The organism is Mesobacillus foraminis (assembly GCF_004340465.1).
In the GTDB taxonomy this organism is placed as follows: Bacteria; Bacillota; Bacilli; order Bacillales; family Cytobacillaceae; genus Mesobacillus_B; species Mesobacillus_B foraminis.
On sequence record NZ_SLVV01000016.1, the window covers coordinates 1 to 57,671 of the forward strand.

The following is a 57,671-nucleotide window of genomic DNA, read 5'->3' on the forward strand; positions in this document are numbered from 1 at the left end:
TTATTAATATCTGTTAGGGCGTATGTCAAAAAAATATTTTTTGACATCCCACCAACGGGTCAAACCGTTGATATATCAATATTTATAGAGGGAGGAAAGATAGGTAGAACCCATGTCTCTATCTATATATCTATGACTCTTTTATTCATCCGTAAATCTAATAAAAGTTGGTACCAGTATAGCAGGAAGAATCAATTTATTTTTAATAGATTTATTCAAAGGCCGTACATGAGTAAACAATTCTGGGGGGAAGCCAATAAGGCTTGAATTTGGTAGAAAGAATATATCTAAATCATATATGGCTAAAAACGGTGAAGTGACTACAGGTAAGGAATCCGATTTATAGGGATTAAACCGATGAATTGTAACTAAACACTCAAATACCTTTGGATAAGATACAAAAAAGACCCAGATTTTAAAACGGGGTCCAGGGGTACTACTCTATCCAATGATTGGGGGAAATCATTAGGTTAATTATATTGGTTACCTGAAATATTATATAGGGTAATTTTTCCTAAATTGCCATATAGTAAGTGGATATTTTGCAGAAAGGGTAATAAAGTAAAATGAGGTTAATAGTGGACCATTATCAAGATAAAAACGTTTATCATGTTTTTGAGAAAATTGAAAATCTAATTCGACGGAAATCAAGGCATGCTGGCCCAACGTCCCATTGGAAATGCCCCTTCTTAATAATCTACTTTCTTATTATTTTTACTTAAAGTAAATTGAGAGATTTGTACTAATTTTCAAAAAACCGTTGTTATTTATAATCTACAATACTATAATTATGAAAACGATTTCTTACGGAGGTGGTCTTTACCCACTGTTTAATTTTTTGTAATTGAGCAAACGTTTGCATGAACAATTAAAAAAGAGATTTTGGAAGGCTTCAAGTGAAAAAGACCGTTACTGAAAGTTTTTATTTTTAACCGTAACGTAAACGTTTACCCAATAAAGGAGTGAACGAAGTACGTAAACGTTTACCTAATTCTTTGAAACTTACGTAAACGTTTAAGTAAATGGTATCGATAGTTTAGGAAACGAAAAATGAGAAAAGGCGGGATTTCATTGAAAAAGTTGGTTAATCTCTCGGTCATTGCAATTTTAATATTCGTTCTCTCAGCTTGTAGCAAACCGGGCGGACAACAGTCAACATCGTCACCAGACAATTCGAACACAAAAACTAGCACCGTAGAAGAAATCAAACCGGAAAAAGGAGCACAGCTTTTACTGTGGGACAATGACGATTCAGAAGGAGAATGGGCAAAATACGTTGCCGAGAAGTTCAGAGAAAAATACGATGTCCCGGTTAAGGTCGAGGTAGTATCACATACGGATGCTCCGGGGAAATTGCAGACAGATGGACCTGCTGGGCTAGGCGCAGATGTATTCAGTGCAGCAAGCGACCATGTTGGTGCAATGAATACAGCCGGTCTCATTTATGACAATTATTATGCAGACGAATACAAGGCTCACTTTTTGGAAGGGGCGATATCAGCGGTATCAAACAAAGATGTTTCAGGTGAATCAAAAGTCTATGGATTTCCGACTTCTGTTGAAAGTGTGGCCCTTGTTTATAATAAAGACCTACTTGACAAAATGGGCTTTAAGCCGGCCAAAACAATGGATGAACTGATTCAGCAATCAAAAGAATTTATGGCTGAGAATCCCGGGTCATACGGGCTTATGATTGAGCCAGGCAACTTTTATATTAACTATGCATTCCTTGGGGGAATGGGCGGGTACATTTTCGGTGAAAACAACACCGATCCGAGTGATATCGGTTTAAGCAACGAAGGCTCTGTGAAGGCAGCTGATTTCGTCAAGAAAATTCGGGATGAAATTTTGCCTCTGAAAAAAGAAGACATAACAGGTGACGTAGTCTCCTCCTATTTCAATGAAGGGAAGCTACTTTATAACATTACCGGTCCATGGGCTGTTAATGGGTTGCAGGAGGCAGGTATCAACTTTGGCATTTCCCCAATTCCGACCTTGCCAAATGGCGAGGAACCAACGCCTTTTTCAGGGGTGAAAGGTTATTATGTAAACGCGTACAGCAAGTATCCGCAAGCCGCTACCTTACTGGCAAAATTTGCGACAAGCGATGAAATGTTGATGAAGCGCTTTGAGATGACTGGCCAACTTCCACCAACGCAAAAACTGCTTGATGATAAGAAGGTCAAAGACGATGAAGTTAATGCGGCTTTTGCTTTGCAGGTAGCCACAGCTGTTCCGATGCCAAATATCACAGAAATGCAATCGGTTTGGAGTAGTATGGAAATGGCCTTCACATCTATCTGGAATAACGATACAGATTCAAAAGAAGCCCTTGATAAAGGGGTTCAGCAAATCAAGCAGTCGATAGCTTCTCAAACAAAATAACAATCAACCGGAGAGCTGGGACAAGCCCGGCTTTCCGGTTAAGGAGGATCAAATATGAACTCTCTACGAAACGAAGAATGGGATAAATCAATAGGTACAACATCTCAAAATGTAAAGAAGCAAGAACAAAAACCTGCTTCACCTAGGAAAATTTATAGACCCAGCGCTAAAAAGGCTGCCATTCTCTCTTTATTGTTCATGGGACTTGGCCAACTGTATAATCGGCAGATACTAAAAGGGCTTAGCTTTGCAGCGTTGGAATTGTATCTTCTTGTTTTTTGGACCGTACCGTTTCAGTGGGGGATGTGGGGGTTAACGACACTGGGTGAAACACCGCAGGGTAGGGATGGATTTGCTATTGTCCAGGGAGACCACTCCATTTTCTTGATGATAGAAGGGATATTATTTCTTATTTCTTTCCTCCTCTTACTTTGGTTTTACTATTTTAATGTCCGTGATGCTTACAAAGTTGCCCTTAAGAGACAGCGGGGCATTAAGTCCAATGATGCAAAGGAAATGTTTAAAAACATATGGGATAACGGGTTCCCTTATTTGTTGTTGACTCCCTCTGTTTTGTTTACGGCATTCTTGACCATTCTCCCCTTATTGTTCGGTGTGTTGATTGCATTTACTAACTACTCAGCACCGAATCACTTAGCTCCCAAAAGCCTTGTGGATTGGGTAGGCCTGGATACATTTGTACAGTTGTTCCAGATGAAAACGTGGAGCACTACCTTTTATGGAGTATTTTCCTGGACAATCGTCTGGGCCATTCTTTCTACCGTGACGACGTTTTTTTTAGGCCTTGCGTTTGCGATTATTTTGAATCAAAAAGGGATCAGGTTTAAGCGCTTTTGGCGAAGCATGTTCATTCTGCCATGGGCCATTCCCCAGTTTATTTCTATTCTAATTATGCGAAATATTTTTAATGGTGAATTCGGTCCGATCAATCGGTATTTGATTGACTTAGGCATTATTAATCAGGCGATTCCCTGGCTTTCGGATCCATTTTTAGCTAAGGTGACTCTAATTGTGGTTAATATGTGGTTTGGCTTCCCATTTTGGATGGTTCTCATGAGTGGGGTATTAACGAGCATTGATAAAGAACTTTACGAAGCAGCCGAAGTGGATGGAGCAGGGGGTTCACAAAAGTTTTGGAAGATTACCATGCCGCTCATAATGTTTGCTACAGCACCACTTGCCATTATGTCGTTTGCAGGTAACTTTAATAACTTTAATATCATTTATTTAATGACAGAAGGCGGACCAGTCAATATTGATTATTCTTATGCAGGGTCCACCGATATTTTGATCAGTTGGATTTACAAACTGACACTCGATAACAGCCAGTTCGCTGTCGCTTCATGTGTATCGATTCTGATCTTCATGGTGATCTCCATATTTTCAATCTGGAATTTCAGACGCACAAGGGCCTTTAAAGAGGAGGACATGATGTCATGACAAATATCAGTTTAGGACGAAAACTCGGCCATGCACTTATATATGCTGTATTAATTTTGACCACAGTAGCAATTTTATATCCGGTTATGTGGATTGTATCCGGTTCGTTGAACCCAGGAGACTCATTATTTACAACCCGTTTCATACCAGAATCTATTTCGTTTGTTCACTATCAGTATTTGTTCAATGAAACCGATTATCCGCTCTGGTACTGGAATACGTTTAAGATTGCCTTTTGGAATATGATATTGTCGACGATTTTAGTGGTAACGGCGGCTTACGCTTTTTCCCGGTTTCGTTTCCCCGGCCGAAAACAAGGATTGATGGCGATGCTAGTCCTTCAAATGTTTCCTAGCTTTATGGGAATGATCGCGATTTATATCTTACTATTGCAGGTGAATTTATTGGACAACCACTGGGGGCTGATCCTCGTTTATGCAGGTGGGTCCATACCATTTGGTGCCTGGCTTGTGAAAGGATATTTTGATGGCATACCGAGAAGCCTGGAAGAAGCCGCAAAAATAGATGGTGCCAGTGACGTAAAGATTTTTTATAAAATTATGATGCCGCTCTCTACGCCAATTTTAGTGTTCATTGCGGTGACGAATTTTATTGGCCCCTGGATGGACTTTATCTTTGCCCGTCTTGTTTTACGCTCGGACGAAAAAAAGACGCTGGCTGTCGGATTGTTTGAGATGATTACAGGCCGGGCCAATACCGAATTCACAAATTTTGCGGCTGGGGCGGTGCTCGTTGCAGTGCCAATCACAATTTTGTTCTTTATTTTTCAGGACCATCTCGTTAATGGACTAAAAGCAGGAGCAAACAAAGGTTAGGACCATAGGAGGAACTTTATGCTGAAGGAAGCGATATATCATCGTCCCAAAAATAATTTTGCATACGCGTACGATGAGCAAACCATTCATATCAGGATACGTGCGAAAAAAGGTGATTTAACAAAAGTCGAGCTCATATATGGAGATCCATATGTCTGGAAAAATGGAACGTGGCAGCGCGATATAATGACGATGCACCTGGCAGGTTCCGACGGGCTGTTTGATTATTGGTTTGCTGAAATAAAACCCCCTTTCCGCAGGTTGCGGTATGGGTTTAAATGTATGAGTGAAATAGAGGAGACTTACTACACAGAGCGAGGCTTTCAGGAAAAGGAACCAAGCCGTATTGATTCCTATTTTTGTTTCCCTTTTTTGAATGCTGTGGATGTCTTTAAAGCACCAGAATGGGTGAAAAACACGATTTGGTATCAAATTTTTCCTGAGAGGTTTGAAAATGGCGATCCCCAATTGAATCCATTGGGTACGTTGCCATGGGGCGGGAAACCATCCCCCCAAAACTATTTTGGTGGTGATATACAGGGAATTATCAACCGTCTGGATTATTTAGATGAACTGGGGATAAACGGTATTTATTTAACACCGATTTTCAAGGCGGAAACGAATCATAAATATGATACGACGGATTATATGGAGCTAGATCCGCAATTTGGTGATAAGAAATCATTTGCGGAATTGGTGGAACAATGCCATAAGCGTGGCATCCGTGTAATGCTTGATGCTGTATTCAATCATAGCGGAGCTTCCTTTGCTCCATTTAAGGACGTGATCAAAAACGGGGAACGTTCGGACTATAAAGATTGGTTTCACATTCGTAAGTTTCCTTTAATAGAAGAAGGCCAGTTGAATTATGATACTTTTGCTTTTGCTGAGGTCATGCCAAAATTGAATACGGAAAATCCGGAAGTTAAGGATTACCTTATCAAGGTGGCAAAATATTGGGTGGAAGAATTTGGTATTGACGGCTGGCGCCTCGATGTGGCAAATGAAGTGGATCATCAATTTTGGCGTGAATTCAGGCAGGCGGTGCATTCTATAAAACCGGATGTATATATACTGGGAGAAATTTGGCATGACGCAATGCCTTGGCTTCAAGGAGACCAGTTTGACGCGGTCATGAACTATCGATTTACTAATGCGGTCCTTGACTTTTTCGCAAAAGAAAAAACGACCAAAAGCGAGTTTGAGCAAGAAATTACTCATGTATTGCAGTCGTACCCAGAGTCTGTGAATGAGGTGGCGTTTAATTTACTGGGCAGTCACGACACTGAACGAATTTTAAGCATTGCGGAAGATAACAAAGAAAATCTTTTACACATGTTTCTGTTCCAATTGTCTTTTCCAGGGTCACCGTGTATTTACTATGGTGATGAAATCGGGATGACTGGCGGAAATGACCCCGGCTGTCGGAAATGTATGATTTGGGAAGAAGGCAGGCAGGACCGGGGTCTGTTAAAAAATGTCCAAGAATTGATTAAACTAAGAAAACAGGTACCCCTGTTTGGAAACGACGGTGCTTTCCAATGGACCAATTTGCATCCGGACATAATCAGTTATACGAAAACAAGCAGTGATGAACAGCTGCTTATTATGATTAACCGGGGGACTGAGCCATTGAAGGTAACGGTTCCGAACGACTTTTATGGGCAGCGTGATATATGGGACCAGGAACAGTTAAGCGATCATACAACAATAGAAGGAAAAGGGTTTAAGCTGTTGTACCGCAAAACAAAGATGGTCCCGGTAAATTAGAGGATTGTCATTGGTATGATGCCGTGATACGCTTTTCACGTAAACGTTTACGACATATAGAAAGCAGGGTACGACATCGTGCATACAATTAAAGATGTAGCAAAGAAGGCCAATGTGTCAATAGCGACGGTCTCGCGCATTGTTAATAACCAGTCTGGTTATTCCGAGGAAACGAAAAGAAAAGTGCTAGCAGCGATAAAGGAGCTAAACTATCAGCCGAATGCTTTGGCTCGGGGGCTGATTAACAAGAGGACGCATACAATAGGCGTTTTACTGCCTCATTTCATCAATGCATTTGGCATGGAACTCCTTCACGGTATTGAAGAAAAGGCACATGAAGAAGGGTTAAGCGTCATTATTTGCTCTACTGATTCATTTGGTGCCAAAACAATGAAATACTTGCAAGTTCTTAATGAAAAACGCGTAGACGGAGTTATTATTATTGGGCCCAAGCTTGAGGAAGAATACTATGATTATGTAAAAAGAATGGCCGTGCCGGTAGTATTGCTTGGCACTGAAAAGTTTGACAATAGGCTTCCATCTGTTCAAGTCGATAATCGGGCAATTGCGTATTCGGCAGTAAAGCATTTAATTGATAAAGGTCACGAGAGAATTGGAATGATTGCATTCCATGAAAATGGCCCGAGTTTGAGGGCGGATGGATACAGGAAGGCTTTGGAGGACAACGATATAATCTTTAATCAAGAGCGTATTGTGTTTAGCAGTGGCTTCGCTTTTGAAGATGGTGTGCATTTTTTCAGAAAGCTTATGCTTCAGGCACCCGACATTACAGCGGCTTACATTATCAGTGATGAGATGGCTGTGGGAGCAATAACTGCCGCTGACAGACTGGGAATAAAAGTACCACATGATGTATCGATCATTAGTCATGACAATTTACGAGTTGCGGATATGTCGATTCCAAAATTAACGGCAGTTTCGCTTCCACTTAGAAGAATGGGTCGGACAGCGGCGGAAAAGGTTTTTCAAATGATACAAACAGGTAGACCATCTGAAAGTTCTATTATGCAGCATGAAATCGTAGAAAGAGATAGCGTGTGTATGCTGGCGAAAGCCGTTAGAGCGAAGCAGCCATGTTAATTTAACCGGACAAACAGCCCCACATAGCTTACAAGAGATTTTCACAATACTAAAAGCATCTCACTTAAGCGGTGAGATGCCTTTTTAGCTATAAGTTTAGAATTGGAAGAGCTCTTAAATTAGGTTTCAAGGCACTAATTTGGGAAAAGGTCTTCACACAGATGTTGTTCAATACATACGTTGGTATTCTTAATATGGGAAGTTATCGATCCATAGAACCAATAATGTTATTATTAATATTTTGGTATTTATTAATATTAATAATTATAATGTTTAATTCGTTATCTTCTAAGCTAACTGTTATGAATAACATTCTATGGCATTCTTAATTGCTTATGAGGCTTTATCCTTAGAGGCTAGGTTTATAGGAGTTTTATCAGCTATAAATACCGATTACCTATAGATTCTTTAACGCTTCCGTTAACCGCAGGAACTCATCCTTGTCGTGATTTATGAGAGAATGATCAATCAGTTTCCGTATCTGAGTCTCGCGAAAGTCATGAAGGGCTTTATCGAGGAATAATTCAGCCAGTTCAGAATCGGTCTTCTTTTGTGCGTTGGATGAAATAAATGTATCGTTATCCATGTAGCCACCTCCTTAACTTTTGAATTATGCCATGACGTCCCCCGACGAATAATTTCCAACTGTAGTTTTAATTTTAAGGTACTCCTTTACTTCCGAAATAAACGAAGAGTATTCCCGTATGAGGTGCAGTAAAGTGTTCTCTACACTGGCAGGGTAAGGTTTTCCCTCTTTTAACATGGACGTATATCTGTTCACTTGTTTTTCAAAATAAATCAAAACATGATATGGGCTATCAACTAAAAGATTTTTCATGTAACAAATCACTTGTTCTTCAAGAAATGCAACTCTGTCAATTTTTGAATTCTGATTCATCAATTACCTCTCCCCTATCAAATTATTATCAATTCAGGAATAAAATATGTTCTATTACTATACAGCATTAGAACATCAAATAATGTTGCATTTTGTAAGCGTTTTTAATACATTTTTTATCAATTAAACCCTTATAACCTTATTCTTTTCTAAAATTTTTATATTTATACATATTTATATTTTTGTAACCTTTAAACGGAAACGACATTTACCTAACATTAAATATAAATTAAAACGTAGTTTATCCTTTTGTGTTATTTCTAGAAATGCTACGGTACAATTACCATGCTATGATTGAAGCTATGTAGGGATTAATCTTGTTCAGTATCCTGGGGGTAATCAGCGGCCGTTTTTATCAAAAACAAAATAATTTAAAACGTCCATCCAACTAGCGATGGATTTTTTTGTATTCCATAAAGTATAGTGCTCGTTTATATCAGACGTTGTTGACTGCGCCCTAGAGAGATAAAGATAACAAGCAATGTCTTATTCCGGACAAAAAAAGTGGGTGTATAGTCAATTTATATAGAGGTCACATTAAATAATCAAATCATACTAAATAAATGGATATGATGTTAAAAAAGTGACATATTCGATTATGTAAGTATTTGTTAGAATTAAAAATATAAAGATTGTAAGCGCTTACCACCTTGTGTTTTTCATTTTTGAAGAAGAAAATTCTAGTATTTTTGGATACCAGTGTTTAATTTATCGGTTGTTCTTTCGGCTTTATAAATTATAGAGAGGGATTCCGGATCAAATTACTGGTTTCGAAAAACCTAAGACGTAAGATGTGTTAAAGGATTATAAATAAAGGGGGAAAATGATGGCACAAATAGTACAAGCCGATGTTAAACAAGTGGAGGTAAAAAAAGCAAGGAAGGTAAAGGTTAATAAGATTCCTTGGAAAAAGGAAATAAAGAAAAATTGGCCTTTATATGTATTATGTTTACCATCTCTAGTTTTCGTTATCGTTTTCTCCTACGCTCCGATGGGCGGTTTGCTAATGGCGTTCCAAGACTACAAGCCCTGGCTGGGTATTTTAAATTCACCATGGGTAGGGTTCGACAACTTTGCTAGAATCTTTGAATTCCAAGAATCAAAACAGGCCATCACTAATTCAATTGTGATTGCCGTAATAAAAATTATTTGCGGTATTATCGTCCCAATCGTTATGGCCTTATTATTGAACGAGGTCAGGAATATGGGGTTGAAAAAGGGGATCCAGACTTTAGTTTACTTGCCTCATTTTCTTTCATGGGTGACTGTTGCGGGGATCATGCTGGATATTTTAGGCCTTGAAGGTGGCATCAACCACTTCCTTGCCAATTTTGGGGTCGAACCAATATTCTTTCTTGGGGATCCTGATTTATTTAGATCCACGGTTATCATCAGTGATATTTGGAAGAACTTTGGATTTGCGATGATTGTGTATTTGGCAGCCATTTCAGGGATTGACCCTACTTATTATGAAGCCGCTGAAATGGATGGTGCCACACGCTGGCAACAAACACGGCATGTTACATTGCCAGGTATGATGCCGATCATTATCGTGGTGTCCACATTGAGCCTTGGAAATATTTTGGATGCGGGTTTTGACCAGATCTTCAACTTGTACAATCCGCTCGTTTATAGTACGGGCGACATCATTGATACGTATGTATACCGCGCATCTTTATTGAGTGGCCAATATGGCTTCGGTACTGCAGTAGGTCTATTTAAATCCGGTATAAGTCTGATACTAATAATCGTTGCCTATCGGATTGCTTATAAGGTTGCGAATTATAAAATATTCTAAGGAGGAATGACGGTGTCACATAAATCAAAGGGATATAGAGTTTTTTCACTATTTAATAATATATTCCTTGTCATCGTTGCATTGACATGCCTACTGCCATTGCTCCATTTGTTTGCGCAATCATTAAGCAGCAAGGCGGCGGTTAATGGCAATTTAGTCTTGTTTTGGCCAGTGGACTTTAATTTAGACTCGTATGTTAAAACTTTTCAGAATGATAACTTTGTCCGCTCTATGGGAATATCAATTGTCAGGACAATTCTAGGGACTGCTATTAGTATGTTCCTGATCACAACCGCTGGATATGCATTATCTAAAGACTTCCGCGGACGGAACGCATTAATGTGGATATTTATATTTACCATGCTGTTCTCTGGTGGGTTAATTCCCTCTTACATCCTTGTTACAAGCCTGGGGATGAAGGATACCATCTGGGCATTGGTTCTCCCTGGTGCTTTTGGGGCTTATAACTTGATCCTAATCATGAACTTCTTTAAGACAATCCCGAAAGCACTGGAGGAAGCAGCACTTATCGATGGTGCTTCATTCTTCACCATTCTATGGAGAATCTTTTTGCCACTCTCCCTTCCAGGATTAGCGACTGTTGGATTGTTCATCATGGTGGGTAACTGGAATTCCTGGTTTGATGGAATTTTATATATGTCAAATACCAATAACTATCCATTGGCTTCATTTTTGCAAACGATTGTAGTACAAAGTTCTGCACAAAATATGGCTTTAGATCCAACCGCAGCAAAGGCCATGTCAGAGCAAAGTATCAAGGCCGCACAGATTTTCATTAGTACCTTACCTATTATCCTAGTTTATCCATTCCTGCAAAAATACTTTGTTAAAGGTATTGTGATGGGTTCAGTAAAAGAATAGATAAAGGTTTTGAAATTTTTTACTAAATAAATATAAAGGGGAAATACGATGAAAAAAAAATTAAGTCTTATCTTCACATCTGCAATCGTTGCTAGCACCTTGCTCACTGGCTGCATGGAAAAGGGAAATGATGCCGCTTCGTCATCGGCACCGGCTAAATTAAAGGATGGTAAATACGACCCTCCAATAACAATGACCATTGCGAAACAGCAGGATGAAAATGCCGGGAAATACAAAGAAGGAGAAAACATCGATGATAACGTGCTAACCCGTTGGGCCGAGGAGAACCTTGGCATCAAAACGAAGACAACTTTATTAGGCGGAGATGCCGCAAACTACAATACCAAGTTACGTTTGGCACTCACTGGCTCGGAAAAACTCCCTGATGTCGTCCCAGTTTATGATACACAGTTGATGAGTGACATGATTGAATCCGGACGTGTCAAAGAAGTAACCGATGACATTAAAAAATATATGCCAGAACGGATAAAAAAAGTTTATGCACAATACCCTGGAACTTTTAACCCTCTTGTCAAGGACGGCAAAGTTTACGGGCTGGCTATTTCCCCCAACTTAACCGAGGGTCAAGTTATGCTCATCCGTCAAGACTGGTTGGACAAACTCAATTTGAAAGCCCCTACGAATATAGAAGAATTTGAAAAGGTTATTGCGGCCTTCACAAATGATGATCCGGATGGAAACGGCAAAAAGGATACCTACGGATTTACGTTCTCCGGGAAGGATTCCTACAATACCGGTTGGGTTAGTGACCCAGTGATGATTTTCAGTGCATATACAGGCAAGAACCTGCCACATCAATGGACCGAAAATGGCGGAAAGGTTAATTATGGCTCTGTTGCAAAAGGCACGAAGGAAGCTTTAGGGAAACTTAGCGAGTGGTACAAGCAAGGTTACTTAAACAAAGAGTTGGGGACTCTCGGCGCGTGGGATGCATTAGCTGGTTTCACTGAAGGAAAAGCAGGTATCATCATCGGCCGTGCATGGCTATATGGAAGTGTAAAAGACGTAGAAGCGAATGTTGAGGGAGCTAAAATCAAGGCTTATCCGTTTATCAAGGGTGTAGATGGGGGCAAGACTTATCAATCAGCCCAAAATAATGATGGTGTCTTCATGTTCAACAAGGACTTTAACAACATGGAAGCATTCTTCTTATATTATGACAAACTTTATGATGCGGCATTTGGTACCGGTGACTTCCAACATGGATTCGCGGAGGATTATGACTATGATGTTGTGGACGGGAAAGTAGTCTTTGATCCAAAGCAATTTGACCCTCCAATGAATGAAGTGCAGGGAGTCGGCAAAATGTCATTTACGAAAAACACTCCAAGTGTTGATGGTCCAGGCAAATCTTTCTATGATGTTTCCAATGGGGTTAAACCTGATAATGGTGTACTTATGAGAGCCGATGCAGCAGATCCAACAACCAAAGAAGGTTACGTAATCTCTTATGAAAACCGTGATACATTGGTTCCAAACGCTTTCAATGGCGCCCCTACAAAGACAATGGAAACATCGTGGGAACAATTACAAACCATGGAAAAAGAGACGTTCACCAAAATTATCTACGGAAAACTGCCACTGGATGCCTACGATGATTTTGTAAAAGATTGGCACGAAAAAGGCGGTAAACAAATAACGGAAGAAGTGAACGACTGGTATAACAATGCAACCAAAGGCGATATTATGTCGAAAATGGGATTGAATTAGGGTTTTGCTAATGGTGTCAAAAGAGGAATCTGGAAAGATCCAGATTCCTCTTTCACTAAAACAACGGTGGATGCAAATCTATAATGCATAGGTATAATTTTTTATTTATAGTCAAAGGTTCAATTACATCATTATAATAATATTAAAGAAATAGGAGTTGGGGTCAGTGAAGGAACTCGTAAATGGTGGGAAATGGTTGGATCAAGACGGAAACCTTATACATGCCCATGGGGGTCATATACTATTTTATAATGACTATTACTACTGGTATGGCGAAGACCGTCGGAATCATTATTATGTGAGTTGTTATCGTTCCAAGGACTTATTCACCTGGGAATTTAGGAATCATATCCTGACAACTGATAGTCCAACTTCGGGAATGCGTATTAGAACCAAGCTGAAATTAAAGCGAGAAGATGGTGGCAAAGTCAATTTGGAACGACCTAAAGTTCTCTTTAATGAAAAGACGAAACAATTTGTTCTTTGGGTCCATTTTGAAAACGGAGAGAATTATAAAGAGGCGGCCTGTGCAATTGCAACTAGTAACACACCGGATGGGGATTTTACTTATCATGGTCATTTCAATCCATTAGGCTATATGTCTCGTGATTGTACCCTCTATCAGGACGATGACGGCACGGCCTATTTCATTTCTGCAGCCCGTGATAATGCAGACCTCCATATCTATCGATTACAGGATGATTACTTAAATATTGAAAAACTGGTCGCACAATTGTGGCAAGGTGAGTACCGTGAAGCGCCTGCTGTCATAAAAGATGAGAATGTTTATTATATGTGTAATTCTTTTTGTACTGGATGGGCTCCTAATCAGGGCAAGTTTGGTTTCGCGAAAAAAATGGGAGGACCTTGGAGTGTATTACAGGACTTCGGCGACGAGACCACCTATTTAAGCCAGCCAGCTTTTATTTTAAAGACCCAGGATGGACAGCTCTTCTATTTTGGTGACCGTTGGGATGCGAAGGACTACTTTAACTCCAGCTATGTGGTATTGCCATTAGAAATTTCAAACCAAAGGATGGCTATCAATTATTATGAAAAGGCCGTATTAACCGATTCGGGCAAAATCAAATTTACTAATGAATAAGTAAAAAGGATGTGAAAGGGATGAAAAAAGTAAATATGAAACTATTTATTTATTTTTTCATTTTTTTCCTCCTGCTGACTTTAGGTTTATTTTTTGTACAAGATCTTTTAGGAGCAAGGACCCTCAAAGAGAATTTGATTCAAGCGTCCAAAAATCAGATATCCTATACAGACAAAATGCTTCATGTAGGTATTAATGAAGCAAATATGTATGGTGTCCAGTACACAGCAGACCCGGCTGTTCGGTTCTATCAAAGTCAAATAAAAGAGTTGGGCATCTATGATGCACAGATGAAAAAAGTGGCTATTTCAAATCGGTTAGATGACCGGCTCCTCTCAAGTAATGCTGTGGAGTCCATTGCAATTTATTGGAAGTCGAGCGATGTATTTATTAGTACTTCACCGGGAAGGTTTACAAAGGATATCTTCGTAAATGTAACGAAGCGGAGATGGCAAACCATTAATGACGGTTTATATTTTTTCTCCGTTTATCCATATATACATCAACCAAAAGATCCGAAAAATATCCAATATATTGTAGGAGTCAAAATCAAGACTTCCTATTTAACTAGCCTGCTTGAAGAGTCCTTTAATGAGAGCGGCTCGAAAGCATTTTTCTTAGTCAATAGACATTCTGTCATCAGTGATCAGAGTGTCAGCAAAGCTATCGTGGAAAAGATTAAAAAAAATGCTAGGCCTGACCCCGAAAAGGTTACTGAGTTTAATTATCAGACAGGTGATAATCAATATTATATTTTAACGAAGTATATCGAGCCCATCGATACCTTTCTTGTCACTTATACCCGGACGAATGAATTTTTAAATCCACTTAAGCAAATTAACCAGGTGTTTTCCTTAAGTATTGTCGTTATCTTAGTCATTGGACTAATTTTAATTTTCCTGTTCTATCGAAATTTCTATCAAAATGTTCATTTGTTAAGGACAAAGTTCTATCAAGTTGAACAGGGAGATTATAGCGCAAGGATCACTGATAAACAAAATAATGAATTTAACAGGCTTTTTAAGGGCTTTAATTACATGGTGATTCAAATCCAAGCCCTTTTTGCTTCCCTAAAGGTCGAAACTGAACTCAGGAGAAATGCGGAAGTGAAACAGTTACAAGCCCAAATCAATCCACACTTCCTCTATAATAGTCTCTTCTTCATCATGTCAATGGCTAAAACGTCACCCGATGCGGTTATAAAGATGAGCAAGCACCTGGCGGAATACTATCGGTATATGACAAAGAAAGATTCACAAGAAGTCACTCTGGCTTCTGAATTGGAACTTGCAGACCATTATTTATCCATTATGTCTTTGTGTAAGAGGATTGATTATGAAATCAATCTTCCACCTGAGCTAAGAGAGCATACAATGATGCCCCTCATTATCCAGCCAATCGTGGAAAATGCAATACAACATGGAATCGAAGAGCGTCAAGGTGCTCACCGTGTTTCAATCAATGTTCAAGCCCTAGGCTCCCTTGCCTTAATCACCATCTCCAATGATGGAAAGGGGCTTACACCGGATGAAATCCAGGAACTCGTGATGAAAGTTGGAAAGGCGCAACCCCCTAGAGGGAAAAACGGAGTTGGCCTTTGGAATGTTAATCATCGCCTTATAAATACATTTGGTGAGGAAAGTAAGTTGAATTTCATAACAAATGACTGGGGGGGCTTATCGGTTTCGTTTCTTATTGATTTTTCACTTACTGGAGGAGTAAAACATGCAGTTGCTAATAGTCGATGACGGTCATTACATTGTAGAATACCTAAAACACTTACTGGACTGGGAAAAATTCGGTATAGAAACTGTTCAGACCACCATAAATTCAGTGGAGGCCAAAGAAATATTAAATCGGAACCAGATCTCGATCCTCATCACGGATATTCGCATGCCCGAGGTGTCCGGAATCGACTTGCTGCAATATATCAATGAGAGAAAGCTAAGGACAAAGGTGATTTTTCTCTCGGGGTATTCAGATTTCGAATACTCGCAGAAAGCGATCCGATTGGGGGCAGTCGATTACTTGCTAAAACCGGTGGACAAAGAGGATTTGGAAACCGCGATGAATCAGGTGGTTAAGACCATTGATCAACATTGGTTGGAAAAGGACCTTGCTTGGGGGGAGTTCGATGGCCTTGGTTATTTGCTTTCAGTCGTCTGTGAACATCGATTTTTAATCAAGGATTACAATCTGTATGATGGTGCTTTGAAGGGGAAACAGTTTTGCTTTTTTCAAGTCCCACAGATACCAAAGAAGGATGAAATGACACTTAGAGACAATAACAGCGGTTTAGACGCCTTCATATGGTCAACCGGTTCGAACATAGCTGGAATTGTGTTGAATTCACATGTTGAGGTACTTGAAAAGAACATTGAGAATATCACCTTTTCAGAGTGTTTCGAGTTCAGTAATAAAAATACCGTCAGGCATTTTTTCTACAAGTTTTTCTTTCAAGAAAATGTAAGTACCAGTGAACTTGAAATGCTGCGTAATTGTGCTTCATTTACAAAACTGGAAGAAGGAGAATGGGGATATGCCAAAAAAGATATCCTCAAGGAATACTCCCGAATGATTTCAGTCAAACAAAAGACAATCTATCTTCTTGAATTGATTAATTTCCTCTACTTTACTAATAAAAGACTGCCATCTGCCAACGTAAAAAATTGGATATTTAACCAGTTGACCAATCCAGATGCCGCATTTCAATCCATTATACTGGACACAGTTGAAATCCAACGAAACGAAAGGTTTTCCAAAGGGGACATAATCGATACCATCCATACATTTATTGATGACCATCTTGGTGAGGATATGAATCTAGATGATTTAGGAAATATCGTTTACCTCCATCCTGTTTATCTATCAAAGCTCTATAAGCAGGAGACCGGTGAAAACTTATCGACTTATATATCACGGAAGCGTTTGGAAAAAGCGGCAAAACTATTGAGGGGCTCCAAATTACATGTCAATGATATTTCCCAAATGGTCGGTTACAAAAAACCTCAATATTTTATAAAACAATTCAAGTCACAGTATGGCATAACACCTCACCAATACCGCAGAGAAAAAATTAGGCAGGGGTAGAAACTTATGATAAAGTCAACAACATTTATAACAAAGTGGGTCTATGCGGTTGTAAGGATAACCCTTATGTGGTGGATAGCCAATTTCCCTTACTTGATTCTCATCTTTGCATCCTTCGGTGTTGAAAATGAAGGGCAAATTGGAACATTAATGCTGACAGGATTAGTGTTTTTGCCCTTTATCATGGTTCCAAGCACCATTGGTACACTGGGGGTTGCAAGGGAATTTTTCAAACGTGAAAATGATTTTCCACTCTTCCTGACGTATTGGAAATACGTAAAGCGAGAATATGTAACTGGCATGAAAGTCGGTATGGTTATTATGATTCTTATGAGCCTGTTTTATTTACAATTCTCCTATTATTCTATGTTGCTGGGTACTAGTTCGGGGTTGGTATTTATTCTTTTTATGTTTATGGCTGTTTTCTATTTTATCTTCCTGCTTACCATACTAGTCGATCGTTCCAACAGTCTCATAGGCTATTTTAAGGTGACTGGCCAATTAATGAGCAGGCACCCTGTATTGATGATTTCAATGATGCTTGAATCTTTTTTGGTCATTTATTTAAGTGCGATATTTATGCCCTCTCTGCTTATCTTTGGTTGCCCTGGCATTATCGTACTATTGGCAACACATTTTTATAGGGAGTGTATAAGGCAAGAGGAAAGGAAAGAGACACTAAGTATAAGAGAAGATCAAAGGGTTTGACATTGGTCTGACATTTTTCAATGATGGGAGAGTGAAACTGTGAAAATCATTCCAAACCAAAAATGTTATTCCTCAGCAGGGAATGTGCTACACCTTTCAAAAAGCGGCACATCATTACCTCTATCAACTGAACAAGGGCTCCCGCTTACAGGTGAGCTCCTAAAAGAATATCGATATTTCATTATGCGCCTTGAAAATACCACAACGGAGACCCTTACCTTACAGGTAGACTTCTATGAAAGAAGCAAATCAGTGAATGAGGAAGCGAACTTATCCATTGCTTTTGATATTCTACCAAGCTCCGACGTTACGGTTCCTATCAGTTTGAGTTACTTAAACAGCCAACATTTGTTTCCACCTAGGACTCCGGGAAGACTGCGCATGATGGTTTCGGGTAAGCCGCTGCTAAAGGAAAGTGTGGCAGCTGTTCTTCTCAAGTCTCGGCCCTTTTTCGAGGACAGAAAGATTCAACTAAAGGAAATATATCTTAGCAATGAGGAAGAGGCAGCAATTCATGACCCCAGAACCTTAATCGATGAATTTGGACAATGGAAATTGAAGGAATGGCCCAAAAAAATTGATAGTCGCAAAGAACTCAATTCCTTTTTAAATGAGAAACTAAGAGAAGCGGAACAGACAAACGAGAATTTAAAATCTGAAAAATGGTATCATTCCAGTGGCAATATTAAGAACTTGTCAAAGACAGGGTGGTTCCATACGGAAAAGCAAGATGGGAAGTGGTGGCTTGTTGATCCGAATGGAAGGACTTTCTTTTCGAGTGGAATTGATTGCATCAATCCAGGAGCGGTCACGAGGGTTGATGTAATGATGCCATACATCATTGAAACCTTGAACATGATGGGAGTCAGTAAGGATCAAAAAAAATTTGATTTCATGTTGAAGAATCTAAAAGAAGCTTTTGGTGAGGAGGATTGGTGGATTTCCTGGGCTAAAATCATAAAGAGTTATCTTCATAAGTGGGGAATCAACACCATTGGGAACTGGTCGTCCGTTGAATTTATCAAATGGGCTAAAATGCCGTATGTCATTCCATTGGATGCATTTGTAAAAGACGGATTCCCGAGGACAGAAAATTGTATTTTCAGGGACTTCCCCGATGTGTTTGCAACAGAATACGAAGAGAGAGCCAATAACTACGCAAAAGCTCTCGAACCTTTCAAAGATGACCCTAATATGATTGGTTATTTCATGAGAAATGAACCTGAATGGGGTTTCGTATACAATCTAAACATTGCGGAGGAAATGCTGGCCACCCCTTTTCTTAGTGCTTCAAAAAGGGTTTTTATTGAACATATGCAAGAGAAATACCAAAATGTTGAATCATTCAATGATGCATGGGGCTTAAACTTAAGGGATTTTTGCGAATTGTGCACACCACTTCCGAAGGCCTCTATCCTATCCATTTCTGCCTATCAAGACTTGTATGATTTTTCCAAGCTCATGATTCGCCGTTATGTGGAAATCCCAGCAAAGGCATGCCGTGAAGTGGATGGCAACCACCTGAATTTAGGGATGCGTTATTCATATATTGCAAGTGAATTAATGCTGTCAGGGTCTGAGTACTTTGATATTTTTTCAATCAATTGTTACCAGGAGACACCTTTAAATAAAATTGAAGAAGTGGCAAATTTCATTGATAAACCTGTGATGATCGGGGAGTTCCACTTTGGGGCGATTGACAAGGGTTTAACGGCTACAGGTATTAAAGGGGTACCCAATCAAGGGGAACGCGGACATGCGTATAGATACTACATGGAGTCTGCGGCAAGCCATCCCAACTTTATTGGCGCTCACTATTTTCAGTTGAATGATCAAAGCTGTTTGGGAAGGTTCGATGGGGAGAACTATCAAATAGGTTTCTTGGATTGTTGTTTACAGGAATATCATGAGATGACTGAATATGTCAGAATCGCAAACCAAACTGTACTGGATATACACGAAGGAAGAAAAACTCCAACTACTAAACAAGCAAGGCAAATACCGCCAATTTTTTGTTAAAGTCATTTTTTATACTTGCTTTTATGAAACGACAAGAACCTATTGGCATTAAATCTCAAATTTATTATGTAAATAATAACGAAAGGGAACTTGAATAATCAAAGAAATAATTGACAGAAAAATCAGATTATGTTTAAATGAAAGCAATAAATCGTTAGGTAATAGGTGACCAGGGGGAATTTATGGAAATTGATTATACGGATCCTAATATAATGTACTTTGTTGGAAATAGTAATCCTCCCGTAAATACTTCCGTGAAGCAGACTTTTGGGAATATTGCTATTGGATTGTTAATAGATATAAGGACATCAACTATTCTTGATGCCAGTATCACTTTAGTCAGCCCGCTATCAATGGAATTTATCCGAGCGCAATTGGTTGGCAGGAATTTGGACTCCGAGATAGAAGAAATCATTAAAAATGTAGAGCGGTACCAGGGGCCTGCATTAAAATCCATTATTGTGGCATTACGGGCAGTACATAATCGATATCGAAGTTTTATTTATTCAAATGAAAAGGTAAAAATATGATCATAACTCCAAACGGTGGTTATTTGCTTCGGTTAACTGAGTAGGTCCCCTATAAGGATCTATTTATCCATTAGCCGAAAAACAAGAGACCCGATGTTTAAGGTTATTACAATCTTAAATTCGAGGGTCTCTTTTTGTTTTTATTTTACTCATGATTTGCTGAAATACCGTTATTGAGAAGGAAAGGAGATCAGAAGTGGATACTTTGGTGGAATCCGGCAGAGAAATCCCAGTTTCAGTTAAGACAGATATTTTAGTTGTTGGTGGCGGGGCTGCAGGGTTGGCAGCTGCCGTTACGGCAGCTAGGCATGGTTGTCATGTATACCTTATTGAGAAGTATGGGTTCCTAGGAGGAACATTAACATCGGTCACCCTAGGCAGCTTTTGTGGAATATTCACCGTTACAGAGGATGAAATCATTCCAGTAGTGAAAGGTTTTCAAGAAGAGTTGATTGAGTGTCTAAAGAAATATGAAGGAGCTCTCCCCCCAAATCGGTGGTTAAAGACGGCATCAACTCCTTACGATGTATCCATTCTTAAAAGAGTAGCCGACGAACTTATTTCAGAGGCGGGTGTTCGGATTGCCTATCATACTCAGGCCGTCTCTATTGTAATGGAAGGGGATCAGGTCAATGGGGTCATCGTTGAAAATAAAAATGGCCGATCTCTGATTAAAGCGAAGGTCGTTATTGATGCATCGGGTGATGGGGATATAGCGGCGATGGCAGGTGCTCCTTATCAGGTTGGCAGCAATGGCATTACACAGTTTCCGTCTGCTATGTTCCGAATGGCCAACGTTAATCTGGAAAAAATGAATGAACTGACGAGGAATGATTTTCAACATTATTTTCAACAGGCAAAGGATGATGGATATGACTTGCCTCGGCTCTCGAGCGGGATTCACATTACCCCTCTATACGGAGTAGTCCATCTCAACGTAACGAAAATAGCCCGGGAGGACGGAAAACCTATTAATCCGCTTAGCGCAGAAGACTTGACCTTTGCGGAAATAGAGGGTAGAAGGCAAGTATTCCTCTATGAAGAGATTCTTCGCCGATATGTTCCCGGGTTTGAGAGAGCAAAGGTAGTCGATATTGGATCTCAGATTGGAATACGGGAAGCAAGGCTGATCGGAGGCGAGTACACGCTAAGCAAAGAGGATATTTTGTCATACAAAAGGTTTGATGATGTGATTGCCTGTAGTGCTTGGCCTCTTGAAATCCATGGTTCTGACAACAAGACCACATGGGTATGGCTGGAACCGGGAAAGTTTTATACAATCCCCTATCGTTGTCTTATCCCAAGAAACATATCGAATGTGCTGACGGCAGGGCGGAATATATCAACCACTCATGAGGCACAAGCTTCCACTCGGGTATCGGCAGTTTGTATGGCTGTCGGCCAGGCCGCGGGAAGTGCCGCTTATCTGGCGCTTGGGTATCAAAATAAAGTCAGGGATATCCCAATTGATCACCTTCAGTCACTGTTAAAAGCACAAAATGCATTTCTAGGTTAATAAATTGAAAGCCCTTACCTAGAGGCGGATGTTATAGAAATGATAGATTAGGAGGAAGAAACATGCTAAGAAGTAATCTAAAACCAGGTTCTACCAGCTGGGCGGTAAGAAGGACTCAGTGGAAGTTTTTAGGGTTATCGGAAGAGGATTTTGAACGACCAAAAATAGCTGTTATCAATACTTCATCGACCTTGTCTTCCTGTTACATTCATCTCGATGATATTTCAGAAAAGGTCCAGGAAGGGATCCGCAGGGCAGGAGGTGTTCCTTTTGAAATCAGGACGACGGCTCCCAGTGATTTCATTACGAATGCAGGCAGAGAAGGACGTTACATCTTGCCAAGCAGGGATTTAATCGTAAATGATATCGAGGTCATGGTTGAAGGGGCGTTGTTGGATGGCATGATCTGTTTATCTTCCTGTGATAAGACCGCTCCCGCCCATATGATGGCAGGTGCGCGCCTTAATATCCCCACCATTATTGTTCCATGCGGATACAACAAGGGAGGCATGTGCGGAAAGGCGTTTGTGGATATTGACGATGTTTTTGAGTCGGTTGGTAAGATTTCAAAAGGGGATCTTTCCGTTGACCAGCTTACTGATATGACCAATGTTGGAATTACGACTCCAGGTGTATGTGCGGGAATGGGGACAGCCAATACCATGCACATACTAGCCGAGGCATTAGGGATGACATTGCCGGGCATCGCTCCGATTGCCGCGAACAGCCCGAAGCTTTATGAATTTATTGAGCGTTCCTCCCGAAGAATTGTTGAAATGATTCATGAAGAGCTGACTCCCCGAAGGATTTTAACAGTGGAAGCCTTTGAAAATGCGGTACGAGTTGCATTGGCGATCGGTGGATCAGTCAACTCATTGAGACATTTATCTGCGGTTGCTGCAGAAGCCGAACTTGACGTTAACATAGTCCAGGTATTTGAACGGATTGTGGAAGAGTCTTCCTTACTGGTCAATGTCAGGCCAAACGGTCCAGACCATATTGAGGACTTGGAGCAAGCGGGTGGTGCCATGGGGGTAATGAAGCAATTGGAAGATAAAATCAATCAGGGCATTCTCACCGTTTCAGGAAGAACGGTTGGTGAAAATTTACAGGAATTAAAGGAAGTGGATGAAAAGATTATAAGGAGCTCAAATGATCCTTGGAGAAAGACCTCTGGCCTGGTTATTTTGAGAGGAAACCTTGCGCCGGAGGGAGCCATTTCAAAGGCATCATCGGCTCCTGAGGACAAACAGTTTTTTGAAGGTACAGCAAAGGTTTTTAATTCTGGGACAAAAGCAATTGAAGCATTGGAACAAGGGGCTATCCAACCAGGGGATGTAGTCGTAATTCGTGAAGCAGGGCCAAAAGGAGGTCCAGGAACTTTACTAACCGCTTCTCACTTTATCGCTTCTTTAACAGGAGCGGGGATGAATGAAGAGGTAGCTGTCATTACAGACGGACAGAACTCTGGTTTGAATAGAGGGATTTTAGTCAGTCAGATCATGCCGGAGGCGGCGGAGGGTGGGCCATTAGCTGTAGTAAAGGAAGGCGATGCCATTCAGATTGACCTAATAAATAAGAAGATAAATGTTCTTATTAGTGATGAAGAGCTACAGAATAGGCTTGAAGAGTGGGTGCCAACCGAAAAGGAGGTTCCGCGCGGGTGGTTGAAAATTTATCAAAAGGTTGTTCAGTCTGGCAATAAAGGGTCTATTTTACTGGAGTGACTGTTTCATCCTTCAAGACTCTTTTCACGATCAACCCACTTTCCAGTATTAAACTGAATAGTCAACCTTGAAATGAATGCGCTTTCGCATTGGGGTAGCGGGCCGAGGTTGAAACATTAATACGACCATAAAGGGTAACGAATAGGGGGATGTTAAATGGCTGATATAAATACTAATCTAAATAAAGAAAATCCGGTGCTTCCATCAACAGATGTCAGTGATGAACAGCTGGGGGCACCGATTCCCAAAACCTTTTGGGAGTATATAAAATCCTTCGGACCCGGAATCGTAGTAGTATTAACCTGGCTTGGTGCCGGTGATTTAGTGGACTCTTCCCTGGCTGGAGCCCATTATGGGTATACTCTTATGTGGGGCCTGGTCTTGGCCCTGGTCATGAGATATATTCTCGTCGATATCATCGCGAAGTTTCAGTTGTTAAACATTCAAGGATTGTCCATAATGGAGGGCTACGGTAAAATTTCACCCATCATCCCTGTTATTCTAGGGATAGGGGGAGTACTGTTGGGTCACTTTTACGTGGCCTTCCTTGCAAAGGGTGTTGGTGAATCGATTGCTCTCCTTACGGGTACCGGGAGTACTCTTCTTTGGGCAACCGTCGCAGTTTTTGCTGGATTTCTCATAACTGGAAGATCGGTTTATTCCTATTTAGAATTAACCGAAAAGATTGTATTGGCGATCATGGCGATTAGTTTGATTGGAGGGGCTATGCTAGTCGGGCCGAGTTGGGGTGAAATGGCCAAGGGTACCTTTACCTTTGATGTCCCTGATAAAGTGGGGTCCTTTGATGCACTCCTGATTGTTGCTTCCCTAATAGGGGCAGTAGGTGGATCACTGGCCAATCTGCTGTATCCGACTTTTATGAAGGAAAAGGGCTATATCAGGCCTGAACATAGGAAGGTTCAAAGGTATGATCTGTTGTTCGGCATTTTCATCATCATTGTGTTGGACTTGGCTGTTTGGGTAATAGGAGCGGAAGTACTGCATCCAAGAGGCATTGAAATCACGAGTTTCCAAGGTTTGGCTGAAAGTTTAGGGATGGTATTAGGGCCATTAGGTACAGTGATTATTTATCTTGGTGTATTTGGTGCTTGTTTTAGCGGGGTGATTGGTTATCCAGCTGGATTTCCGAAGATGGGGATCGAAGGAATTTACATTGCCAAACCTGAACGGAAGGATAAGTACTCCTCCTATAAAAAAGATCCAATTTACCGTCTTTATTATTTTACTGTCCTATTCTTGCCTTTAATTTGGTCTATACCGGGAATGCCGGGATTTATTTGGCTGACGGTTGTCGTAAACGCTGCCCAGTTGATCCTATTGCCCCTTGTTTCCATTGGTTTATTGTACTTGATCAATCGCAAGGATTTAATGGGCAAGGAAGCAAGAAAACCTTTAGACAATGTCTTATTGCTGTTTTTAACAGCATTGGCCCTTTGGGGAACGTATCAAACAGCCGTTAGTTTATTTTCATAATTTAAAACCTGCATGGTATTAGTAGGAATCCTCGCCTTAGGGGATTCCTCTTTTTCTTTCTAAGCCAAAGGCAAGGATTGGAATATTATCGGTTATAATCGGATGGATTTCACGTTAGCAATTTTAATATAATCCATGTTTAAAAGGTTGATACAACTATTTAACAGGGTGGCAACAAAATATTATGACCATTTTTTTAAGTTTGTTTTCAATTCTTAGATATTTTTAGACATTGAAATGATAATCGTCTTACTAAAATGCTTGATGAAGTAGGTTTGTAACGCCTACTCCAACACCTAATTGGTGGCGTAAATTTCGATTTCAACTATTATTATTAATGTTTTTGAATATATTAATGGCAACAATTATGTTATTGATATTGATAGTATTAAAGTTGCATTCAAACCCATGAATTTATCAATTAATCTTAGTACAATATGATGTATTATGTTTTCTTAATACTAATTTAACTCTCCGTAACTACCAATTTACAATTCATAAGTAAAATGGTTATGAACTTAGTATAAAATTTCTAGCGTTCTAATAAAAGGTGAGGAGCAAGTGTAATGACTGACAAAAAGAATCCAGAAGAAGAGGTTAATTGGCTACAGGGTATTTCACCTAATGAGAATATGAATCGTAGAGGATTTTTGCAGAAGACAACATTAGTAGTGGGAGCGGCTATGGGTGCAACATTAGTAAATTCATTACCTGGGTTTCCTGTGATGGCAGCATCCAGTAGCGCCGTAGGCAAGGCAAAAGGAAGGAAACCAGATATCGTTTTCCCTGTTATTAGCGATGTACATATTAAATCCAATAGTAATGATAATCTGGATAAGTTTGTATCCACTTTAGAACAATTGAATGAAATTGCTCCAATGCAGGATGCTTTTGTCGTTGTAGGTGATTTAACGGAGAATGGGCACACAGAAGAATACGATAAATTCTTTTCCGTTTATAACGCAAGGAGACAAACAAAAGCAGCTTCCTTGGTAGCGATTGGTAACCATGATTACTGGAACGGGTTAGCGGTACAGGATGCGCAAAAGAGATTCCTTGAAAAATCCTCCATGGAATCGATTTACTACCATAAAGTGATCAAGGGTTATCATTTTATTGTCCTCGGAACAGAGGATGGAGTAACCGAAGGAACCTTTTCGGTTAAACAAATTGAGTGGATGGCGGACAAGTTGAAGCAGGCAAACAGTGATGATCCAAAAAAACCAATTTTTGTATTTCATCACCAGCCGATAATGGGGACGGTTTACGGCAGCGAATGGGGCTTTTCTGAAAATCGTAATCTATTTTACGATACTTTAAAAGCCTATCCTCAGGTAATTTCCTTCTCGGGTCATACTCATTACCCACTAGACGATCCTAGAATTATCCATCAAAAGGATTTTACCTCTATTGGAACCTCAACAGGTGCCTATTTGTGGCTTGACGCTGGAAGGGTCCAAGGGGAAGTGCCAGAGGGCGTGAATGTTCTAAACCAGGCCCTCATCGTTGAAGTCTATAATAATAAAGTATTGATTAATCGTCGTGATATACATAACAATGATTGGACAGGGGAGCCGTTTGAAATCTCCCAACCCGCCAAGAAGAATAAGTTTATATATACTGACGACCGGGACAAAAAAGCACCCTTCTTTACAAAGGATGCAATGATTTCACTAATTCATGACAAAACGACGGCTGCCAGTCTTGCTGTTATGTTTTCTCAAGCTAAAGATGACTTGTTGGTCCATGATTACAAAATGACTGTTGTCAATATGGGAACAGGAAAAATAGAGAAAGAGATTCTAGGCTTTTCTGAATTCTATAAAGATCCTGTCCCTAATCCTATTACACTACCTATTGATGGATTAAAACCTGATACTTTATATGAAATTAAGGTAATTGCAATTGATGCATTCGGCAATGAAAGCAATAGCTCATTGAGAGTGCTGGGGAAGACGTTAATGGTAAAGGAAAAAGTAAATATATAATCATTCATTGCAAGTAGATTTTAATAAATTAAGGTGTAACCTGGATGCAGTGATGACTGAAAGAGAGATTGCTGTCTCTGTGTCAAAGTTGTTCTCCCCAATATATATACAACTTCTTTCGTGATAAGAATTTCTGTGCACGACAGATAATTTGGCAGGAGGGGCTATATCATTTGTGCTGAGATGGAGACGAATTTTTACCTATGTTCATAAGAACGTAGCTTTCTTTTATAAATGATGAGTGGAAGGGTAGCTTATTTCATGATTTCGTTGTGTTAAAGGAAGCAGGAGAAAGATCGTCTGCCATTAAATATAATTGTTTTATTGAAGCACTTTTGATACGATAAAAGTATTCTTAAGAAGTGGAGGTTTTTCTTGTGACAGCATCTATGAGATTAAGATTCCCAACTTTCATCCGTTAATTAAATACGTTTGAAGGCTCTGCCTACGTTCAGAGTAACGGGATTAGTCTGTCTATTTTTAAGGAAACCTAAGCTTGACGGTTATTTAAAAGAGGGAACAATGTTCCTTCTTTTTTGTTGTCTTTGAAAAGTGAATGAATAGAGCGGTATGATCTTATGGATGTAGGTGAAGCAAATAAATTTTTCTATAGAAATGAGCTGTTAATCAATGAATCAAATAAATAATAAGATCAAGGAGAACTGGTTAAAGAATATCATTCTCTTTTTAAGCAGCCAGACGATCTCACTATTTGGATATTCCCTGGTTCAGTATGCAATTATGTGGCACATCACGTTAACAACAGAATCCGGGTTGATGATGACATTGTATATTCTTTGTGGGTTTATCCCGACCTTTATTTTGTCACCAGTTGCTGGGGTTTGGGCTGATCGCTATAACCGTAAGATGCTGATTATGTTAGCAGACGGACTTATCGCAATTGCAACTCTGACCCTAGCTATTCTCTTTTCTATGGGCTTTGATGCAATTTGGCTGCTTTTTGTAATGGCAGCGGTTCGTGCGTTCGGAACGGGAATTCAAATGCCGGCGGGTAGGGGCTATTTTACCGCAGATTGTCCCTAAGGATAAACTGACGAAGGTGAATGGAGCAAATGGCAGTATTCAAGCCATTATTATGTTCATATCTCCAATGGTTAGTGCGGCGCTATTAGGACTGACAACAATTGAAGTGATATTCTATATAGATGTCATTACAGCAGCCATTGCCATTGTTACACTTCTGGCCTTCTTAAAAGTTTCTGTACATGAGAAAGCATCAGAAAAACAAACAACAAGCTACTTTAGTGACTTTAAACAAGGGCTGCACTATGTGAATACCCATGATTTTCTGAAGAAGTTCTTCCTGTTCTTTGCGGTATTCTTTGTGTTAATGGCACCAGCATCATTTTTGACACCTCTTCAGGTAACACGCAGTTTTGGTGACGACGTATGGCGATTATCAGCGATTGAAATTGCCTTCTCCATTGGCATGATGGTAGGTGGGGGTATAATCGCTTCCTGGGGTGGCTTTGAAAATAAAATAAAAACGTTAGGATCCGCAAGTGTCATTATGGGCGTTTGCACATTTGCACTTGGAGTGGTTCCATTCTTTTGGGGTTATTTAGCCTTCATGGCTATATTCGGGGTTGCATTGCCCATTTTTAATACACCAGCAACGGTTTTATTACAGGAGAAAGTAGAAGAAGATTATTTAGGAAGAGTTTTTGGTGTAATGGGGATGATTTCAACCTCGATGATGCCACTTGGAATGCTGATTTTTGGACCAATTGCTGACATTATCAAAATTGAATGGCTGCTGGCAGGAACTGGAGTGTTTATCATCATACTTGCCGTACTTTTAGGACAAAACCAGGTATTAATTGAAGCGGGAAAGCCTGCATTTAAAAAATCATAACTTCAAGAAAAAATAATTTAAGTTTAAAACTCATATTAACGTCTCTACGTAAAGTAGGGGCGTTTTTATCTAGAATAAATCTTTGGTTAAATGCAGTGGCTCCAGTATCAGGCATCCCTGGGAGCTCTTTTTAGCTCCTTTGTAAAGTTTGCCCTTAAAGTACCTATAAGAATAGAAAAAACTGCTTTTAGTCATGTTGGTAAGTTCTGTTGTGAATTATATAACTCAATAAGCATATGTATTTAGGGTAGAAATAGTTACCCATCATATTATCACAATTTGTATAGAAAATTTGATTCGTTCTTTTCCAACTTCAAACCCCGCTATCCGTTCAATTGAGTAGGCACATAATTAGGTTTTATAAATGTTTATAGACCACTCAGTTTCTCAAACCCAAGAAAAAGGAGGACTTTATTGATGGCTGGAACAACCTCTCATACCTGTAACATTGAGGTTACTTATATCATGCTGCCTGGTGGACCATGTATCTCTGAATTAACAGATGATTTATGCTGGGGACACCCAAATGTTTAGGCGCTTTCACGTAGTGGCCATCCCCATTAGAATAGTGCTAAATAATTTCGGCGATCACAATCCGAATGGACGAATGTATGTCCTGAAGGAAAATGAAGACGAAGTAAAGAAACTGGTCAAGGAAAGTCCATTTGCTTCGGTTGAACTTGTTCAGCCCCTTACCATACGGGCCAATGAAGGTGATTTGGTCGAGATTATATTCGAGAATCAACTGCCATTTGCTATCGGGATGCATTTTCAACTCTCGGACTATGATGTAAAGTCCTCTGATGGCTCGAATGTGGGTTATAACCCTAGTTCTTTGGCAGAATGTGGGGAAACCATCACGTACAAGCTCGATGCTTTGACAGAGGGGATCCACTTCTTCACTGATCTGGGAAATGTGTCAAGCACAGAGGATGGCTCAAGCATTCAAGGTCTTTTTGGTGCACTGATTGTGGAGCGGAGAGGATCCTGGTGGACGGACCCAGTCACAGGCGGTCCGATTGAAAGTGGTGTTTTTGCCGATATCCATCATCCATTTTTACCCTCCTTCCGGGAGTATGCCTGGTTTTTTAATGACGAGATGGAGGTAGATGATTTAACTGGCAACCGTCCCCTCGACCCCATGACTAATCAGGAGGCTGAATCTTTTCATGGCGTCAATTATCGTTATGAACCTCTTAGAAACCGTAAAAAATTGATCGAGGAAGGCATCGTCAGCCCTGAGCTTGATGGAGAAGAGGTCCACCATGATTCCTGGGTATTTGGCGACCCTTCAACTCCGATTCTCCGGGGATACCGCGGCGACCCAGCCGTCATTCGCTTGATTCATGGTGCGTCAAAAGAGACACATGCCTTCCACTACCATGTCCATCAGTGGCAAAAGGATCCACATAATGAATTATCCGAAATTATTGATGCCCAGGCCATCAGCCCTCAAAGCAATTATGATGTTGTCCCGTTATATGGTCTTGGCAGCCTGCAGGGAGCAATTGGCGATGTCGTCATCCATTGCCACTTGTATCCACATTTTGATGCAGGGATGTGGGGAATCAACCGGATATTCGATACCCTTCAGGACGGCAGCCAATGTTATCCTAACGGGGTGCCGATTGCCCCGCTCCAGCCTTTACCGGACCGCCCATGTCCGGCTAAACCAACTAAGGAGCGACCTGGATTCCCTAACTTCATTCCAGGAAAAGTTGGTTGTAAAGCCCCAAGGCCTCCGCTTGGAATTGTAGGCGGAAGGGAAATGACGGAGCTGGAAAGAAATGCAGCTGTCCCAAATGCGCGACCAGGAGCGGTCTTTGTTGACTCCTGTCTCGGCAACCCTGTTGTCGTTGAATTTAATGTCTCGTTGATTGAACTCCCCATCATTTATAACCGCCAGGGGTGGCATGATCCGAAAGGAAGGGTATATGTACTGGACGAAGAACTGGATGATGTCCTCTCTGGCAAAAAGGAACCTGAACCCCTTGTACTCCAAATCCCGGCAAGCTCCTGTATCCGCATGAATTTCACCAACCGAGTGCCACATGTCCTTGATGGAGATGCGTTCCAGCTCGTAACAAGGACATATGAGAATGGATTCCATATCCATTTTGTCAAATTCGATGTCCTAGTAACAGACGGTGCGAACGTAGGGTGGAATTATGACAGCTCGGTGCTGCCAGGGGAAACGATTCGGTATGAATGGTATGCGGACACGGAATTAAAAGCCTTCTTCTTCCATGACCATCTATTTCCTGGTTCTCATCAGCAGCATGGTGCATTCGGCAGCGGTGTCATCCAGCCGCGTTTTTCACGCTTTTTCAACCCAAGAACTGGAGAGGAAGTGTTCCATGGTACCCAGGTGACTGTACAACATCCATTGATTCCGGACTATCGCGATTTTGCATTGTTTGTCCAGGACTTTGCCCTTTTATTTGATAAAGACGGCTGTCCGCTCCAGCCTCCGCTGTTCCCTGGCTCACAGGAAGACCCCGGTGTTTTTGCCGTCAATTACAAAAATGAGCCCTTGCAGTTCCGGCTTGGGAAGGATTGCGACCCTGCCTATTCCTTCAGTTCTTTTGTCAATGGTGACCCAGTCACTCCGATTCTAATGGCCTATGAAGGGGATCCCATCCGGATACGGTTGCTCCAGGGAGCCCAGGAAGAGTCACATAGCTTCAATATCCATGGCTTACGATGGACGATTGAACGCCCTGACAAGGATTCCATCCTGACGTCACAGCAACACCTTAGCTTATCGGAATCGTTTACTCTAGAAATGGCGATTCCGAGGGCAGGGGATTATTTATGGGCATTCGAGGATGAGGAAGATGTGTGGCTTGGTACCTGGGGCCTGATCCGGGCTTTCGGTCAAGAGGTTGAGGATCTCATCCCATTGTCGGACCGTCCGCTTCCTCCACCGAGGACAACACCGCTTCCCGAAGTGACGGGTAAGCCTCCTGAGCTCGCTGATCCTTTAAGTGTCTTGCCTCCCTTGGCACCCCTTGATGCACCTGTCCGAAGATACCGTGTCGTCGCTTTTCAGACACCAATTGTGTATAACAACTATGGTGACCATGACCCGTTCGGGATTGTGTTTGCACTAGAGGAAGAAGTAGAAGATATTTTATGCGGGAGCAAAAATCCTGAACCTCTGGTGTTACGGGGAAATGAAGGTGATCTGATTGAAGTCACGCTGACCAGTCGCCTGGAATTTGAAAAGTTTCCCTTCCCGGATGGCATTCACCCGTATCCGCCAGTTAAGGAACAGGCTTTTTATCCGCCTTCTTTAAGGATTTCGCTTCACCCAAATTTAATTGATTATGACGTCAGAACATCAGGTGGGGTTACGGTAGGATTCAATCCAGATCAGACGGTAGGACCTGGGGAAAGCATCACTTACCGCTGGTATGTTTTTGCTAATGTCGGGACTTGTGCGATGTGGGATGTAGCGGATTTGCGTAATCACCGTTCATTTGGTGCGTTCGGAGCGTTCATCGCAGAACCCCGTTTCACATCCAACTATCTGGACCCGCACTCACTAGAGCCGATAAAGGCAGGAACGAATGCAGTCATAGAACACCCAGTTTTGGGAAGATTAAGGGAGTTCGTCCTCATCATGCATGATGGTGTCAGGCTAGTGGATAAGGAGGGTCAGGTAATTATTGATCCTCTCGCAGGTGTCATTCCTGAATCGGAACCGGGTGAAGAAGTGGATACCTATGACAATGGTTCGCGCGGTTTCAATTACCGCTCTGAAAGACTCATCAACCGTTACCGGGAACATCCAGTCTTGGCGGACTTATTCAGCTCAAAAGTTTTTGGAGACCCATCAACACCTGTATTTGAAGCTTACCCCGGAGATTCTGTTGTCGTTCGTCTGACCATGCCATCAGAGCGTCGAAGGTCTCACACCTTTCACATTCACGGCCATAAGTGGAAATTCGACCCAAGGGATGTCGATTCTAGAGTCGTTTCATTTGTGGGTCATATGGTCCCAGGGGATGCACAAGACTTGCAGCTGATTGGAGGGGCTGGTGGAACCTTCAATTTCCCTGGAGATTATCTTTACCGGTCAGGTAATGTGCGGTGGGATATCGAACAAGGGATGTGGGGAATCATACGAGTTCATGGCAGCACCAAACCTCATTTGCCAAGATTGGAGGAATCTTAATATACAGTAAAATGGATGAAAATCTGTCTTAAAGAGTAACATTTAACCCTCTAAAAAAAGATAACGAAAAAAGCTGCCTTCACTTAAAGCCATGGCTATATTCGGGGTTGCATTGCCCATTTTTAATACACCAACAACTGTTTTATTGCAGTAGAAAGGAGAAAGTAGAAGAAGATTATTTAGGAAGAGTTTTTGGCGTAATGGGGATGATTTCAACCTCGATGATGCCACTTGGAATGCTGATTTTCGGACCAATTGCTGACATTATCAAAATTGAATTGCTGTTGGCAGGAACTGGAGTATTTATCATGATACGCCGTTATTTTAGGACGAAACCAAGTATTAATTAAAGATTCGTAACTTCAAGAATAACTCTTCAATTAGTTAATACCTAATAGTAACGTCTCTACGCGATGTAGGGACGTTTTTGTGTAGAATAAATCTGGGTAGTGTAGTGACATCATTATACATCGAGGGTAAATTACAATGAAGCGAAATGATGAAATGTTATTGATTTTGCTAGGAAGAATCAAGTATCTATACATACATTTCAGATATGTTAATTTTCTGGAAGCAGAAATAAGTGTTAAAGGGGGATTCTTGTTAAGAGGGAGTTCATAGTTGACTGAATATTATGTAATATGTTTATAAAATTAATAATGTTATTATTAACATTATTATAATTGTTATTATGTTTTAAAGCAGAAAAAACTATTAGTTCAAAATTAATAGATTTGTAACACGGAAGGGAGAAATCAGGATGGAGAAAAGTTCTGATCTTGTTCAAGTCCATAACTGGACGAAACCCAACTTATCGTTTGCTGCCATATTCATGAATACAGGGAAAAGCATACAAAAACCTCCCGACTTAACGGAAGGTTTGAAACAACAAAGGGTAATGGCAGAGAACCTGGTTTCACTTATGTGCTAATACACGATTAAGCAAATTTTTTATATAAAAGAGTACCTTTATTAATGATATTTCCTAACAATACGGGATTATTAAGGGTATTAAGATGGATAAAGTCAATCTTGTGTAAAGTATTAATATCCTCCTGAACTTGTACTGCTAGGAGGTTAAACTCCTTATCACTGATGCCATTGGTCTTAATAGCAATATCGTAATCCGAATGTTCGCCCGCAGTACCATTGGAACGTGAGCCAAATAAATATGCTTCGTTGACGCCCTGGCATGATTCCAGCAATGAAATAATCTGTTGGATCACAGTATCCTCACTCATAAGGGCGGTATCCTTTGTTTTAATGTTTGTAGGAGCGTGACTAAAATATGTACATGCTGCGTAGTAATCCGCTCACATACAAGTAGCGCCATTTTTTCATCATAAGTATGGGATGTTATGTTTCTGTCTGCAATCATGCTGAGCCAATCTTCCGAATTGCTAATTAGGCCAATGCTGTAAGCTTCCTTAAAAACAGCTCGTGGTGAATTTGCTTCCACTATTCCTTCATATTCCAAAAAAGATTTCATTAGCTTCCAAGCCAACTCATATGTAAATTCAAAACGTTGGATAATACCGTCAAGCACAATGGATTGTTCTAGCGGAAGTTGAACCGCTTCCTGTAATCGATAGACTGCCTTTTCATAATTATCTAGTTTATATTTTAATTTCTCTGACATATTACACCTCATAAATTAATTATATCTGAAAAAATAAGATTCAGTCCTGAATTCCAAAGGTGGCATACAGCCAAAAGCCTGTTTTCAGTTTGTTCTTATGATTAACCATTTACAATAGTTGAATATTTTAAACCCATTTGTATGGATAAGTAGGGCCTATTTGTGTTTTACTCATTTTTATCTCTACCCATTACCTTAGATTAAAAAGGAGATAAAGTAACAGATGGTGGACAGTCAATACCGATTCCAATGATTTTGTTTTATGGTATGTTTGAATCTAGTTTATCAGTCACGATTAGATTAAGATTTATTTTCTCTTCGCTTATCCAAAAGCTCCGCAGCTTTTCTCGCTTTCTCCCTGCTTGTGTTAATGTAAAGTAAGGAGACATCAGAAGAGGAATGACCTAGTTGGGACATGATTAAGGGTATGTCTCCATTTGTTTGTTCTGCTAAATTGGTGGCATAAGTATGTCTAAGCTTATGGGGAGACATTCTTTTATCAAATGACTTCGTAAACTTGTATACGATATTTTCGATTGCCCGGTTCGTCAGAGGTTGTGGTTGATTTTTGAAGAGCTTAACATATACATATTCGTTCTCTCCATTACTAGCTTTATATTTTTCCTTTCTTACCTTCATATACCTTTGGAGGTCTTCCATGCTTGAAGGGGTTACCGACACCGTATCCTTTTTATTCCCTTTTCGAATGATACTGATTTCTTTTGAAGTAAAGTCAATATCTTTTATACGGAGGTTTGATAATTCATTCACGCGAATCCCAGTCCCTAAAAACAATGAAAGTATACTGATATTTCTCTCCTTATCCCGGAAAAAGTACTTTTTTTCAGAAGGAGAAAGGGAGTCCTGATATTCATCCTTTATGTAATCCAGAAAATCCAAATCCTTGTCATCGATGAATATCTTATCAGTAAGCTTTTTCGCCCGCTCATTGTATGTTTCATGAACTTTAGTAACCTCTATTTTTTGCATGACGTTTCGGTGAAAGTAGGGTTCTCTATTTTCCAATTCGGCTTCAATCGTTAAATACTTGAACAACGACCGAAGGGACGACTTATGACGATTGACTGTTTTAGGATCAATTCTCTTTGTTTCATCATCTTTCTGAGATACCTTATATTTCTTGCGCCCGATATATTTGAAATAATTTCTAGCCTCATCCAATGCTAAATTTCCAAGAACACAGGGGGATATGTCTTTAACTTTCTCACATTTAGCGATACCTTCAGCCATCAACCAATGGAAGAAATCTCTATAATCCCTCACGTAATTGAAAAGGGTAAGGGGGGAGCGTATGTCCTGTTTGGCATCGACAAATTCTACTACATAGGGAGGCATGTCTTTTAGCAATCGCTCCAGTTTTTTCTCGTAGTACTCATGTTGTTTTGAAATTGCCATTTTCCACACCTCAATGTTGCTAGTATAAAAACGAACAATAGTTCGTATAATACAATTTTTACGAATATTTGTTAACATAATTTTATTATTTTAAACTTAATCAATAAGATAATATCGTTTTTGTGTAATGAAAAAAGTCTACTAGACGGTGATCGAGTATTTTTTTCAGGGAGTCTAAATTAATATCTTGATAGTCTTTCAATAACAAATCCTTCATTTTTTTTGAGAGAGAGGAGGGGATGACACCCCCAGTTTCCAGTAAATTAAAGGCTTCCATGTTGTTGTGTGGCAGTCCAATCTTTTTCTCTGCTACAATATGCATAGCCAAAGTAATGCATCCTTCACATGCCCGCTGTAGGTTTAGGATGATCGTGTCCCGTTTTACTCTGTTCTCAAGGTGTTTGGGATTGTTATCATATATTTCATGAATGCACCTAATACAGCGTTCAACAATGTTTACTATATATAAAATTAGCTCATTTCTCATTAAAAGACCCACTTTCTTCAAAGCTTTTCAACAAAATGGTTTATGAAAAGATAAATATTGGGTGTTTAGGTATTTTATGTATTGAAAAGGAGTTTTCCATTTTCATGTTGAAAACCTAAAATCCTCCATAAATTCTTATAGGTATTATAACAAATAATTTAATTTTTGTCATATTATTCGTAAAATTTATATTATACGAATAGTTGTTTTTACAATGTAGAGCCCCTTCTGCAGACACAGACATATACATCACTGTTAGTATCAATAACCATTGATGTGATTAGAAAGGCTGAATTTATAAATACACGTTAATACTTTTGACTATAAAAAATCGCGTCTCAATAAGCCAGTATACTAGTGATAATGAGATTTAATCAATTTTTATTATGTTTGGGTTTATACAAAGCATTTGTCTAAGTCTGGTGATAAATAACGGCGATTTACAAACTTCATTTAACGTAGATTTTTTCAGTTTTTTGCTTTTATGCATGGAAAAAATCTTCATTCTGTCTCAATATTATAAGTATACTTAGTATAATGAGACAACAAATATTCTCACTTTTTAACTTCCTTAAAGATATCTTATGTAAACTTTGAAGAACGCCATTTCCCCTCCCCTGGTTTTATACGAATAATCAAGAATTTCCTTATGATCAATTCCTTTTTTCCTGATTCCTAAAATGCCACGTTCAATAATAATAAAAAGTGGCATGTATGTAATAGTACTGGAACCTTCAAATATTTATGAACAGGCTTACTCAGACATTCCGTACAGTGAGTTCAAATAAAATAGCCCCCTGCCATGAATTTGGAAATGGAGAGGGCAATCTATATAAAAGAGGTGTGCAATACCCTATTCCTTAGTGTATGAAGGTAGGGGTAAATTAGGTGCAAGGCCAGCTAATGGCTACTGGGATTAGGAGAAAAAGATATAAAGAAAGAACCCCTGCCAGCAAATTAAAGCTGACAGGGGAGGTATGGGATGCTAGCCAGGACTGACCAGACTTGTCCTTAATTTTATTTAACTATGTACAGATTTATTACCATTATCTTTGGCTTCGCCATTGCCTTAACTATCGTGCGGCAACGCTTTTTAAACTGTATTACCTATTTTTATTTCACTAAGGTTAGTATCTTTTTGGATAGGTATTTTGTTCTTTTTATTTACGGTGAGGACTTTAGTCCGAACCAGCGAAGCTGTACTCTTTTACTACGGTTGTTTAAGTTTCTCTATATACAGGCACGCCAAAACAGGGTGGTCACTTACCTGTGTGAGAAAAAGGGCCATATGGGGTTGGTTTCATTCTTACGGTCGACATGATAGACTTGATAGCAGAAAAAGGATGTACTTAAACTAAGTGGTTGGTTATATTTTTGGAGTTTTGGATGGTTGATTACATTTAGAATTACCTTATTATATATAATGATTATCTTAGTCTAATGCCACTGAACTAAACGAGTACCTACAGGTATATTATTAATCAGATATAATTGCAGGAGTTGAAATATTATGACATGGACCGTTGCCATATTCTTAGTTGGATTGATCCTTAAATTTATCATGAGTCCTCCAAGTGCAGTTGTGGAATGGGTTTTAAGTAAATTTGCCCTCCATCCAAAACTTGATCCAAAAGAGGTTGCTGTAACATTTAATGGAAAGCATTTAGAAGAGGATGAAAAAATTAGCTTTACGAATTATTTTAATGAATCGACATTTTTAAAAAAATATTATATATTCCCAGGTAATGAAAAATTATTTTTGCATCCAGAGACTAATGTTACTCCATTTGTCATCACTGTAAAAAGAGGCAAAAAAGAGACAAATCTCTTTGTTTATAGTTACGATGACCATATTGATGTGGTGAAGCAATACAAGAAAAAAGTGGTATCTTATATTCTGCGTTCCGATGATCTACAAAATTTCACTAAATCAACTAATGCATTAAATATAAATGTCTATAAGGATATTCTTGGTAGAAGCAGGTCATAGTTTTGACATTAGATGCAAAGAAGAAAAAAGACAACCCCAAAATGAACTGCACCCCAATTGTTAGACACAGCTAACAATTGGAGGTGCAGTTTTTTAATGGCCAAATTTACTTTGGGAGAAAAATTACAGCAGTAAAGAGGTAAACCGTAGCGAGGGTCATAAAACAGTGGCTAATTCATTGGAGGTAATTCTGGCGTTTTTCACAATTGGATTAAACAATATGAATTCAGGCGTGAGGCTGCTTTTGAAAAGTCCTATACAACTTACACCCTGGAGTATAAACTGGATGTACTAAATTATATGACGGCCAAGGGACATCCTTAAGGGAAACAGCAAAGAAATTTTCAATAACAGCATAATCGTAAAACAGTTTCCCTTACGGGACAAATTTTGTGTAATTCCTCGTTCGCTTAGAGAAAGTTGATATTTTTTCATCTGGTAGTGCCATCCCTGGTCTGAATGAAGAAGAAGCACCTCTTCACCTGTTAACTAAAAACGTCTCTAAATAAACCTTTCATCCTTTCTCTGGTTCTTCACCGTATAGCCCATAACAAAGGCACTAACTTATACCTTGAGTGCCTTCATTATAGTTCCAACCGTTGAACTTTAGATTGAAGGGGTTGATGCCTAGCTCGTGTTGAAACTTTTTTAACACATACCGGTACCAGAAAGAATCAGGAAGGTTATTTAGTCCAACAATGCAATGAGAAAATTCGCCCTGTTGGTGGCTACGATGTTTTCCGGAGTTTTAACAATAAAAACAAAATGTATATAGAAGAAAAGGTGCTTGTTCAACAGGTTACCCAACAAGCAGCATTAAAGGATTCATCTGAAGATTCTTCTTCTGTGCTTATAAATTTATTTTATATAAACGGAAAACTTTTATGGAAAGAAAAACCTCCCCCTACCCTGTACATATACTTTCATAGTATGAATTCAATTGTACGTAAATTTGGTTATACGATCCGTGTCCTAATATGAGATGATAGATCCCCAAAGACCCACCTTCCATTATTATGGAGGGTGGCTTTTATTATGTGAAATTAATTAGTCATTCCTTATGCCCAAGCATTTGTTATTCAACAAACGCTACCCGTTAGTTCAATAAGAAAATAGCTTATATTTCAATCTGTTTAATTACTTTGGCTGGATTGCCACCCACTACAACATTATCTGGTACATCCTTAGTAACTACCGCACCTGATGCAATTACAACATTGTCCCCTACTGTTACTCCTGGGTTAATTACTGCACTTCCACCAATCCATACGTTGTTTCCAAAGGTAATCGGTATTGCGTATTCTTTACCAGAATTGCGTTCAGTTGGGTTAAGTGGATGTGTTGCAGTATAGATTTGTACACCAGGTGCAAGCATACAATTATCGCCAAATCGCACTTCACAAACATCTAAGATGGTACAGTCGAAGTTTGCAAAAAAGTTTTCACCAACGTGTGTATTATAGCCATAGTCAAAACGTATATTTGGCTCCATATATACATTTTCTCCAGTGGAACCGAGTAATTCCTTTAATAACTTTGACCGTTTTTCTCCTTCAGTTTCTAATGTTTGATTATAAATTCTAACTTTTCGTCTCGCTTCCTCACGGTCCTTTAATAATACTGGGTCAGCAGGGTTGTACATTTCCCCAGCTAACATCTTCTCTTTTTCTGTTCTCATAAGTACATCTCCTTACTAAATTTATATATTTAATTATATCAGTTCGCTTGTTGAAGTAACCTCCCCCGTTAGCAAACCACAAAAAAGGCTGCTTTTTTTTGCAGCCTTTACTTTAAAGAGGGCACCCGTTCGTTCAAGAGCGTATCTGCTTTCAACTCGTCTGTTCTAACCCAACGTTCATTGAACTATCTTTATTTTTAGTTCCACTTCCTTCTCCTAGCGATTTTCTATTTTGCATTCAAAATTACATACTTATATCTAAGTGTTTTTTTACTATCCAATCTTTAACAATAAAAATAGACTGGCAATTAGGACTTAGGTTTGGTTTTCATTTCGGTCGCATAGATGTTCACTAAATTTCTGTAATAAACACCTCAGCGTTGCGCCAAAGTTATGACAACATTTCCCTTTTTATGTCCCTTTTCCACATACCGGTGGGCCTCTGCAACTTCTTCCAATGGATATCGTCGATCGATGACCGCTTTGATCTTTCCTGCCTCATAAAGATCTTTAAGATAGTTCAGATTTGCTTGGTTTTGCATAAGTCCCGCCGTTACAAAAATTGCTTTCTTTTTCCCGAACATCGCAGTCTGTAACATGTTAAAGAGGAGGGACAATGAAGGGACCGTGGAAAGGTAGACACCTCTTTGCGTAAGAGAGCATTTACATTGTGAAAAGGAGCGTTTACCCACTGCATCGAAAATAACGTCATATGTCTTTCCGTTTTTCGTAAAATCCTCCCTGGTGTAGTCAATGACCTTATCTGCTCCATGCGATTTTACCAACTCTATATTTGTTGTACTGCATACTCCTGTAACTTCTGCACCCAAGTATTTAGCTATTTGTACCGCATATATCCCTACTGCTCCAGATGCACCATTAATCAGGACATTTTGTCCGCGCTTTAATTTAGCTTTATCACGAAGGAATGTCAGGGCGGTAGGTGCACCATCACAGACGGCGGCGGCTTCTTCATAGGACATAGCAGACGATTTGATCGTCAACGGGGTATCTTCGTGCAGACATTTGTATTCGGCTTGAGCACCAAGCGTCCTTGCACTTAACCCAAATACCTGGTCGCCTACTTGAAATTTCAATACCTTTTTTCCAACAGCATCAACTTCGCCGGAAAGCTCCGCACCGAGTATTGAGTTTTTTGGCCTTTTTAGACCGTAAACAAGCTTAACAATAGGGGAACCTTTTCGAAAGGTACAGTCTGCTGGTCCAACTGAAGCCGCGTGTATTTTGATTCGGACTTCATGATCTTTCGGGATTGGCGTATCAATCTCTTGAAGCTGAAAAACATCCGGCGTTCCATATTTGGTGCATACGATTGCCTTCATATGGCCTCTCTCCTTTTTTTCATCTTCTTCCTGATAGAATTACACCTGTTAGGGTAAGCCAATGACTCTAGAATCTGGAAGGCTTTCTCAAAGGGGATTAATTTTCCTTTTGTGCTGTGATGGTAATCAATTGTAGTGGGATCTTTTCAAGATGAGGGCAACGTCAGTTTTGGATTTGATCAGTGGTTTTATCTTTCAAATTCAATACATTACATAGTCATTGTCTTACATAGAGGAATACTCATGTTTAGAAGCTTCCCTCAGTTCAGAAAGGGAATCAATCGCAGTTTTATTAAATCCCTTAATAAGGAGCCATACAGCTAAAATCATTTCATTAGCTGCTACTGGCACAGCCAAAACAGCACCCCAAAAAGAAATTTGGGGAAACACACCGAACATTACGAATAAAGCACAAACAAAAACAAAAGTTGCCCCTGTCATCCCCAGAATGGATATGAATCTCGGCACAAGTTTGGTTTTATAAAAAATATAACTATACATCAACGTATTTATACCAAGCATAAAGAGGGGGCCGAGCATAAATGTCCATTCATGAATTGCTTTTAAGACGATACCTGAAGCATGAAAAGATGTGGGATCCTGGACTTCTGCTGCTGCAAATTCCTGGCTTAAGGTTAAGAGGGACAATACACTGATTAAACCAACAGTAATAATAATCGCTTCAAGAAACCTGAAGCAAACATGCCATAGGGCGATTGTTTCATTGTACATTCTTAACAAAGGAAACATGGTAGTGGCGGTACCAACAGCTGAAACGACAAGAATTAACTCCATGAGCGCTCCTACTATCACTTGGTTGGCATGTTCGGAACCTTTTGTCAGGTAATCGGGACCATTTAAGATAGGATCGTATAAATTAAGACCGATCACAGCCGAAACAGCAGCCAGTAAAAACAGTACACCCACAATACTTGCAGCTTTTTTCTTTGAATTCATTCTTTTATCCCCTCACTTAATAAATTCAAAAATAATATTGTTCTTACTGCTTTGTGTTTTCCCCATAATAGAATATCTCTTCCAACGGTAAGTTAAAGGTGTGTGCAATGCGAAAAGCTAGTTCCAGGGATGGGGAGTAGTTCCCCTTTTCAAGAGCCACGATGGTTTGTCTTGTTACGCCCACCTTGTCAGCCAATTGCTGCTGAGTCATTTCATCATGGTTGAATCGTAATTTCCGAATGTGATTGCCGACAAGATTTTTACCCATATTTTATACTCCTCTCCGATAGTGATAAAGTTTTGTAACGGAGCCAATCACATCTGAAATGAACCCTGAAGTAATCAGAATAATGAACATCATATGTGAGGGCTGAAGAATGACCAGCGATCCCATTGCAATAAGAAAGCCGATGAGAAACACAAAAAACGAATTACGGTGCGCTTTCAATTCGATTAACCTATCTAATTCATCCGCAAATGTGGGTTCTTTTTCTTTGGTCGTAAGTCTAAATACAATGTTGAAAATAATGGTGATAATGATATGTGCAATTATTGAAAACAATGTCAGAAAGAGGACAAAGGAACCCCAATAACGAAAAGCTTCAATCGACTCCAGCCCCCCTCCTGGGAACCGCGGATACATGTACAAACAATAAGAGACGAAAATGAGTATAGCACTAATTAAAGATACGATGCTTTTCTTTTCCTGGTATGTCATGATTTACACCTCCTTGTCGGGTAAATTTTACATTGAGTATAGTGTTATATACATAATGTAAAATAAACCATACATAAAGTCAAGTGTATATTACAAAAATAGGCTGGAGCATGACCCAGTGGGCAATGTTCCAGCCTTTAAAAAGAAGAAATTCGAGATAAAACCTCATACATTTAGTGAGGAATGGAGATCTGATGACGAGTTTTTTGTCGCCGAATTTGAAATTTATGGAATAATAACTCTATCATTAAAAAAACATAGGGAGATTTTAGTCTTCCTATGTTTTCATCCATATTATTTATCTGTTTGTTCTTGCTTCTTTTTCAAATACTCCGCACGTATTTTTAATTTACTGAAGTAAAGCTTATTACTTTATTAGTGTACTTCTAACTTTGCATATATCAGTAAAAACATTAAAAACTTAGTAAAATAATTCATCGCTAAATGGTATTCATTTCATTGCTATAATCAATCCCTTGACACTCTGTACAGGCCTCAATAATTCTATTTCTTGTTTGTTTAGCTCTTTTCTAAAGGTCCAATTGTTCGGTAAATAAGGGGTTAAAATATTAAACAATCTAAGTCTACTCCATCTTTTAAATGGTTCTTAATGCTAATAACCATTACGTTCTCGATGATTTCAAATTTCGGTTTCTGAGGGGAAATATTGTTTTTTGCAAAGTCTTTTTACAACTTGTTTAAAAAATCTACATCCCCAATATTTTTCTCAAAAAGTCACCCCATGATATTACTTTTCTACTAATATCTTTCTTGATCCAACTATTACCCTCTTCAACTTTTCGTTAGCTCAACAAGAAAAGCAATGCCTTGTTAAAGCATCGCACCCGAAAGTTTAAGTACAATTCTTCGCAATCTTGTAATTAGCATTAAAAAAGGGAGTAAAGTAATTACCTCTCTAGTACAACAGCTATTAAAATATGACATTCATCGCACATTCCATATTCTTGAGGAAGAAGAGAGGAACAAGAAAAAAGATTGCTAAAAACCAAAACCTTAATTTAGTTTGTGTTTATGTTAGAGTTCATATATAATATTGGAATAATAAAATACTTCCTCTTAACCGATTGAGTAGAGGTTGCAACTTTTATTAGTAAAACGCATGAGATAAAGAGATATCATGGACTGCGTTTGAAAGGAAAAGTTGCCGAAATATGCTTTAACTCTCTTTTAAAGCATATTGGGGCTGTTATCGAATAGGTACAGCACTGTCACGTTTCTTGACCAAGAAATGTGAGGAGCTAATCTTCGGAAGGTTTGATTCGGACTATGCTTTTAGCCGTCGATCTTTCTTCGACGGCTTTTTCTATTTTGTTTTACTTCCTTATATGCTAATCCATTCTTAATAATTCAAAAAGGAGAATCTAATTAATGAAAATTCTATTTAAAAATACTGAAGAGATTAAAGGTAAGATTGTAGGAGACTATGGTTGGATGTATGAGATTGAGCTAGCGGCAGGAGGAGTAATGATAGTATCTAAAGCTGATATTACTTTTGTAGAATCTGTGGCAGTATGAGCAGAGGCAAGATGTAAAACAGTCTGAGGGGTAACTTTCTCAGACTGTTTTATGTGGTGGTGAGATTTGTACAATAACGAAATTATAGCCTTTTAAATGGCAAGAAATACAGAAACATTTTTGGAATCAACACGCTTTGGAAGTGGTTCTGTTTTTTAATAGGGCAAAAATCCAATGTAAGAGCTTATTTATTCAAGCACCATTAGCATATGGGAAAAGGCTTTTTCTTTGGTTAAGGATATATGATGAAAAAAGACTCCCGTTTAAGCAGCCCTCCTGCTGTATTTTACGATTAAAATCCGTTTTTTGTGCTGATAACTCGCATATGTAAACTTAAGAATTATTAATATGACTGTTTCTTATATTTAACCCTCACCATTTTACCAAAAAGTAAATTACATAGAAGTGTGGTTATCTGTAATTTTCATTTTTTATAATGAGTCCTCCTACCCGTTGTTGGAAACAAAAACAGAGGGTGCCCGTAGCTTAATGAAATTTTTTCTTTTTCTCCAGCTTATCATTTAATTTTTTAAAGTTTTCAATTGCATCAGGTATCGACAATTCCTTTGCTAAACTAGTTCCTTTTTGTATAGAACTTTTAGCCTTTTCAAATTGTTTAGCCTTTATCTGAGCATCCGCAAGTGTATACCAATAGAACCACGCATCCATTTTTGATATTTTATCGTTATAAAATTTTTCAATAGTAGGATAGTAATTAAAGTATAGTTCTTCATCTAGAACTAATTTGTCTCCATTCCACTTTAGAACATCTACAAAATAGGTATCTGCAATGTACCTTTGCCAGACGGCCATACCGACTTTCTTATTCCTTAATAACTCCATCATATGATACGGAACTTGTGCTATCATCTTTAAAGAGTTATTATTCCATTTAAATATCTCTAGTTTACTTCCTGATGAAGCACCGATTGTGACACCAAAAAGATACTCTTTAATACCATCACCGGTAATATCAGCAAAACCAGAATAATCTAATCCTACCCCCTTTGTTTGGGTCTCCCAAGTCTTTTCCCACTTTTCATTTTCTTTTCTTAATACTATTACGCCAAATTGTGAAGGATTAGGTTGATCTTTCGCCTTTATCTCAAAAGTAAAGATAATCTCTTCGTGTCCATCTTGGTTAAAGTCATAAAGCTGATATGGTTTAATGGATTTAGGTTCTTTAGGAATTACCAATGTTGAATTTGGTGGTAAAAACGCATTGATAACTTTCATTAGGTCTTTTTTTAAGTTAACTTCAGCGTGAGTAAAAATAGGTGAAATATTTAAAATAACTGATAACAGTATCGTAAATAATAAAATTTTTCGCATCAATAATCCCCTCTATTTACTACTTAGCTAATATTAGCGATTATTGTTCCCTAATGTTAACTTGAATATCAAAAGCCTTTGTTTAACTAACTCTTAGTAAGCATTCCTATAATTGATTGAATAAGAATACACCTTTTACAGTAGCAGGTAAGTTAAAAGGCGCTATACCTTTTAGATGAAATTTGCCTTCAATAAAAAAACGAGGTTCAACCCTCGCTTCGAAAAATATTATATTATGACTAAGGTTGGCTCGCTTCTTTTTCTCTTTCTCTTTTCCTTTTATTCATTCGGATCAGTACATCGTGGTAGATCCGTTCCAGGTTCAATTTTTCATCCTCATCATCTGTAATTGTACTGAGATGATGAAAAACTTTAATGATCGAAAATGTATTATTTATATGTTTTTCGTCGTACATCTCACGAGCCTTTTTCCTCGTTTCCGGCCCGAATGTCTTGGTTCTCCTGTCTATCTCTCGATATACCATTTCATAAAGAGTATTATCATTAACAACAGGATGATTTAACATGAAATGGATTTGTTCTAGGGTATCCTCTTTCATTTTTTCCAGGTTATCAATGTTCTCAAGTTGCCTGCCCACGTTCCTAATTGCTGTCCTATGGTTAACTTTAAATACTTTATTGGCAGTGACTCCTCTGAATGAATGACCATCTTTATCATAGTAAGTATATGTTAGTTCGTTTGTGATGGCCTTTTTGCCCACCTCATTGTTAGTAATAAGAATCCCAAAATATATTTTTCCATTTTCAGCAATTTCAGTTGGATTTTGCTGCTGGATAAAGACTTCTATATCGGAATCTGTAAGATATGCCCGTACTACTTTAAAATAGACCCCTTCCCTTTTCGCATAAGCATGCAGCGAAAGTAAAGCTAGGTATATGGCAATATGGTTATCGTAGTTATTGTAGGTTGTGGAAGTCAAGCCACGAATATAATAAATGTCATCCTTCAATATTAACCTGTATTGTCCCCTTTCTTTTTTTCGTTTCTCCTTAAGATCCCTTATGCAATCTAAAATCAGGTCAGTGTATCCATGCTTGAAACAAAACTTGGCCTTTGCGACGGTAGAACTGATAGGCGGAGTGATTACTGCTATTACTTTTATGCCTGATACAAATTTTTTTCATCGTAGTACAGTGTCCTTCTTCAACGAAAGGTAGGTTATTGAAAAAAGAAAGAATAAATGTAGTTGTATTCAGAAAGAAAAATAAATAACTTCTATACATTCCGCATATTGTCAATCCAGTATGTTATACTGTGAACAAACCTTTGAAGCTTTACTCTTTTTCCATTTACCTGTTCCATCTCCCTACTCGAACGTTGAGTAGGGTTTTTTATTGAGTATTATTACAGAGAGCATAAAAAAACAGGCCCTATATGTAAGAGCCTGTTTGTATAAACGATTTAAGATTAAGAAGCTTTTTGAACGTTAGCAGCTTGAGCTCCACGAGCACCTTGCTCAACGTCAAACGTTACTTTTTGACCTTCGTCTAAAGATTTGAAGCCGTCACTTTGGATTGCAGAAAAGTGTACGAATACATCGTCTCCAGTTTCACGCTCGATAAAGCCAAAACCTTTTTCTGCATTAAACCATTTAACTGTACCTTGTTCCATTTTTGTTGCCTCCTAGTGCGTTACCGCACATTGTATTACTATCCTTGCCCAAAGTGAACATCAAGACGAAAAGTCGATATTCATACTATCCTTTACACCGAACAAAAATAATTCTTCTTTATCATAACAGGAAACGGAAAAAATTGCAAATCATTTTAATTTAACTAAAATAGTAAAAATTCGCAAAGAAAAAAGAGTAATATGTTTTTTGAAACAAGAAAGCACTTTTGGAGAATTCCTATACCATAACCTTGATAGTCTATATAAAGGATTACTTCCCATAATATTTAACTAAATCGATTAAATACTTCCCGATAATATTCTCTTAACTCAGCTGCGTTATCTTTCCATTCGACTGGATCTCCGCTGATTATCTGGCTAAGTATATCCAGACACCTATGCCATCCTGCAGCGGTATTTACTACCCATGAATCATCGTTAAAAGTATGGGTAAAGATTATTCGACAACCTTTATCTTCTTGCTGTAATGAAATGTTTATCAAATCATCAACTTCCCGGAAACTAAATAAGTTTGGCTGTTTTAACTCTGTAATTGTACCATTATATGTTGTTCCTTCGCCGTCATCGAAGGCAATCTCGCCACCAAGTCTGAGATCGATCTCCCCAATTGCGAATGGGTACCATTGAGAGAAGGAAATAGGATTTGTAATGATACGGAAAACATCTTCTGTTTTACGAAGAAAAAAGCGTTCAAATTTTAAAGCATACCGACCGTTCGACTCATGTAGTGTACCATAATCATTCATTCTTTTACCTCCATATATCCTTGAAATTTTGCTATTCACCATTAATTCAAAAAATAAATTAAAAATTATATAGGATCTGAGTATACTATCTATACTTTTTTATTGGTTTATTCAACCTCTCCGGTTTCCCAAATACGTCCATCAGGATCTTTAAAATATCCTGTATATCCCCAATCATATTCCTTTGGCTGATAGGTAAAATCGTTCCACCAAAATCTGTGGCTGTTTTAAAAAACGAATCAACTTCTCCTTTACTTTCAACAGCACTACTCAGAGTCACTTCGGAAGCTTTAGATTGATTTATCTCCTCAAGCACCGTACCAAGATATAGCATATCCTCCTGCTAAATTTAATCTTATTAATACTTCTCTCATTTTTCAATTTTTGTTAAACAAACCTGCATGAGTTCAATACCTGCGGTTCCTTTTCTATAATCAAGGAAATCATTCCTCGACAAGGAGAATTAAAATTTTATTGGGGTCCGGGATTCTCCTGGCACGGTACAGCCATTGGAATACCTTTAGTTGATAAATTATGTGAGGAATTAGGAATTAATTTAGTTAGGAACTGCGATGATAAATTCTTGAAGAATATACAAGGTGACTTCCTTCATTCTTTGCGTTTGGTTTGGTCACGGAAAAACTTCGCCAAGTTGGGGTGAAGTCCCTTTTTTATGTCTTAGAATTCTTGTGTATCAAGGTCTATGTTAATGCAAGACGCTAATATAAAAAAAGAACAGGGGACGTATTTTGGACATGCCCTGTCCTTATTTTATTATTCCATTACTTAACTTAATACATTGGGCGAAGCCACTTTCTTAAAATGTGAAAAGTGTGGCTATACAGCCGCCCTCTCGGCGGCTGTCCTCTAAGGGGCTGGCTTAAAGGAGTCTGATTGGTGCCGTCATATTTATACAGCGTCGCGCCCGCCGAGATACCGCTCGGAAGCGTGCCCGTCACAATTGTCTTAACGATAGCACCGGTATTGTTGGGCTTGGCGGTCAGCGTAATTACGCCAGTCGCGGCGTCGTACGGTTCAACAGATTCGTATCGTACGACCAAACGTTATTTTTTACATCAACGGAATCCCCCGGAGCCGGGGCGGGCGTCAAAACGGCCCTGTTGGTGTTGTCTGCTTTGTCGGAATACATGGTTTTACCCGTTGCGTCGACTAAGAATCGATACGGCAAGTTGGCGTAAGGTTCCCACTCAGCATTGCACTGGCCTTTAGGGTCCCAACCGTCATTCCCCTTTAAGAGGTTATACGCGTTGTATTCCTCGTTGACCTTTTGTCTGTATGCACATACACTCAATTGAACGAAGAGAATGTTTGAATGAGCACAATAAGGATTTTTGCAAAAAGGTGCCTTAATCCTTCTTGGATTAAAGCACCCGTTTAGTTAAAGAAAAAAATATATTGAAACAAAGCATTAGCCAATATATATATTAACTCCAATAATTGAGGAGATTGAGAATGAATCATCGTTAGTCTGGATGTTTAATGGAAATCTATCTTTTTTTTTTTCTAGGACCTACGATTAATTTGATTGCTGTCCTTTTTTCATTATTGATTAAAATATTTATAAATGCAGGAACAAAAACCAAATTAACACCGCTAGCAGCTACGAATCCTCTTGCAATTGCAATGGCTTTAATGGCTTGGTTTAAAGCACCAGCTCCAATCACTTGAACTTCTGTAACTCCTCTTTCACTTATTACGCCTGCAATTGAACCTGCAACTGAATTTGGATTCGATTTTGATGATACCTTTATAAGATTATCCATATGAATTTTTCCCCCTGTATTTAATCCCTTGATATGATCTCTAGAAAGAATGTAATTAACGTATCCTTAATCATATTCAGATTTGTATCAAACAGACCTATAGAACTTCTTCCTCTTATACTTTTTGTATAATCCTAAAATTCAAGCAATCCTTGTTTAAGGACAAGGACATTTTGCTGAATAAGAAAATTTAATTATATTTGGATTTCAAAGGGAAAAACCTCTTTTTTGTCGAAATACTGGATAAGGGAGATGACCCAATGGATAAAGCTGATTTATTAAAAAATCTACGCAATTCCAGTCGAGGTAATTTGTTTGCGACAGAAATTCCAAAGACTGCAAAACAAGATGATAAAAAGATTGAAGAATTAGTTGCAGAATTAGAAAGGGAAGGAAAAATCAAGTTAAGAGAATGCATACAGCGAGAATACTCCGTTTATTTACATGGCATAATTAAGTATGCTTCAGAATAACCAGTAATGCATTATTCCATAAATCACACCAATACGACATACCGTACCAATTCTTTAACAATCCATTTCGTTAACGAATAAAAAAGAAGGCTGTCTCAACAGCCTTTTAACCTTAATATGATAATTTTTAATTTATACCAATAAATCTCATGAATTTTTCAGCCCATTCAATTACTATGTGCTTCAATTTTCTTTTTTCCCTAAAACGATTAGAAGCAGTAGATATTTATAGTTTTCCCATAACAAAATCGTGTTGTAAATTTCTCTCTAATTTTTCTAAGTTACCACCATCTTTCACAAAAGTTTTGAATGTATCAGCCATTAACTTTCCTGAGTTTTTATTTAGGTGTTTAACTTTAAGAAATGTATTCACTTTTACACATTCAGGAGTTACATCTCCACGGTGTAATTTCCCTGGAATTTCTGTCCAAAATTTTTCCCAATCATCTAATAACCCAATGTCTTTAAAATAATGTTTTTGTAAGCCGCATAACCATGCAGTACAAGATGTGTTCCTTTTTTGACAACCTTCCTTATCCTTCAAAAATTCACAACCATGACAACAAGAATTTCCACTTCTAATACAGATACTGCAAATTTCGTCAGCCCCAATTTCTTCAAACACTTTTAATCCATACTGGATAAGATGCTCTTTTTTCATCTCTATACTCATTATTTAACTCCTACTTTACTTGGTTTTTAAAGGGATTTAGTTATTGCAAACTTCCCGATTATATTAGCTTGCCACCAAATTCCACAATCTCATCCTATATAAACCTAATATAAAGCAGTTGATTCTGACGTTTTGACGTTTCTTGCACAGGGAGTCTTGTTCCACTAATCTGTCCCTTTTGCTTAATAAGTATATCCACAAACAATAATAATCAGTTACATAAGATTTGATATACCTCTTTTATATATGATACGACCTAGTCTCGGCTGCACACCTGCTACCGTTGGTTGAAGAAGCAAAATCAACATCCTCTTTAACAGAGGTTTAAAAAAAGTAGGTTTATGTTATAGTTACTTTAAGTCTGAACACTTGGGGAGGAAGTGAACGGGTATGAACGATCAACAATCCGAAGAAATGGTTAAACAATTGCGAAGAATTGCGGATGCTTTAGAACGTTTATCACCACCACAGCCTAAAGAACCTGCTCCAAAAGATTTGCAGAAATAAAATAAAGAAGGAATTAGAAGCTGCTTCTTATAGCGGCTTTATTTTTTTAGTTCTGTTAAACAGTTATGTTGATATTCCCATGTGAAACAAGAAAAAGAGCTGCCGCGTTGCACATAACCCTTTTAAGTAGCTGTTTAAAAAAAGAGTAACCTAAGATGCGCCTTTCCCGATATTCAATCGGGGAATGGTCGTTCAATTTATTCTGGAACCGCTCATTATTATAAAATTTTATGTATTCCTGGACTGCAATTTGGGCTTCTTCCATTTTTGGGGACGAACTAAATAAATCTTCTCTGTTTTTTAATGAGAGAAAAGCACTCTATACAGGCATTATCATGGCAGTTACCTCTTCCTGAATTGCTCCCCACAACTAGTATTCTTCTTTAACCCGCTTTTCGTATGCTTTCGTGGTATATTCCCTAATCCGAGTGAATTAGGGCCTTCTCAGTAAACGCCTTTCCTTCTAAATGTTTTAAGTCTCGATCACTAATTTAAGATTGTTTTATACTGATAACTCCCAAGCAACGATTTCATTGTTATATAAGTTCAGTACGGACTCCCTCCCACTTCTTTAATTTCTTAAGTTTTTGTTAACATTTTTTCATGCCTTCACTCCTTCTTAATGTTTAAATTACTATTGTTGTTTTGTAAATGAAATTAAAAATGGTTTCCTGGGCTGGAAACCATTTTTGTAGCTGACCATGCATTCGTTTTTCTCTTTTTTTCGGAAAAGTAGATAAACAATCAATACTCACTGTCCCAGAAGATGTAAAAAATTCTTAAAGATAGAGGCAAGATTGATTGTTTTTTCTTCTAGAAATAATGACTTAGTAATATATTGTATACCTAAAACGATGAAAGCCCTACCTCTCTTTCATCCTTACGGCTCCTTGTCCGTGCCATGTGAATCAGGATTACAAACACCAAGTGATTATTTTATGAGGTAATTGATGACACTTCAAAAGCACATAAAAAGAAATTTAAAAGTAAAAATGGATTAGATTGTGGAAATAACAAAAGAGGTTAATACGCTAAGAGTGAGTAGAAGAAGTTGAATGTCTTTGAAAAGATTAACTCTTAATAATAATTATATTATCAAAAAAATCAGGATATTTTCAGGAGATGTAATTTAATAAAGAACTATAATTAACCTTTAAAAGAAACTTTTTATTTGATTTTCAGTGATCCCTTTAATTAATCCGAGCTCACTAATCAAATTTTCATGTGCATTATCCAACATTTTTTTTTCGCTTGAATTAAGTGCTTTTTCTCTCTTTATACGCATTAAATCACGTACAACTTCCGCACCTTCTAGTATTTTGCCCGTTTTTATTTTGTCCATGTTCACTTTATACCTTTGTTTCCAGGGCAGTATTCTATCAGATTCTCCATGCTGAAAAATGTGTATGATGTTTTTTAATGCAATTATGTCAGTAACAGGGCGTATATTTGAACTCAATATTTTACACGATGGAATCATGACTTGCATATTACTCGTTAACATTTTTATAACATAATACTGTTGTTTTTCCCCTGAGATTTCTTTTTCTTCTATGGCTTTAATAATACCTGCTCCGTGCATTGGATAAACAATGTTATCGCCAATTTGAAACAAATAATCCACCTCCAAATATGGTAACCTTCTTTAGGTTAACATGCGTGTCGTTTTTTGTCAAATTTTTAATAATAACACAAGTCAACTATAGAGTCAATTATTTTTTCTTTGACAATTCAAAAAGCAAAAACATCAGGAATCGTGTCGGCTTACGAATGAAGGAAAGGTTAACTTTATCGAGTACATTCTGAAACCTTTACTAAGACTATGTTACGTAGATCAGTTTAAAAAAATAGTTATGTTTCCTTTTCCGGCTCAAAAAAACCATCTATCTATATTATTTTAATTTAATAATTTACTTAAATAGTTTTCTTGTTATGGAGAAAATAATAAGGGACAAAGAACTACAGGCTTTTACAGCTTTTTGCAATGAATGAATAGATTGTGAAGCAATACACATAAAGTAATGGGTGTATTTTTTAAATCAAGCTGCAATTCTTTTTGTTTTTAGTTATCTAACTTATTGGTAAAACTGAGCTGTAATAAAAGAAAGCTTTTCATCTTTCACAGATCAGCAGAATTACGAAACAATATGTGTCCATACTAGGAAAAGTTTGGTTAAAAGTGTTTTATAAAAAAGGCAGTTGAACTAAGGAGCTTTTTGGAGTAACAACTGATGTCGTTTTGGATTTACATTATAATATGTATGGGTATTTTGATAAAGGAAGAATCATTTCTATCGTTGGACGATTACACCCCGCCAACATTAGAAATGAGCTTTTTTATTTTGCTATTGGAACTGACATCATTTCACCAATAATAGCCACAGCGGTATGAAACGGACAGGTAATATAAGGCTAGAAAATTAAGAGCTGGTGGAGGCGAATAACCTTGTAGATTTATCTCGGGTGACAGAATGATTCATTATTTTTCGACTCCATTATGTTTGTTTTTTATAAAGGAAGGGTAATAGAAAAATATTCGGCAGAAACTTAGCAGGAGGTTAATTATGGGCGTCGACATCGTTGGGGTACATCCAACAAAGAGAAAACGCTATATCATAACAATTGAAAGTAACGGAGATACGCAACAAGCTGTAATTGTGGCTGATAATACCGAAGATATGAATTGGCTATTGAAAAAATTATATGGACATCTGCTAGTGGATACTGACGGGAAAAGGATTGGAAAATTCTCGTTTGAAGAAACCGAACTGGGATAACTCAATCACCAGAAATCTTGTCTCAAGGTCACCATTCTTCACTCTTGGTACTATTCTTTTCTCCACCCTCCAATCTGCCCCGAATGTTTAATTAAGAAAGCTGCCAAAGGGCAGTTTTTTTAACTCATGAACACTGGTGTACAAATGATATGAACTCTTGTTCACATCATTTCAGGCCTCGTCTCTTTTTAAATGGGATGATGTAACACTCATCACAAACTCCGTCATTATCCATAAACTTCGCCTCATCAACAATGTTACAATTACATTTAAAGCAAATCATTTCTTCAGCAATCCGCTCATGCCCTCATCTCCTTTTTTCTTAACATAATTCGGGAAAATTAAGTCTTTTCACAGGCCTTTGCCGAGAAAGTCTCGCCTAACACCTCGCGAACCTTTACTGCAGCTGCGCAAAATTGCTGTACCAACTGCAGTGAGACATTGACGGTTGTGAAAAGACCTTGAGAAAAATTGAATAAAGCCAAAGAAATTGTTCCAAAGATACCCCCAAAGTGTGTACGGCTACGGCACCTACTGGATCATCCTCTTTTAGATAATCTACAAAAATGCTAGCATAGATGACGATGAATCTACTTATCCCGCCTATAAAGATAGCACTCCCTCGAGAAACAAAGTATCCTTCCTTTTCATAACATACCCTATTTTTAAGTCTGAGGTATTTTCTGTAAATCGATGAAAAAGATACCTCACTGTGAAAAAATAAGGAATCATAAAATCAACACCTCCTGCAAATTCTATCTTTTAATGGACTTTCAGGATTCGGGGTGAAAAAATGGGCGAGGAATATGAAAGAGGACCTTTTTGGTGGTGGGGGCTGTTGATGTATAGATATCGCTGGCTGATTTCAGCAGTCTGGTCCATCCTTTTCATTTTTTCAGCTGTCTATTCCGAAAGGCTTCCGGAAATGTTGAAGGAAAGCGGATTTATCCCTCAGGGTAGTGAATCAGAGCTGGGCTTTGACCGGCTTCAGGAAGAGCTCGGAGCTTCCCCATCGACACTACACTTAGTCTATACAAGCAATGAACGTGATTTAACTGGTAAAACCGAAACAGCAAGGATTTTAAACTCCCTTGATGACCTGAAAACTTTACCCTATATAAACGAGATGCTGGTTAACCAAACTCCTCATCTTACCGGCGAAAAGGGAATTCAATCCATCATAGTGAACATGAACCTAAGCAGCCGTGATGCCGTTGACGTCTATCCGGAAATACGGGAAAAGATTATAGCACCGGAAGGAATGGACATGTATGTCGATGGGGAAACGGCCACCTTATTTGAAATCCAGGAGGCGACAAAAAAAGATTTGCTGAAGGCAGAACTTATTGGGATACCGGTCGCCCTGCTGGTTCTGCTGCTGATTTTCGGCACCGCTATCGCGGCCCTGCTTCCGGTCATGGTCGGGCTGGTCAGCGTGTCGGCCACGCTCGGGACTGTCTTTTTCATCAGCAAACATTATGCATTGTCCAATTTTCTTCCCAATATCGTAATGATGCTTGGGCTTGCGCTGGGAATCGATTATGCGCTGTTTGTCGTCAGCCGCTTCCGCGAAGAACTGAAGCGAAACTGTTCCGTTGAATCTGCCGTCGCACGGACAATGGAAAAAGCCGGCCATTCGGTTTTCTTTTCGGGATTTGCTGTTCTGGTCGGAATGTTTGGCATGCTTTTTATCAGGCTGCCCATCATGTATTCCCTCTGTATTGGAGGAGTATTGGTAGTGTTGGCATCGGTCCTGGTGTCCTGTACTCTTCTCCCCGCCATACTTGGGATTTTGGGCCATACCATCAACCGGTTTCCGGTATTCCCATCTCTTCAAAGGAGAATGGTAATATCTACCTTTTGGAAAACCCTTGCCTTGAGAGTGATGAAACGTCCGGCTTTCCTGGCCATAACAATGAGCTTAGTGCTGATTATGCTTATGACTCCCATTTCCAATATGAGACTCGGTGTACCATCCGCCGAAGTGCTTCCGCCATCGTATGAGTCAAGAATCGGTTCGGACTTGCTTCATAAGCACTATGACAACAGAGAAGCAAACCCCATCCAAATAGTGGTCCAATCTCCTGGCCCGGCAGGCAGTCAGGAAGCCATCCAGCTGATTAAAGATTACCAGGATAGGATTTCGAAAATGGAGGGAGTATCTGCCATCAGAAGTTTTATTGATGAACTTGGAAACCATCCGGCAGCAATGACCGAAAACCTTCTTCAAAGCAGGGAAACGAGACAGCAACTCGAACGCGCCCACCTTCTCCGAAGCGAATTTGCACTGCTTACCGCCGTTCCCGCCCATGACCCAGACAGCCCAGAGGCTTCGGATTTGGTTAAAAAGCTCCGTATCATTAATTCCGGACCTTTGAAAACCTATATCACCGGGCACAGCGCCCTGCGTGTCGACATGCTCGACAGAATTTATCAGGGTCTCCCCGCCTTGATTTTCTTTATCATGTCGGTTACCTATTTGATCCTGTTCTATGCTTTTCGGTCAGTGCTTATCCCATTAAAGGCCGTTTTAATGAATATCCTCAGCCTCGGAGCCAGCCTCGGAATTGTCGTAATCGTCTTTCAAAACGGCTGGTTTTCCGAGTTGCTGCAAATTACTTCCACAGGCTATGTCAGCTTAATCATGCCGGTTGCGATTTTCAGCATTGTGTTTGGAATCTCGATGGATTATGAAGTTTTTCTAATATCAAGAATTAAGGAAGAGTATCAGAAGACGGGTGACAATGACTGGAGCACAGCTGAGGGTCTTCAAAAAACAGGGGGGCTGATCAGCAGCGCAGCCCTCATCCTGATGGTAGTCGTCGGCTCGTTTATATTTACTGACATCGAAATCACCAAAGCGCTG

At 38.9% G+C, this 57,671-nt stretch carries 45 protein-coding genes, 5 pseudogenes and 1 riboswitch (1 of these 51 running past the window's edge); of the genes and pseudogenes, 29 read left to right on the forward strand and 21 right to left on the reverse strand.

What is annotated here, in order from left to right:
• From EV146_RS27740 to EV146_RS23855, 6 genes are all read left to right on the forward strand, one after another.
• On the forward strand, positions 1-267 hold a 267-nt coding region (locus EV146_RS27740), incomplete at its 5' end, for a nuclear transport factor 2 family protein (RefSeq protein ID WP_206751985.1).
• Positions 268-1,071: 804 nt separating this feature from the next.
• The gene (locus EV146_RS23835; RefSeq protein ID WP_241994038.1) at positions 1,072-2,385 is read left to right on the forward strand and encodes a sugar ABC transporter substrate-binding protein; all 1,314 of its coding nucleotides are present in this window, start codon (positions 1,072-1,074) and stop codon (positions 2,383-2,385) included.
• A 54-nt stretch (positions 2,386-2,439) separates the two neighbouring features.
• The gene (locus EV146_RS23840; protein WP_132011238.1) at positions 2,440-3,846 is read left to right on the forward strand and encodes a sugar ABC transporter permease; all 1,407 of its coding nucleotides are present in this window, start codon (positions 2,440-2,442) and stop codon (positions 3,844-3,846) included.
• Positions 3,843-4,682 carry a sugar ABC transporter permease gene (locus EV146_RS23845; RefSeq protein ID WP_121614142.1) on the forward strand — a complete coding sequence of 280 codons (840 nt, stop codon included), beginning with the start codon at positions 3,843-3,845 and terminating at the stop codon, positions 4,680-4,682. Before EV146_RS23840 ends, EV146_RS23845 begins: the two co-directional genes overlap by 4 nt.
• Positions 4,683-4,700: 18 nt before the next feature.
• Positions 4,701-6,452, forward strand: coding sequence for a glycoside hydrolase family 13 protein (locus EV146_RS23850; protein WP_132011239.1), 1,752 nt, complete (start codon positions 4,701-4,703; stop codon positions 6,450-6,452).
• A 78-nt stretch (positions 6,453-6,530) separates the two neighbouring features.
• Entirely contained in the window at positions 6,531-7,553 is a 1,023-nt protein-coding gene (locus EV146_RS23855) for a LacI family DNA-binding transcriptional regulator (protein WP_241994039.1), read from the forward strand.
• Between the two features lie 397 nt (positions 7,554-7,950).
• Here EV146_RS23855 and EV146_RS23860 read toward each other — a convergent pair whose 3' ends face one another.
• Complete coding sequence (locus EV146_RS23860) at positions 7,951-8,139, reverse strand: IDEAL domain-containing protein (RefSeq protein ID WP_132011241.1); 189 nt, start codon at positions 8,137-8,139, stop codon at positions 7,951-7,953.
• Positions 8,140-8,163: 24 nt separating this feature from the next.
• Complete coding sequence (locus EV146_RS23865; RefSeq protein ID WP_132011242.1) at positions 8,164-8,451, reverse strand: hypothetical protein; 288 nt, start codon at positions 8,449-8,451, stop codon at positions 8,164-8,166.
• Positions 8,452-9,277: 826 nt separating this feature from the next.
• On the opposite strand from EV146_RS23865, the gene EV146_RS23870 reads away from it, so the two are divergent.
• The 17 genes and pseudogenes from EV146_RS23870 (at position 9,278) to EV146_RS27315 (ending at position 34,026) form a co-directional block, all read left to right on the forward strand.
• Positions 9,278-10,249 carry an ABC transporter permease gene (locus EV146_RS23870; RefSeq protein WP_132011298.1) on the forward strand — a complete coding sequence of 324 codons (972 nt, stop codon included), beginning with the start codon at positions 9,278-9,280 and terminating at the stop codon, positions 10,247-10,249.
• 12 nt (positions 10,250-10,261) lie between these two features.
• Positions 10,262-11,131 (forward strand): carbohydrate ABC transporter permease, encoded by an 870-nt coding sequence (locus EV146_RS23875; protein ID WP_132011243.1) that lies wholly within the window; start codon positions 10,262-10,264, stop codon positions 11,129-11,131.
• Between the two features lie 48 nt (positions 11,132-11,179).
• Positions 11,180-12,862, forward strand: coding sequence for a type 2 periplasmic-binding domain-containing protein (locus EV146_RS23880; RefSeq protein ID WP_132011244.1), 1,683 nt, complete (start codon positions 11,180-11,182; stop codon positions 12,860-12,862).
• Positions 12,863-13,028: 166 nt separating this feature from the next.
• Complete coding sequence (locus EV146_RS23885; protein WP_158287202.1) at positions 13,029-13,967, forward strand: family 43 glycosylhydrolase; 939 nt, start codon at positions 13,029-13,031, stop codon at positions 13,965-13,967.
• A 20-nt stretch (positions 13,968-13,987) separates the two neighbouring features.
• Positions 13,988-15,715 (forward strand): sensor histidine kinase, encoded by a 1,728-nt coding sequence (locus EV146_RS23890; RefSeq protein ID WP_132011246.1) that lies wholly within the window; start codon positions 13,988-13,990, stop codon positions 15,713-15,715.
• On the forward strand, positions 15,693-17,057 hold the full coding sequence (locus EV146_RS23895) for a response regulator transcription factor (protein ID WP_132011247.1): 1,365 nt from the start codon (positions 15,693-15,695) through the stop codon (positions 17,055-17,057). Before EV146_RS23890 ends, EV146_RS23895 begins: the two co-directional genes overlap by 23 nt.
• 6 nt (positions 17,058-17,063) lie before the next feature.
• Positions 17,064-17,765: a DUF624 domain-containing protein gene (locus EV146_RS23900; RefSeq protein WP_132011248.1), complete on the forward strand. Its 702-nt coding sequence runs from the start codon at positions 17,064-17,066 to the stop codon at positions 17,763-17,765.
• A gap of 39 nt (positions 17,766-17,804) precedes the next feature.
• Positions 17,805-19,784: a beta-galactosidase gene (locus EV146_RS23905; protein WP_132011249.1), complete on the forward strand. Its 1,980-nt coding sequence runs from the start codon at positions 17,805-17,807 to the stop codon at positions 19,782-19,784.
• A 212-nt stretch (positions 19,785-19,996) separates the two neighbouring features.
• Positions 19,997-20,314, forward strand: coding sequence for a DUF3870 domain-containing protein (locus EV146_RS23910; RefSeq protein WP_199232714.1), 318 nt, complete (start codon positions 19,997-19,999; stop codon positions 20,312-20,314).
• Positions 20,315-20,510: 196 nt separating this feature from the next.
• Positions 20,511-21,830 carry an FAD-dependent oxidoreductase gene (locus EV146_RS23915; protein ID WP_158287203.1) on the forward strand — a complete coding sequence of 440 codons (1,320 nt, stop codon included), beginning with the start codon at positions 20,511-20,513 and terminating at the stop codon, positions 21,828-21,830.
• Positions 21,831-21,892: 62 nt separating this feature from the next.
• Positions 21,893-23,557 carry a dihydroxy-acid dehydratase gene (gene ilvD, locus EV146_RS23920; protein ID WP_132011252.1) on the forward strand — a complete coding sequence of 555 codons (1,665 nt, stop codon included), beginning with the start codon at positions 21,893-21,895 and terminating at the stop codon, positions 23,555-23,557.
• A 156-nt stretch (positions 23,558-23,713) separates the two neighbouring features.
• A complete protein-coding gene (locus tag EV146_RS23925) occupies positions 23,714-25,051 on the forward strand; it encodes an Nramp family divalent metal transporter (RefSeq protein ID WP_132011253.1) in 1,338 nt (445 codons plus the stop codon).
• Between the two features lie 566 nt (positions 25,052-25,617).
• Positions 25,618-27,039 carry a metallophosphoesterase family protein gene (locus tag EV146_RS23930; RefSeq protein ID WP_132011254.1) on the forward strand — a complete coding sequence of 474 codons (1,422 nt, stop codon included), beginning with the start codon at positions 25,618-25,620 and terminating at the stop codon, positions 27,037-27,039.
• 630 nt (positions 27,040-27,669) lie between these two features.
• Positions 27,670-28,915, forward strand: a pseudogene (locus EV146_RS23935) (MFS transporter).
• Positions 28,916-29,441: 526 nt separating this feature from the next.
• Positions 29,442-33,095: a cupredoxin domain-containing protein gene (locus tag EV146_RS23940; RefSeq protein ID WP_132011255.1), complete on the forward strand. Its 3,654-nt coding sequence runs from the start codon at positions 29,442-29,444 to the stop codon at positions 33,093-33,095.
• 91 nt (positions 33,096-33,186) lie between these two features.
• Positions 33,187-33,455, forward strand: a pseudogene (locus EV146_RS23945) (MFS transporter); the annotation flags it as partial.
• A 400-nt stretch (positions 33,456-33,855) separates the two neighbouring features.
• Positions 33,856-34,026: a hypothetical protein gene (locus tag EV146_RS27315; RefSeq protein WP_158287204.1), complete on the forward strand. Its 171-nt coding sequence runs from the start codon at positions 33,856-33,858 to the stop codon at positions 34,024-34,026.
• Between the two features lie 7 nt (positions 34,027-34,033).
• On the opposite strand, the gene EV146_RS23950 is transcribed toward EV146_RS27315, so the two are convergent.
• The 4 genes from EV146_RS23950 to hepT form a co-directional block, all read right to left on the reverse strand.
• Positions 34,034-34,336 (reverse strand): nucleotidyltransferase domain-containing protein, encoded by a 303-nt coding sequence (locus EV146_RS23950; RefSeq protein ID WP_132011256.1) that lies wholly within the window; start codon positions 34,334-34,336, stop codon positions 34,034-34,036.
• The gene (locus EV146_RS23955) at positions 34,333-34,734 is read right to left on the reverse strand and encodes a nucleotidyltransferase substrate binding protein (protein WP_132011257.1); all 402 of its coding nucleotides are present in this window, start codon (positions 34,732-34,734) and stop codon (positions 34,333-34,335) included. Before EV146_RS23955 ends, EV146_RS23950 begins: the two co-directional genes overlap by 4 nt.
• Positions 34,735-35,034: 300 nt before the next feature.
• A complete protein-coding gene (gene xerS, locus EV146_RS23960) occupies positions 35,035-36,150 on the reverse strand; it encodes a tyrosine recombinase XerS (protein WP_132011258.1) in 1,116 nt (371 codons plus the stop codon).
• Positions 36,151-36,250: 100 nt separating this feature from the next.
• Positions 36,251-36,637, reverse strand: a complete 387-nt coding sequence (gene hepT / locus EV146_RS23965) for a type VII toxin-antitoxin system HepT family RNase toxin (protein ID WP_132011259.1) — start codon at positions 36,635-36,637, stop codon at positions 36,251-36,253.
• Positions 36,638-38,147: 1,510 nt separating this feature from the next.
• Here hepT and EV146_RS23970 point away from each other — a divergent pair.
• Together EV146_RS23970 and EV146_RS28445 are read left to right on the forward strand one after the other, a co-directional pair.
• The gene (locus tag EV146_RS23970; protein WP_132011260.1) at positions 38,148-38,627 is read left to right on the forward strand and encodes a YfmQ family protein; all 480 of its coding nucleotides are present in this window, start codon (positions 38,148-38,150) and stop codon (positions 38,625-38,627) included.
• Positions 38,628-38,775: 148 nt separating this feature from the next.
• Positions 38,776-38,977: pseudogene (locus EV146_RS28445) on the forward strand (IS3 family transposase); the annotation flags it as partial.
• Here EV146_RS28445 and EV146_RS28030 read toward each other — a convergent pair.
• The 6 genes and pseudogenes from EV146_RS28030 to EV146_RS23995 all read right to left on the reverse strand — a co-directional run.
• Positions 38,956-39,098, reverse strand: a pseudogene (locus EV146_RS28030) (IS3 family transposase); the annotation flags it as partial. The pseudogenes EV146_RS28445 and EV146_RS28030 sit on opposite strands and share 22 nt — an antisense overlap.
• A 646-nt stretch (positions 39,099-39,744) precedes the next feature.
• Positions 39,745-40,305 (reverse strand): sugar O-acetyltransferase, encoded by a 561-nt coding sequence (locus EV146_RS23975; RefSeq protein ID WP_132011261.1) that lies wholly within the window; start codon positions 40,303-40,305, stop codon positions 39,745-39,747.
• Positions 40,306-40,679: 374 nt separating this feature from the next.
• The gene (locus tag EV146_RS23980; RefSeq protein ID WP_132011262.1) at positions 40,680-41,648 is read right to left on the reverse strand and encodes an NAD(P)-dependent alcohol dehydrogenase; all 969 of its coding nucleotides are present in this window, start codon (positions 41,646-41,648) and stop codon (positions 40,680-40,682) included.
• Between the two features lie 225 nt (positions 41,649-41,873).
• Positions 41,874-42,605 (reverse strand): DUF4386 domain-containing protein, encoded by a 732-nt coding sequence (locus EV146_RS23985; RefSeq protein WP_132011263.1) that lies wholly within the window; start codon positions 42,603-42,605, stop codon positions 41,874-41,876.
• Between the two features lie 43 nt (positions 42,606-42,648).
• Complete coding sequence (locus tag EV146_RS23990; RefSeq protein WP_132011264.1) at positions 42,649-42,873, reverse strand: helix-turn-helix transcriptional regulator; 225 nt, start codon at positions 42,871-42,873, stop codon at positions 42,649-42,651.
• 3 nt (positions 42,874-42,876) lie between these two features.
• Positions 42,877-43,323: a hypothetical protein gene (locus tag EV146_RS23995; RefSeq protein ID WP_132011265.1), complete on the reverse strand. Its 447-nt coding sequence runs from the start codon at positions 43,321-43,323 to the stop codon at positions 42,877-42,879.
• A gap of 1,082 nt (positions 43,324-44,405) precedes the next feature.
• Positions 44,406-44,593: riboswitch (Lysine riboswitch) on the forward strand.
• Positions 44,594-44,712: 119 nt separating this feature from the next.
• Between EV146_RS23995 and EV146_RS27320 the strand changes: the two genes are divergently transcribed.
• Positions 44,713-44,859, forward strand: a complete 147-nt coding sequence (locus EV146_RS27320) for a hypothetical protein (RefSeq protein WP_158287205.1) — start codon at positions 44,713-44,715, stop codon at positions 44,857-44,859.
• 486 nt (positions 44,860-45,345) lie between these two features.
• Here the strand turns inward: EV146_RS27320 and EV146_RS24000 are convergent, their stop codons facing one another.
• The 6 genes from EV146_RS24000 to EV146_RS24025 form a co-directional block, all read right to left on the reverse strand.
• Positions 45,346-46,191, reverse strand: a complete 846-nt coding sequence (locus EV146_RS24000; RefSeq protein WP_132011266.1) for a hypothetical protein — start codon at positions 46,189-46,191, stop codon at positions 45,346-45,348.
• Between the two features lie 239 nt (positions 46,192-46,430).
• Complete coding sequence (locus EV146_RS24005; RefSeq protein WP_132011267.1) at positions 46,431-47,162, reverse strand: hypothetical protein; 732 nt, start codon at positions 47,160-47,162, stop codon at positions 46,431-46,433.
• A 458-nt stretch (positions 47,163-47,620) separates the two neighbouring features.
• Entirely contained in the window at positions 47,621-47,824 is a 204-nt protein-coding gene (gene cspC, locus EV146_RS24010) for a cold shock protein CspC (RefSeq protein WP_132011268.1), read from the reverse strand.
• Between the two features lie 287 nt (positions 47,825-48,111).
• Complete coding sequence (locus tag EV146_RS24015) at positions 48,112-48,591, reverse strand: SRPBCC family protein (protein ID WP_132011269.1); 480 nt, start codon at positions 48,589-48,591, stop codon at positions 48,112-48,114.
• Positions 48,592-48,676: 85 nt separating this feature from the next.
• On the reverse strand, positions 48,677-48,925 hold the full coding sequence (locus EV146_RS24020) for a VOC family protein (RefSeq protein WP_132011270.1): 249 nt from the start codon (positions 48,923-48,925) through the stop codon (positions 48,677-48,679).
• A 1,174-nt stretch (positions 48,926-50,099) separates the two neighbouring features.
• The gene (locus EV146_RS24025) at positions 50,100-50,375 is read right to left on the reverse strand and encodes a stage V sporulation protein S (RefSeq protein ID WP_132011271.1); all 276 of its coding nucleotides are present in this window, start codon (positions 50,373-50,375) and stop codon (positions 50,100-50,102) included.
• A gap of 260 nt (positions 50,376-50,635) precedes the next feature.
• Between EV146_RS24025 and EV146_RS24030 the strand changes: the two genes are divergently transcribed.
• Positions 50,636-50,848, forward strand: a complete 213-nt coding sequence (locus tag EV146_RS24030) for a hypothetical protein (RefSeq protein ID WP_132011272.1) — start codon at positions 50,636-50,638, stop codon at positions 50,846-50,848.
• A gap of 226 nt (positions 50,849-51,074) precedes the next feature.
• Here the strand turns inward: EV146_RS24030 and EV146_RS24035 are convergent, their stop codons facing one another.
• The 3 genes and pseudogenes from EV146_RS24035 to EV146_RS24045 all read right to left on the reverse strand — a co-directional run bounded on the left by EV146_RS24035 (position 51,075) and on the right by EV146_RS24045 (position 53,658).
• Positions 51,075-51,521, reverse strand: coding sequence for a DNA mismatch repair protein (locus EV146_RS24035; protein ID WP_132011273.1), 447 nt, complete (start codon positions 51,519-51,521; stop codon positions 51,075-51,077).
• Positions 51,522-52,188: 667 nt separating this feature from the next.
• Positions 52,189-52,584, reverse strand: a pseudogene (locus tag EV146_RS28035) (transposase); the annotation flags it as partial.
• Between the two features lie 597 nt (positions 52,585-53,181).
• On the reverse strand, positions 53,182-53,658 hold the full coding sequence (locus tag EV146_RS24045; RefSeq protein ID WP_132011275.1) for a CarD family transcriptional regulator: 477 nt from the start codon (positions 53,656-53,658) through the stop codon (positions 53,182-53,184).
• Positions 53,659-54,592: 934 nt separating this feature from the next.
• Between EV146_RS24045 and EV146_RS24050 the strand changes: the two genes are divergently transcribed.
• Both EV146_RS24050 and EV146_RS24060 read left to right on the forward strand, forming a co-directional pair.
• Positions 54,593-54,805 (forward strand): hypothetical protein, encoded by a 213-nt coding sequence (locus EV146_RS24050; RefSeq protein WP_132011276.1) that lies wholly within the window; start codon positions 54,593-54,595, stop codon positions 54,803-54,805.
• Positions 54,806-55,646: 841 nt separating this feature from the next.
• On the forward strand, positions 55,647-57,671 hold the 5' portion of the coding sequence (locus EV146_RS24060) for an MMPL family transporter (RefSeq protein ID WP_158287206.1). 129 nt of this gene lie beyond the right edge of the window; only the first 2,025 of its 2,154 coding nucleotides appear in the window; it begins with the start codon at positions 55,647-55,649; the stop codon falls past the right edge of the window.

What these genes read in the sequence shown, in the direction of transcription:
- EV146_RS23840 (WP_132011238.1), top strand. Translation starts at nt 2,440, where the DNA reads ATGAACTCTCTACGAAACGAAGAATGGGATAAATCAATAGGTACAACA.
- EV146_RS23845 (WP_121614142.1), top strand. Translation starts at nt 3,843, where the DNA reads ATGACAAATATCAGTTTAGGACGAAAACTCGGCCATGCACTTATATAT.
- EV146_RS23850 (WP_132011239.1), top strand. Translation starts at nt 4,701, where the DNA reads ATGCTGAAGGAAGCGATATATCATCGTCCCAAAAATAATTTTGCATAC.
- EV146_RS23860 (WP_132011241.1), bottom strand. Translation starts at nt 8,139, where the DNA reads ATGGATAACGATACATTTATTTCATCCAACGCACAAAAGAAGACCGAT.
- EV146_RS23865 (WP_132011242.1), bottom strand. Translation starts at nt 8,451, where the DNA reads ATGAATCAGAATTCAAAAATTGACAGAGTTGCATTTCTTGAAGAACAA.
- EV146_RS23870 (WP_132011298.1), top strand. Translation starts at nt 9,278, where the DNA reads ATGGCACAAATAGTACAAGCCGATGTTAAACAAGTGGAGGTAAAAAAA.
- EV146_RS23880 (WP_132011244.1), top strand. Translation starts at nt 11,180, where the DNA reads ATGAAAAAAAAATTAAGTCTTATCTTCACATCTGCAATCGTTGCTAGC.
- EV146_RS23890 (WP_132011246.1), top strand. Translation starts at nt 13,988, where the DNA reads ATGAAAAAAGTAAATATGAAACTATTTATTTATTTTTTCATTTTTTTC.
- EV146_RS23895 (WP_132011247.1), top strand. Translation starts at nt 15,693, where the DNA reads ATGCAGTTGCTAATAGTCGATGACGGTCATTACATTGTAGAATACCTA.
- EV146_RS23900 (WP_132011248.1), top strand. Translation starts at nt 17,064, where the DNA reads ATGATAAAGTCAACAACATTTATAACAAAGTGGGTCTATGCGGTTGTA.
- EV146_RS23910 (WP_199232714.1), top strand. Translation starts at nt 19,997, where the DNA reads ATGTACTTTGTTGGAAATAGTAATCCTCCCGTAAATACTTCCGTGAAG.
- ilvD (WP_132011252.1), top strand. Translation starts at nt 21,893, where the DNA reads ATGCTAAGAAGTAATCTAAAACCAGGTTCTACCAGCTGGGCGGTAAGA.
- EV146_RS23925 (WP_132011253.1), top strand. Translation starts at nt 23,714, where the DNA reads ATGGCTGATATAAATACTAATCTAAATAAAGAAAATCCGGTGCTTCCA.
- EV146_RS23930 (WP_132011254.1), top strand. Translation starts at nt 25,618, where the DNA reads ATGACTGACAAAAAGAATCCAGAAGAAGAGGTTAATTGGCTACAGGGT.
- EV146_RS23940 (WP_132011255.1), top strand. Translation starts at nt 29,442, where the DNA reads ATGTTTAGGCGCTTTCACGTAGTGGCCATCCCCATTAGAATAGTGCTA.
- EV146_RS27315 (WP_158287204.1), top strand. Translation starts at nt 33,856, where the DNA reads ATGGAGAAAAGTTCTGATCTTGTTCAAGTCCATAACTGGACGAAACCC.
- EV146_RS23950 (WP_132011256.1), bottom strand. Translation starts at nt 34,336, where the DNA reads ATGAGTGAGGATACTGTGATCCAACAGATTATTTCATTGCTGGAATCA.
- EV146_RS23955 (WP_132011257.1), bottom strand. Translation starts at nt 34,734, where the DNA reads ATGTCAGAGAAATTAAAATATAAACTAGATAATTATGAAAAGGCAGTC.
- xerS (WP_132011258.1), bottom strand. Translation starts at nt 36,150, where the DNA reads ATGGCAATTTCAAAACAACATGAGTACTACGAGAAAAAACTGGAGCGA.
- hepT (WP_132011259.1), bottom strand. Translation starts at nt 36,637, where the DNA reads ATGAGAAATGAGCTAATTTTATATATAGTAAACATTGTTGAACGCTGT.
- EV146_RS23970 (WP_132011260.1), top strand. Translation starts at nt 38,148, where the DNA reads ATGACATGGACCGTTGCCATATTCTTAGTTGGATTGATCCTTAAATTT.
- EV146_RS23975 (WP_132011261.1), bottom strand. Translation starts at nt 40,305, where the DNA reads ATGAGAACAGAAAAAGAGAAGATGTTAGCTGGGGAAATGTACAACCCT.
- EV146_RS23980 (WP_132011262.1), bottom strand. Translation starts at nt 41,648, where the DNA reads ATGAAGGCAATCGTATGCACCAAATATGGAACGCCGGATGTTTTTCAG.
- EV146_RS23985 (WP_132011263.1), bottom strand. Translation starts at nt 42,605, where the DNA reads ATGAATTCAAAGAAAAAAGCTGCAAGTATTGTGGGTGTACTGTTTTTA.
- EV146_RS23990 (WP_132011264.1), bottom strand. Translation starts at nt 42,873, where the DNA reads ATGGGTAAAAATCTTGTCGGCAATCACATTCGGAAATTACGATTCAAC.
- EV146_RS23995 (WP_132011265.1), bottom strand. Translation starts at nt 43,323, where the DNA reads ATGACATACCAGGAAAAGAAAAGCATCGTATCTTTAATTAGTGCTATA.
- EV146_RS27320 (WP_158287205.1), top strand. Translation starts at nt 44,713, where the DNA reads ATGAAAATTCTATTTAAAAATACTGAAGAGATTAAAGGTAAGATTGTA.
- EV146_RS24000 (WP_132011266.1), bottom strand. Translation starts at nt 46,191, where the DNA reads ATGCGAAAAATTTTATTATTTACGATACTGTTATCAGTTATTTTAAAT.
- cspC (WP_132011268.1), bottom strand. Translation starts at nt 47,824, where the DNA reads ATGGAACAAGGTACAGTTAAATGGTTTAATGCAGAAAAAGGTTTTGGC.
- EV146_RS24015 (WP_132011269.1), bottom strand. Translation starts at nt 48,591, where the DNA reads ATGAATGATTATGGTACACTACATGAGTCGAACGGTCGGTATGCTTTA.
- EV146_RS24020 (WP_132011270.1), bottom strand. Translation starts at nt 48,925, where the DNA reads ATGCTATATCTTGGTACGGTGCTTGAGGAGATAAATCAATCTAAAGCT.
- EV146_RS24025 (WP_132011271.1), bottom strand. Translation starts at nt 50,375, where the DNA reads ATGGATAATCTTATAAAGGTATCATCAAAATCGAATCCAAATTCAGTT.
- EV146_RS24030 (WP_132011272.1), top strand. Translation starts at nt 50,636, where the DNA reads ATGGATAAAGCTGATTTATTAAAAAATCTACGCAATTCCAGTCGAGGT.
- EV146_RS24035 (WP_132011273.1), bottom strand. Translation starts at nt 51,521, where the DNA reads ATGAGTATAGAGATGAAAAAAGAGCATCTTATCCAGTATGGATTAAAA.
- EV146_RS24050 (WP_132011276.1), top strand. Translation starts at nt 54,593, where the DNA reads ATGGGCGTCGACATCGTTGGGGTACATCCAACAAAGAGAAAACGCTAT.